Source organism: Bacteroides sp. AM41-16, assembly GCF_003603495.1.
GTDB classification, from domain to species: domain Bacteria; phylum Bacteroidota; class Bacteroidia; order Bacteroidales; family Bacteroidaceae; genus Bacteroides; species Bacteroides uniformis.
In genome coordinates this window covers 1-57,671 of sequence record NZ_QTNE01000027.1, presented here as the reverse complement: position 1 = coordinate 57,671, position 57,671 = coordinate 1, and the positions used below count along the sequence as shown (strand labels likewise).

The 57,671-nt window shown below is 44.8% G+C and carries 42 protein-coding genes, 3 tRNA genes and 1 pseudogene (1 of these 46 running past the window's edge); 23 read left to right on the top strand and 23 right to left on the bottom strand.

Features of this window, described 5'->3' with window-relative positions:
• From DW896_RS19310 to DW896_RS21840, 3 genes and pseudogenes are all read right to left on the bottom strand, one after another.
• Positions 1–295, bottom strand: partial view of an HAD family phosphatase gene (locus DW896_RS19310; RefSeq protein WP_005830542.1) — the beginning only. 326 nt of this gene lie to the left of the window's left edge; 295 of the gene's 621 nt are visible here — the first part of the coding sequence; it begins with the start codon at positions 293–295; the stop codon falls past the left edge of the window.
• A 2-nt stretch (positions 296–297) separates the two neighbouring features.
• The gene (locus tag DW896_RS19305) at positions 298–2,982 is read right to left on the bottom strand and encodes a calcium-translocating P-type ATPase, PMCA-type (protein WP_057281407.1); all 2,685 of its coding nucleotides are present in this window, start codon (positions 2,980–2,982) and stop codon (positions 298–300) included.
• Positions 2,983–3,072: 90 nt separating this feature from the next.
• Positions 3,073–3,491, bottom strand: a pseudogene (locus DW896_RS21840) (sensor histidine kinase); the annotation flags it as partial.
• Between the two features lie 142 nt (positions 3,492–3,633).
• Here DW896_RS21840 and rd point away from each other — a divergent pair.
• Positions 3,634–3,795 carry a rubredoxin gene (gene rd, locus DW896_RS19295; RefSeq protein WP_005830549.1) on the top strand — a complete coding sequence of 54 codons (162 nt, stop codon included), beginning with the start codon at positions 3,634–3,636 and terminating at the stop codon, positions 3,793–3,795.
• Here rd and DW896_RS19290 read toward each other — a convergent pair.
• Positions 3,792–5,489, bottom strand: a complete 1,698-nt coding sequence (locus DW896_RS19290; RefSeq protein ID WP_005834507.1) for a Na/Pi cotransporter family protein — start codon at positions 5,487–5,489, stop codon at positions 3,792–3,794. The genes rd and DW896_RS19290 overlap by 4 nt on opposite strands.
• An 83-nt stretch (positions 5,490–5,572) precedes the next feature.
• On the opposite strand from DW896_RS19290, the gene DW896_RS19285 reads away from it, so the two are divergent.
• Entirely contained in the window at positions 5,573–7,246 is a 1,674-nt protein-coding gene (locus DW896_RS19285; protein ID WP_005834505.1) for a nucleoside kinase, read from the top strand.
• 42 nt (positions 7,247–7,288) lie between these two features.
• Positions 7,289–8,794, top strand: a complete 1,506-nt coding sequence (locus DW896_RS19280) for a HAMP domain-containing sensor histidine kinase (RefSeq protein WP_005830555.1) — start codon at positions 7,289–7,291, stop codon at positions 8,792–8,794.
• A 101-nt stretch (positions 8,795–8,895) separates the two neighbouring features.
• Here DW896_RS19280 and DW896_RS19275 read toward each other — a convergent pair whose 3' ends face one another.
• Positions 8,896–10,269, bottom strand: a complete 1,374-nt coding sequence (locus DW896_RS19275) for an aminopeptidase P family protein (protein WP_117652677.1) — start codon at positions 10,267–10,269, stop codon at positions 8,896–8,898.
• Positions 10,270–10,596: 327 nt separating this feature from the next.
• On the opposite strand from DW896_RS19275, the gene rpoN reads away from it, so the two are divergent.
• The 6 genes from rpoN to DW896_RS19245 all read left to right on the top strand — a co-directional run bounded on the left by rpoN (position 10,597) and on the right by DW896_RS19245 (position 16,825).
• Entirely contained in the window at positions 10,597–12,087 is a 1,491-nt protein-coding gene (gene rpoN / locus DW896_RS19270; RefSeq protein ID WP_005830563.1) for an RNA polymerase factor sigma-54, read from the top strand.
• Between the two features lie 93 nt (positions 12,088–12,180).
• Complete coding sequence (locus DW896_RS19265; RefSeq protein WP_005830565.1) at positions 12,181–12,843, top strand: membrane protein; 663 nt, start codon at positions 12,181–12,183, stop codon at positions 12,841–12,843.
• Between the two features lie 68 nt (positions 12,844–12,911).
• Positions 12,912–13,292: a glycine cleavage system protein GcvH gene (gene gcvH / locus DW896_RS19260; protein ID WP_005834498.1), complete on the top strand. Its 381-nt coding sequence runs from the start codon at positions 12,912–12,914 to the stop codon at positions 13,290–13,292.
• A 116-nt stretch (positions 13,293–13,408) separates the two neighbouring features.
• Positions 13,409–13,918, top strand: coding sequence for a 5-(carboxyamino)imidazole ribonucleotide mutase (purE, locus tag DW896_RS19255; RefSeq protein WP_009037672.1), 510 nt, complete (start codon positions 13,409–13,411; stop codon positions 13,916–13,918).
• A 114-nt stretch (positions 13,919–14,032) separates the two neighbouring features.
• The gene (locus DW896_RS19250; RefSeq protein WP_119993715.1) at positions 14,033–15,898 is read left to right on the top strand and encodes a 4-hydroxy-3-methylbut-2-en-1-yl diphosphate synthase; all 1,866 of its coding nucleotides are present in this window, start codon (positions 14,033–14,035) and stop codon (positions 15,896–15,898) included.
• Positions 15,899–15,910: 12 nt separating this feature from the next.
• The gene (locus DW896_RS19245; RefSeq protein WP_005834492.1) at positions 15,911–16,825 is read left to right on the top strand and encodes a glutaminase; all 915 of its coding nucleotides are present in this window, start codon (positions 15,911–15,913) and stop codon (positions 16,823–16,825) included.
• 6 nt (positions 16,826–16,831) lie between these two features.
• Here DW896_RS19245 and DW896_RS19240 read toward each other — a convergent pair whose 3' ends face one another.
• From DW896_RS19240 to DW896_RS19170, 15 genes are all read right to left on the bottom strand, one after another.
• Positions 16,832–17,833 carry a metallophosphoesterase gene (locus DW896_RS19240; RefSeq protein WP_117652675.1) on the bottom strand — a complete coding sequence of 334 codons (1,002 nt, stop codon included), beginning with the start codon at positions 17,831–17,833 and terminating at the stop codon, positions 16,832–16,834.
• Positions 17,830–18,600, bottom strand: coding sequence for a prolyl oligopeptidase family serine peptidase (locus DW896_RS19235; protein ID WP_005834487.1), 771 nt, complete (start codon positions 18,598–18,600; stop codon positions 17,830–17,832). Before DW896_RS19235 ends, DW896_RS19240 begins: the two co-directional genes overlap by 4 nt.
• 8 nt (positions 18,601–18,608) lie before the next feature.
• Positions 18,609–20,333, bottom strand: a complete 1,725-nt coding sequence (locus DW896_RS19230) for a family 43 glycosylhydrolase (protein ID WP_117652683.1) — start codon at positions 20,331–20,333, stop codon at positions 18,609–18,611.
• A gap of 58 nt (positions 20,334–20,391) precedes the next feature.
• Entirely contained in the window at positions 20,392–21,966 is a 1,575-nt protein-coding gene (locus DW896_RS19225) for a sulfatase (protein WP_005834483.1), read from the bottom strand.
• Positions 21,967–22,188: 222 nt separating this feature from the next.
• Positions 22,189–23,040: an endonuclease/exonuclease/phosphatase family protein gene (locus DW896_RS19220; protein WP_005834481.1), complete on the bottom strand. Its 852-nt coding sequence runs from the start codon at positions 23,038–23,040 to the stop codon at positions 22,189–22,191.
• 55 nt (positions 23,041–23,095) lie between these two features.
• On the bottom strand, positions 23,096–24,412 hold the full coding sequence (locus DW896_RS19215; protein ID WP_009037668.1) for a glucoamylase family protein: 1,317 nt from the start codon (positions 24,410–24,412) through the stop codon (positions 23,096–23,098).
• A 10-nt stretch (positions 24,413–24,422) separates the two neighbouring features.
• Positions 24,423–26,063, bottom strand: coding sequence for a glucoamylase family protein (locus tag DW896_RS19210; RefSeq protein WP_016272419.1), 1,641 nt, complete (start codon positions 26,061–26,063; stop codon positions 24,423–24,425).
• A 25-nt stretch (positions 26,064–26,088) separates the two neighbouring features.
• A complete protein-coding gene (locus DW896_RS19205; protein ID WP_005834473.1) occupies positions 26,089–26,925 on the bottom strand; it encodes a LamG domain-containing protein in 837 nt (278 codons plus the stop codon).
• Positions 26,926–26,947: 22 nt separating this feature from the next.
• A complete protein-coding gene (locus DW896_RS19200; protein ID WP_009037666.1) occupies positions 26,948–28,468 on the bottom strand; it encodes a RagB/SusD family nutrient uptake outer membrane protein in 1,521 nt (506 codons plus the stop codon).
• Positions 28,469–28,487: 19 nt separating this feature from the next.
• Positions 28,488–31,490, bottom strand: coding sequence for a TonB-dependent receptor (locus tag DW896_RS19195; RefSeq protein WP_009037665.1), 3,003 nt, complete (start codon positions 31,488–31,490; stop codon positions 28,488–28,490).
• 439 nt (positions 31,491–31,929) lie between these two features.
• Positions 31,930–34,221, bottom strand: a complete 2,292-nt coding sequence (gene bglX / locus DW896_RS19190) for a beta-glucosidase BglX (protein WP_034529388.1) — start codon at positions 34,219–34,221, stop codon at positions 31,930–31,932.
• A gap of 167 nt (positions 34,222–34,388) precedes the next feature.
• On the bottom strand, positions 34,389–37,223 hold the full coding sequence (locus DW896_RS19185; RefSeq protein WP_005834465.1) for a hypothetical protein: 2,835 nt from the start codon (positions 37,221–37,223) through the stop codon (positions 34,389–34,391).
• A gap of 120 nt (positions 37,224–37,343) precedes the next feature.
• On the bottom strand, positions 37,344–38,741 hold the full coding sequence (locus DW896_RS19180) for a DUF5723 family protein (RefSeq protein ID WP_182423789.1): 1,398 nt from the start codon (positions 38,739–38,741) through the stop codon (positions 37,344–37,346).
• A 154-nt stretch (positions 38,742–38,895) separates the two neighbouring features.
• Complete coding sequence (locus tag DW896_RS19175) at positions 38,896–40,662, bottom strand: S41 family peptidase (protein ID WP_034529255.1); 1,767 nt, start codon at positions 40,660–40,662, stop codon at positions 38,896–38,898.
• A gap of 21 nt (positions 40,663–40,683) precedes the next feature.
• A complete protein-coding gene (locus tag DW896_RS19170) occupies positions 40,684–41,667 on the bottom strand; it encodes an adenosine kinase (RefSeq protein ID WP_034529253.1) in 984 nt (327 codons plus the stop codon).
• An 81-nt stretch (positions 41,668–41,748) separates the two neighbouring features.
• Here DW896_RS19170 and DW896_RS19165 point away from each other — a divergent pair.
• The 4 genes from DW896_RS19165 to DW896_RS19150 all read left to right on the top strand — a co-directional run bounded on the left by DW896_RS19165 (position 41,749) and on the right by DW896_RS19150 (position 42,803).
• Positions 41,749–41,822 (top strand) — tRNA-Asn (locus tag DW896_RS19165).
• Between the two features lie 21 nt (positions 41,823–41,843).
• Positions 41,844–41,917: transfer RNA gene (locus DW896_RS19160), tRNA-Asn, on the top strand.
• A 21-nt stretch (positions 41,918–41,938) separates the two neighbouring features.
• Positions 41,939–42,012, top strand: a tRNA-Asn gene (locus tag DW896_RS19155).
• Positions 42,013–42,197: 185 nt separating this feature from the next.
• Complete coding sequence (locus DW896_RS19150) at positions 42,198–42,803, top strand: outer membrane beta-barrel protein (RefSeq protein WP_009037658.1); 606 nt, start codon at positions 42,198–42,200, stop codon at positions 42,801–42,803.
• Between the two features lies 1 nt (position 42,804).
• Here the strand turns inward: DW896_RS19150 and DW896_RS19145 are convergent, their stop codons facing one another.
• The 3 genes from DW896_RS19145 to DW896_RS19135 are packed head-to-tail and all read right to left on the bottom strand — an operon-like array spanning position 42,805 to position 44,845.
• Complete coding sequence (locus tag DW896_RS19145; RefSeq protein WP_009037657.1) at positions 42,805–43,509, bottom strand: ComF family protein; 705 nt, start codon at positions 43,507–43,509, stop codon at positions 42,805–42,807.
• A gap of 53 nt (positions 43,510–43,562) precedes the next feature.
• On the bottom strand, positions 43,563–44,360 hold the full coding sequence (locus tag DW896_RS19140; protein WP_009037656.1) for an inositol monophosphatase family protein: 798 nt from the start codon (positions 44,358–44,360) through the stop codon (positions 43,563–43,565).
• Between the two features lie 11 nt (positions 44,361–44,371).
• Positions 44,372–44,845 (bottom strand): hypothetical protein, encoded by a 474-nt coding sequence (locus DW896_RS19135; RefSeq protein ID WP_009037655.1) that lies wholly within the window; start codon positions 44,843–44,845, stop codon positions 44,372–44,374.
• A gap of 797 nt (positions 44,846–45,642) precedes the next feature.
• On the opposite strand from DW896_RS19135, the gene DW896_RS19130 reads away from it, so the two are divergent.
• The 10 genes from DW896_RS19130 (at position 45,643) to DW896_RS19085 (ending at position 57,632) form a co-directional block, all read left to right on the top strand.
• Positions 45,643–47,550 (top strand): serine/threonine-protein kinase, encoded by a 1,908-nt coding sequence (locus tag DW896_RS19130; RefSeq protein WP_009037654.1) that lies wholly within the window; start codon positions 45,643–45,645, stop codon positions 47,548–47,550.
• Positions 47,551–47,556: 6 nt separating this feature from the next.
• A complete protein-coding gene (locus tag DW896_RS19125; RefSeq protein WP_009037653.1) occupies positions 47,557–47,931 on the top strand; it encodes a LytTR family DNA-binding domain-containing protein in 375 nt (124 codons plus the stop codon).
• Between the two features lie 16 nt (positions 47,932–47,947).
• The gene (locus DW896_RS19120) at positions 47,948–48,658 is read left to right on the top strand and encodes an FHA domain-containing protein (protein WP_009037652.1); all 711 of its coding nucleotides are present in this window, start codon (positions 47,948–47,950) and stop codon (positions 48,656–48,658) included.
• A gap of 136 nt (positions 48,659–48,794) precedes the next feature.
• On the top strand, positions 48,795–49,439 hold the full coding sequence (locus DW896_RS19115; RefSeq protein ID WP_009037651.1) for a hypothetical protein: 645 nt from the start codon (positions 48,795–48,797) through the stop codon (positions 49,437–49,439).
• Positions 49,440–49,470: 31 nt separating this feature from the next.
• On the top strand, positions 49,471–50,571 hold the full coding sequence (locus DW896_RS19110; protein WP_009037650.1) for a leucine-rich repeat domain-containing protein: 1,101 nt from the start codon (positions 49,471–49,473) through the stop codon (positions 50,569–50,571).
• Between the two features lie 13 nt (positions 50,572–50,584).
• Positions 50,585–50,953, top strand: a complete 369-nt coding sequence (locus DW896_RS19105) for a hypothetical protein (RefSeq protein WP_133302362.1) — start codon at positions 50,585–50,587, stop codon at positions 50,951–50,953.
• A 5-nt stretch (positions 50,954–50,958) separates the two neighbouring features.
• Positions 50,959–52,548 carry a serine/threonine-protein kinase gene (locus DW896_RS19100; protein WP_117652682.1) on the top strand — a complete coding sequence of 530 codons (1,590 nt, stop codon included), beginning with the start codon at positions 50,959–50,961 and terminating at the stop codon, positions 52,546–52,548.
• A gap of 52 nt (positions 52,549–52,600) precedes the next feature.
• Positions 52,601–54,508 carry a serine/threonine-protein kinase gene (locus DW896_RS19095; RefSeq protein WP_009037647.1) on the top strand — a complete coding sequence of 636 codons (1,908 nt, stop codon included), beginning with the start codon at positions 52,601–52,603 and terminating at the stop codon, positions 54,506–54,508.
• A 4-nt stretch (positions 54,509–54,512) separates the two neighbouring features.
• Positions 54,513–56,696 (top strand): serine/threonine-protein kinase, encoded by a 2,184-nt coding sequence (locus DW896_RS19090; protein WP_009037646.1) that lies wholly within the window; start codon positions 54,513–54,515, stop codon positions 56,694–56,696.
• A gap of 108 nt (positions 56,697–56,804) precedes the next feature.
• Positions 56,805–57,632 (top strand): serine/threonine-protein kinase, encoded by an 828-nt coding sequence (locus tag DW896_RS19085; protein WP_119993713.1) that lies wholly within the window; start codon positions 56,805–56,807, stop codon positions 57,630–57,632.
• Positions 57,633–57,671 lie beyond the last annotated feature (39 nt).

Genomic DNA, 57,671 nt, shown 5'->3' with positions numbered 1-57,671 from the left:
GTAAATCCAATTTAAAAGTAGGAATACTCACTAGGAAACTGTTCCAGGCGTCATCTATCTGGGCATCAGTCACCGGTTTCCCTATCTTTCCACGAATCACTTCCCGGAACTCCGCACTGGTAATCAACCCTTTTTCATATTTCTGGAAGAAATCCTGCTGGTGATAGAGGTCCAACATGACTTCCACGTCCGGCAATCCCAGCTTTCTGAAATTCTCCAAACAGCGCTGGCGGTCCAAATCAATCAGAACTCCGCCAAAATCAATAATAAGGTTCTTGATTCCTCTTCTTTTCATCACTATTTCTGTGTTAAACGTCGGATAAGGCGAACCAGTTCACCTATCCACAAAACAAACGAAGTAGAAACGACAATCGTCATCCAAGTCATAAAATCGAGCGGCACTGTGCGGAATACAGCTCCACCAAACTGTACAATCAGTATCTGTCCGCCCAAAATGGCAAGTATAATCAGCTCCATGCCATAAGATTTGGAAATGCCCTTGAACGCCGAGTCCGAAGTGCCGAACACACGCGCATTGAACAAGTTCCAGAACTGAAGCATAACAAAGAATGTGAAGAACACAGTCAGCCGATAGGTAGTCATCCCTCCCTCCTCACTGTTAAACCAGAAGAGCATTCCCATAAGTAACACCAGGAAGGCAGTCCCCATTCCCAGAATGTAATACCTCATGGACTTGGTTATAATGAAATCCGTACTCTTACGCGGCTTTTCCTTCATCACGCTCTCACTGGGTGGAATGGACGCCAGGGCCAGGGCCGCAAACGTATCCATAATCAGGTTCACCCACAACATCTGCGTGACGGTCAAAGGAAGCGTCGTACCCACCAGTGAGCCCAGAAGAACGATAAACAAAGCCACAAAATTGATAGTCAGTTGAAAAACAATGAAACGCTGTATATTCTTATATAGAGAACGTCCCCACATCACGGCCGTACCTATACTGTTGAAGGAGTCATCCAGCAACGTGATGTCGCTGGCCTCCTTGGCAACGGAAGTCCCGGTACCCATCGAAAGTCCCACTTGCGCATGGTTCAACGCAGGAGCATCATTCGTGCCGTCACCCGTCACAGCCACTACCGCACCTTTCTGCTGCAACAGTTGCACCAGACGCTGTTTGTCTGTGGGGCGTGCACGCGACATTATCTTCAAGTCCATCACACGGTCCAATGCCTCCTCATCCGTCAATTCGGCAAATGCAGCTCCCGTAATGCGGTTCTTTTCCGTATTCTCCGGTTTCCACAGACCAATCTGGCGTGCTATCTCGGTAGCCGTACCCGGTGTATCTCCCGTCACAATCTTCACTCCGATACCTGCCGACTGGCATTTGGCAACGGCCGCAGGCACATCCGGACGGATAGGGTCACTGATGGCAACCACACCGAGGAACGACAAGTCATTTTCAGCAACCAATGACACACAATCAGACGCTTCCGCATCATCCACAATCTTGAATGCAAAGCCAAGTGTACGCATAGCCATATTCTGGTAGTTGAGCAACTGAGCCTCCACTGTAGAACGGTATTCCACCGCATCCACACGCTTGCCGTCCAACATGACATCCTTGCATTTACCCAAAACAATCTCGGGAGCTCCCTTCACATACAGCACCTTCTTCCCAATCAGGGGGGATTGCACCAGGGTAGCCATGAATTTCCTTTCCGTAGAGAAAGTCAGCTGGTCGATAACCGTAGCTTTCTCACGCAGCGCCAGATAGTCGCATCCTTGGCTGTTCAGCCAAAGCAGCAGTGCCACCTCCGTGGGGTTACCCACCCCTTTCGGCTTCTCGCCAGTCACCTCTTCTTCCAGAAAAGCAGTGGAGTTAGCACTGATACCTTCCATTACCAGCTTGCTGAGGTCATCATTCCCCAGCTGCCCGTTATTCTTCAAACCATAGAAATTGGGTTCATGCACCTGCATCAGATTTTGGGTCAATGTACCGGTCTTGTCGGTACAAATCACTGTAATGGCTCCCATCGTCTCGCATGCATGCATCTTGCGCACCAGGTTGTTGGTGGAGAGCATGCGGCGCATATTCAACGCCAGACTGAGTGTCACGCTCATCGGCAAGCCTTCGGGCACAGCCACCACAATCAGGGTAACCGCCATCATAAAGTATTGCAAAGTAGCCTGCAAAGCCGGCAGCCAATCACGGAAGGTATGAAATGAAGAAAAGTCATAGACCAGTACCACATCCTTTACAAAAAAAATGAGAAAAGCCAGACCCGCTACGGAAAAGCCAATCTTTCCAATCAGATTGGCCAATTTGGTCAGCTGGATATTCAGCGGAGTAGGTTCCGTATTCTGTTCGGTACTTTGACGTGCCACTTTACCGATTTCCGTAGCATCGCCCACAGCCTCCACACGCATGGTGCCATGTCCGTCCACCACCGTTGTACCGCGTAAAATGCGGTTGGAAGCATACGTAGCCTCTTCGTCAAAGTCGGCTTCTACGGTAGTTTTCGTCACTACCGGCTCACCGGTCAGATTCGATTCGTTCACTTGCAGGGAAATGGCTTCCAGCAATTCACCGTCCGCCGGAACCTCTTCACCGGTTTCCAGCACCACGATATCACCCACCACTACATCTTTACGGGGAATCTCCTGCACATGTCCGTTACGAATTACTTTCACCAAAGTTTCTTCGTTCACTGCGTTCAGCAGGTCAAACTTCTTACCGGCATCATACTCAAAGAAGAAACCGATACCGGTAGCCAGCAAAATGGCTACTATAATGCCGATAGTCTCGGCATATTCATTCTCTACAATGGAAATAATCAAAGAAAACAGAGCGGCAACCAGCAATACCCTTACTACGGGGTCCTCAAACTTCTCCAGATACAATTTCCATAAGGAAGGCCGTTTAGGAGGCGTCAATAAATTTACTCCATGTTCCTCGCGGCTCTTCCGCACTTGTTCGTCGGTCAGCCCGACATGATAATAATCATCCTTTATTGCAGCCATGCAAGTCTTTAGGTTTAATTTTGGAACGCAAAAATACAATAATAATCCGGGAAAACAATACCTATATAATGATTAGTGATTAATTGACTGTCATCGATTCTCTTTTTCCCTTACCAGTTTCGGTCCGGTTGCAAGCTCCCACGGCAATGTGAACCAGAAAGTCGAACCTGCCCCCTCTTCCGATTCCACGCCTATTTCGCCTCCCTCAATTTGCGGACAATAGTCTGGCAAATGGAGAGCCCCAGTCCGGTACCTTCCTTTCCCTGCTTCAGCTTGACGAAACGTTCAAAAACATGTGGCAACTTCTCCTAAGGAATACCGGTTCCCGTGTCTTTTACGTAGAAATAACTTTGCACAATTTCCAGTAACAGTATCTCCTCCTCGCCCGTCGATGCAGAGGCCAGCAATTCCGAGAATCCGACAATTACGTTCAACGGAGTACGGACTTCATGGCTCATATTCGCCAGAAACACCGATTTGGAACAGTCGGCATTTTCTATGGCATCCCGCATAATCGCCCAGAACAGCTTGTCGGCCATTTTCATAAAATGTTGTTTTAATAAGAAACAGAAATAGACTATTTTGTTCAACAATAAAACAAAAAGGGCTTTTAAACGTTATTATAGAAGAATAAACCTAAAAAAGAAATTTATGGAAAAGTACATTTGCACTGTATGCGATTATGTCTATGACCCTGAATTGGGCGACCCTGAAAATGGAATAGAACCGGGAACATCTTTCGAAGACCTTCCCGAAGATTGGGTTTGCCCCTTGTGTGGAGTAGGCAAAGAAGAATTTGAGAAAGCGTCCTAAGACGCTTTCTTTTCTTTTATATCGCTGCTGGCTTCCACTACATTCACCACATAGTCGCCCAGCTTTTCACATTCCGCAATGATGTCCATATAGTAAACACCCATCTGGTAATCATATTCCTTGTTGTTCACATCCAAGATATTCTGGTTCTTCAGCTGATTGCGGTAATTATTGATTTCGTTCTCCAAATTAAAGGACTTGTTCACATCCGCGCCTGCATGCTCCGGATGTTCCACCACGACAATCATCTGCTCCAGGGCATCATCCGTCAGCTTCATCATGAAATGGATATGCTCGTACTGCTTCTCGGTGAAATCCTGATTGGTCTGGCGCTTGCGGTTGATGGTACGTGCCAGGTTATAGCAGCTGTCGCCGATGCTCTCTATCTCCGTCACTTCACGCAGCATGGCACGTATTTGCAACTTACTTTCCGAACTCAGGCGCCCTTCGGACACTTGATTCAGATAATTGGCAATCTCCAGCTCCATGCTGTCACTGATATTCTCGTACTTCTCCACACGGCTGAACACTTTGTTGAAATCATCATCCTTCTCCGTATGCAGCAAGTCCTGCACCATTCCGAACATACGGCGGGTACGTTCGGCAAAGAGATGTATTTCCTTGCTTGCCTGCAGGATGGACAGCTCTGCCGTAGAAAGCATACCGCCCGAGATAAAACGCAAGCGATATTCCTCGTCCTGCTCCTTCATTGGAATAATGGCACAGACCGTACGTTCGATAAACTTCACGAACCATATCAATATCAGCACGTTGCAGATATTGAAGCAAGTATGGAATGCCGAAAGCTTGAAGGATACGGCCACAGCCGGATCTTTAGTACCCATCACGTTCTCTACGAACCATGACACAGCCTCGGTAAAGGGGGTGAAAAGACACAACACCCATATCACACCAAACACATTGAATACCAAATGAGCCAAAGCAGCCCTCCTCGCCTGCGTATTACCGGTCAGCGCCGCAAGGTTTGCCGTGATGGTTGTACCGATATTCTCTCCCAAAACCAGTGCTGCCCCCAATTCGAAACTAATCCAGCCGTTGGCGCACATAATAAGCGTAATGGCCATAGTTGCCGCAGATGCCTGCACAATCATGGTCAACACCGTACCGATACCCACAAAAAGGAGTATGGAGATAAAGCCCATGTCGGTATAGTCCTGCACAAATGACAGCATATCAGGATTTTGGCTCAAGTCAGGAGCATTGTTTTTCAAATAGGAAAGCCCCATGAACAAGAATGAGAAACCGAAAATAAATTCACCGACAGACTTGCGGTTACTTTTTTGAGAGAAGAGGAGAGGAATGCCGAAAGCAAGAAGAGGAAGAGCAAAGGCGGCAATGTCCACCTTGAAACCTAAAGCTGAAATAATCCATGCCGTAACAGTCGTACCGATATTAGCACCCATTATGACACCTATGGACTGTGAAAGCGTTAACAACCCCGCATTGACAAAACTTACAACCATCACCGTGGTTGCAGAGGAAGATTGTACAAGTGCTGTAATCAGCACGCCCGTCAACACACCGGTCACTCTGTTGGTTGTCATTGCGGTCAATATTTTCCGCAGTCTGTCACCGGCAAATTTTTGAAGCCCCTCACTCATAATCTTCATTCCGTAAAGAAACAGTGCCAATGAGCCGAGTAGCTTTAAAAAATCATAAAAAGAATATTCCATCTTTAATTATTTAAGGTGTTTCATTCCTTCACGTGTTATAATGTCCTATATTTAACGTGTCAACCCACTAAAAACGAGACATCATGAAACACATGTTACAAATTTGTTGCAAAAATAATAATATTTCTAAAGAATTCCCTATAGGGAGCTCACTTTTGGATATTTATTACGGTTTTAATCTAAATTTCCCCTATCAGGTAGTCAGTGCAAAGGTCAACAACCGTTCCGAAGGACTGAATTTCCGTGTATACAACAATAAGGATGTAGAGTTTCTCGACATACGTGACTCCTCAGGTATGCGCACCTATGTCCGTTCCCTCTGCTTCATTCTTTACAAAGCTGTCAGCGAGCTGTTTCCGGAAGGAAAACTGTTCGTAGAGCATCCGGTATCCAAAGGTTACTTCTGTAACTTGCGCATCGGCCGTTCCATAGAGCTGGAAGATGTGACCGCCATCAAGAAACGGATGCAGGAAATCATCGCCGAAAACATCCCCTACCATCGTGTAGAATGCCACACCACCGAGGCTGTGCGTATCTTTAGCGAACGGGGCATGAACGACAAGGTTAAGCTGCTGGAAACCTCCGGCTCGCTATATACCTATTATTACACATTGGGCGACACCGTAGACTACTACTACGGCAACCTGCTGCCCAGTACCGGGTTCATCTGGCTGTTCGACATCGTGAAGTATTACGACGGCCTGCTGCTGCGTATCCCCAACAAGGAGAACCCGAATGTACTGGAAGAAGTGGTGAAGCAGGAGAAGATGCTCGACGTATTCAAGGAACACCTGCGCTGGAACTACATCATGGGGCTGAGTAACGTGGGCGACTTCAACCTGGCTTGCGAGACAGGCCATGCCACCGACCTCATCAACGTAGCCGAAGCCCTGCAGGAGAAAAAGATAGCCCAAATAGCTGACGACATCTACCACCGCGGCGAAAACGGAAACCGGGTGAAGCTCGTACTCATCTCCGGTCCATCGTCCTCCGGAAAGACGACTTTCAGCAAGCGGCTCAGCGTGCAGTTGATGACCAACGGCCTGCGTCCCTATCCCATCTCGCTGGACAACTACTTCGTAGACCGTGAAGACACCCCACGCGACGAAAACGGAAACTACGACTACGAATCACTCTACGCCCTCGACCTCGAACTCTTCAACACCCAGCTGCAGGCATTGCTCCGTGGCGAAGAAGTGGAGCTGCCCCGCTTCAACTTCAACCTCGGGAAGAAAGAGTACAAGGGCGACAAACTTCGCATCGACGAGCATACCATCCTCATCCTGGAAGGAATCCATGCCCTGAACCCTGAACTGACACCACAGATTCCCGCCGCCAGCAAATACAAGATTTATGTATCCGCCCTGACCACCATCTCGCTGGACGACCACAACTGGATTCCCACCACGGACAACCGCCTGCTGCGCCGCATCATCCGCGACTTCAACTACCGCGGCTACTCGGCACAAGAGACCATTTCACGCTGGCCCAGTGTACGTGCCGGCGAGGACAAATGGATATTCCCCTACCAGGAAAATGCCGATGTCATGTTCAACTCCGCCCTCTTGTTCGAATTTGCCGTGCTCCGCTGCCACGCAGAGCCCATCCTTACCAGTGTTCCACGGAACTGTCCGGAATACGCAGAAGCCTACCGGTTGCTGAAATTCATCAAATATTTCACCCCCGTGCAGGACAAAGAAATTCCACCGACATCCTTATTGAGAGAATTTTTAGGAGGCAGTAGCTTCAAATACTAAGTTTTTATTCTAACTTTGTGAGCAAATAAAACAAACGTACACATGAAAAAAATTATTTCGATACTTCTCTTAGCGACTTTCTGCATCTTTACTCAACTCCATGCGCAAAACCGTGCAGACGAATTGATGAAACAAGCACAAGAAAATCTTACGAAAAAAGAATATATCAAAGCCCGCTATCTATTCCTGCAAGCCTACAATGCCTTTGCCACGCAAGACAAGTATGCCCAGGCAGTGGAATGCGGCGTCAATGCCAGCGCCCTCTACCATCGGGAGAATTACTATAAAGAAGCTTTTGAACTGCTGCGCGGTGCCGAGCAAGTGGTGGCAACCGGCGAACAGAAAACGGGCAAGGCCATGCCCAACCTACGTTTCCGCATCAACAAGGAACGCCTGCAGATGTACATCAACCTGAAAAATCCCGCACGCGCCAAGGAACAGCTGACCAAACTGGAAGAGACCGCCAAAGCCTCTCACAACGACTCTCTGAGCAACGACCTGCTTTATACGCAGGCCAACTATTACTACACCTTCGGCATGAACACACAAGGTGATGCGGCTACCAACCGCCTGATAGGGCAATATAAGGAACAGAAGAACTACGCCAAAGTAGACGAATGCTACAAGACTCTTATCAGCATTGCCCGCAAAGCAAACAATGCCGGACTGGTGGCACGCACCTACGACAAGTACATCCTATGGACCGACTCCGTAAAGGCGCTTACCGCCCAAGAGGAACTGAACGCCCTGAAGAAGAAATATGATGAAAGCCTGGCCACTATCCAGGAGAAAGATGATTCCCTAAGCGCCAAGCAGTACATCATCATCGGGCTTTGCATACTCGCCGCCATCCTTGCCGCCGCACTGGTATTCGGCGCCATCGTATTGCTGCGTTTCATCATCCTCACCCGTAAACAGAAGAAGGCCATCAGCATTGCTAATGAGCACAATGAGCTGAAAACCAAATTTATCCAGAACATTTCCGCCCAAATGGAACCGACACTGGACACGCTCGACGCCTCACTGCCGGGCGTAAAAGCCCTGCATGCATTCTCCAACCATATCCAGGAACTGTCCGAATTGGAAACCACCTTGTCCGAACCCTACGAAGTGCAGGAGAAGAATATCTCCACTTTCTGTGAAGGCATCATGGACAAAATCAAAGGAATGACACAAGAAGATGTCACCCTGACCGTGAATGCCCCCAAATTGAATGTGAAAATCAACCCTGAGCAACTGGAACGCGTCTTGCTGCATTTGTTGGAAAACGCCGCCGAGTACACCCCTGCTGGAGGAAAAATATGGCTGGACTTCAAGAAACGTGGTGCGCACACCCACCAGTTCATCATCAGCGACACCGGTTGCGGTATCCCCGAGGAGCAACGCGAAAACATCTTCAAGCCTTTCACCGAAGTGAAAGACCTGACGCAAGGCGACGGCCTGGGACTCCCCATCTGCTCACTGATTGCCACCAAGATGAACGGCAGCTTGACACTAGACAGCAGCTACAACAAGGGAGCACGGTTCGTACTGGAACTGCACGCATAAACCATACATAATACAATCTGTATGACCCCTAAATTTGAGAGCCGCTTGCCACCGGCATTATCGGGACAAACGGCTCTCTGTGTATATTAAGGATGTGGTTGTCAACGCAACGCTTCCACCTCTTCCGGTGTCAGTGGAATTTTCTTGCCCAAGCGACGTGCTCCCGTTTCGGTAATCAGATAATCCTCCTCATTACGGATGCCGCCGAAATTGCGGTATTCTTCCACCTTATCGTAGTTGATGAAGTCCATGAACTTCTTCTCTCCTTTCCATAAGTCAATCAGCTCGGGGATGAAGTAGATGCCCGGCTCAACCGTATGCACAAAGCCCGGTTCCAGAGGGATGGCAAGACGCTGGCTCTTGCGGCCGAACTGCGTACTCTTGGGCTGACCGTCATAGCCTACCCAGAGCTCACCCAGGTTCTCCATATCGTGCACATCCAACCCCATCATATGGCCCAGTCCATGGGGATAAAACAAGGCATGCGCCCCTTCGCGCACGGCATCTTCGGCATTGCCCTTCATCAATCCCAGCTCTTTCAGCCCCTCCACCATCACTTGGGCGGAAAGCTCGTACACCTTCATATAGGGAATGCCCGGGCGAAGCGCTTTAACAGACTCCAGATGCATGGCGTTCTGGATTTCGTAAACGGCACGCTGGCGTGGAGTAAAAGTCTTGTCCGCCGGCACGGTAGACGACATGTCACCACAGTAACCCGAAGGCAGCTCGGCGCCGGCATCAATCAAGAAGAGGTCTCCCGGTTGCACCCGGTTGCCGTGATAGTGGTTATGCAGGGTCTGGCCGTTGACAGTAGCAATCGTGGCAAAAGACAGCTCGCAGTTGTTCATCTCGGCGATACGGTTCATTTCGGCCACAACCTCGTATTCGTACATGCCCGGACGAAGCACCTTCATTGCGGTGATGTGCATGTCAGCAGTCACGTCGCATGCCTTTTCTATTTCCGCTATTTCTTCTGTCGACTTGTAGTTGCGCTGTGCCACCACCGCACGGATAAACGGTACAGACCCTTCCTGACGTGCCGGAGGAACACCCAGCCAGTCCATCAGTTTCAACTTATGCTCGGCACGATAAGGGGGCAAATAATGGATGGTCTGTCCCTTCTGTACAGCCTTGTGCAGATAACCGACGATGTCGGCAAAAGGACGGGTTTCGGAAATTCCCACAGCAGAAGCCTTTTCGTGAAGGGTGGGCTGGGTACCCATCCAGACAATATGGTCGATGGTCAGCTCATCGCCAAAAATGATTTCTTTATCTTCATCTATGTCGATGAGAGCTGACAGCCCGGCAAACGACAAGCCAAAATAGTAGAGAAAAGTGGAATCCTGGCGGTAACGGAAAGTATTGTCCTCATAGTTCAAACCTTGTTCATCGTTACCCAAAAACAGTAACACTCCGGAGCCTATCGTTTTTTTCAGCTGGGCCCTGCGCTGCACATACGTTTCTTTAGCAAACATAACATTCCTTGTTTTAGTAGTTATAGGACAAAGATAGCCATAATCTTTGAAAGAAGATAATACAAAAAGGAGATTAATCTATATAGTTCATAATCAGAAGACTATTTTGCCAACGTTTTTCAAGCCTTTGGCAAAGTTTTGCCACCGCGTTGGCAAAGTCTTGCCATAGGCATGGCAAAAGTTTGCCAAGCTATTGGCAAAAGTTTGTTTTCTCTTTTCTTGTTAAATATCATCAGAGAGGTTTCGTGTTATCGAACTATTCACTATTTTTGCGGTAAATATCTGAAAGAAGATGCACAATGAGTGCATTGAATAATTTATAAAAATATGGCACAAGGCTCCCGACAAGTACAGACCCAAGCGCAACAGCAGATACAAACGCTGTCGCCGCAACAAATTCTGGTGGTAAAGCTGCTGGAACTTCCCGCCGTGGAACTAGAGGACCGCGTACGTGCCGAACTTCTGGAAAATCCGGCACTGGAAGAGGGCAAGGAGGATACTCCCGGCGATGAATACCCCGACACACCCGATGCGGAAACCGGCTCAGAAGATGGTGGAGACACTAGCTATGATTCTTTAAGCGATTATCTGAACGAAGACGATATCCCCGACTACAAGCTGCAGGAGAACAACCGCAGCAAAGGGGAGCAGGCAGAAGAAATTCCTTTCTCCGACGCCACCTCCTTCTATGAAACCTTGCGCCAGCAGCTCGGCGAGCAGGACTTGACTCCGCACCAGCGCGAACTGGCCGAATATCTCATCGGCTCGCTGGACGACGATGGCCTGCTGCGCAAATCGCTGGACAGTATCAGCGACGAACTCGCCATCTACGCCGGTATCGACGCTTCTCCCGAAGAGCTGGAAGAAGTATTGAAGATTATACAAGACTTCGACCCCGCCGGTCTGGGCGCCCGCACCCTACAAGAGTGCCTGCTCATCCAGATTCGACGTAAGGAAGCGCAACGGCCCATGCCCTCGCCTCCACAATACTATATAGAAGAAGATATTCTTACCCAGTGCTACGAAGAGTTCACCCGCAAGCATTGGGACAAGATTATGCAGAAATTAGGTATCAGCGAAGATACCCTGCAACAAGCCGTTAAGGAAATCTGCAAGCTGAATCCCCGTCCCGGTGCCTCGCTCGGCGAAGCCATCGGCAAGAACATGCAGCAGATTGTGCCCGACTTCCTGGTAGACACTTATGACGACGGTACCATCAACGTGACACTGAACAACCGCAACGTGCCGGAACTGCGCATGAGCCGCGACTTCACCGAGATGGTGGAAGAACACACCAAGAACCGGGCCAACCAGTCTAAGGAATCCCGCGAAGCCATGATGTTCCTCAAACAAAAAATGGATGCCGCACAAGGTTTCATCGATGCCGTGAAGCAACGCCAGAATACGCTGATGACTACCATGCAGGCCATCATAGACCTGCAACGTCCTTTCTTCCTCGAAGGAGACGAGTCATTGCTCCGCCCCATGATTCTGAAAGATGTTGCCGAACGCACCGGGTTGGACATCTCGACCATCTCCCGTGTGAGCAACAGCAAGTATGTACAGACCAACTACGGCATCTACCCGCTGAAATTCTTCTTCAACGACGGCTACACAACCGAAGACGGCGAAGAGATGTCTGTACGCGAAATACGCAAGATACTCAAAGAGTGCATTGACAACGAGGACAAGAAAAAGCCTCTGACCGATGACGAACTGACCGAGCTGCTGAAGGAGAAAGGCTATCCCATAGCCCGCCGCACGGTGGCAAAGTATCGCCAACAGATGAATATCCCCGTGGCAAGACTGAGAAGATGAGAGAAAAGGATGAGCGATTAGGGATTAAGGTTTAAAGATTAGTGCATTCAAATAGTAAATTGTAAATAGTCAAATCGTAAATAAAATTAGGTTGTGGAAGAGCATATTATAGCAGATAAAACTTTAATCAGAACAGCGAAAGTGATTTCGGCGGTATTCACACCGTTCTCCATCCCTTTCCTGGCATTTCTGGTTCTGTTTATATTCTCGTACCTGCGCATCATGCCGTTGCAGTACAAGTTGATAGTATTGGGCGTGGTGTATTGCTTCACCATCCTGATGCCTACACTGACTATCTTCATCTTCCGCAAAATCAACGGTTTCAGTCCGGAAGAACTGGTGGAACGAAAAAGGAGATACATTCCCTTTATTCTGACCATCACTTCCTATGTATTCTGCCTGCTCATGATGCACCGGCTCAATATCCCGTGGTATATGACCGGTATCATACTCTCCGCCCTGGTAGTGATGATAATCTGCGTCATTGTCAACTTAAAATGGAAACTGAGCGAACACATGGCAGGCGCCGGAGCCGTAATTGGTGGACTGGTAGCTTTCAGCGCCTTGTTCAGCTACAATCCCGTATGGTGGCTATGCCTCTTTATACTGGTGGCTGGCGTGCTGGGCACCGCCCGCATCATCCTGCGACACCACACACTGGGCGAAGTTATGGGAGGCTTTGCCGTAGGGCTTATCTGCTCGTTGCTGGTACTCCACCCGCTGAGCAACATACTGTTCCGAATCTTCCTCTTTTAAGAGCCTTGTTTAATTTTTAATTTTCAACTTTTAATTTACATAGTATCAACCCTTAAAAACTAATGATCATGAATTTCCCGACTAATGTAAAGTACACCAAAGAACACGAATGGATTCGCCTGGAAGGTGATGTAGCCTATGTAGGTATTACCGATTATGCACAAGAGCAACTGGGTGACATTGTGTTTGTCGACATCCCGACCGAAGGTGAAACATTGGCTGCCGACGAAGTGTTCGGTACCATCGAAGTAGTAAAAACCATATCAGACCTCTTCCTGCCCGTAACCGGTGAGATTCTGGAGCAAAACGAAGCCCTTGCCGACCAGCCGGAACTGGTAAACCAGGACCCATACGGCGAAGGCTGGCTCATCAAAATCAAACCCGCCGCTGATGCCGACTTCGACAGCCTGCTGGATGCCGAAGCCTACAAAGCGCTGATAAACGAATGAAATGAAAGGATTAGGGGTTAGCGATTAGCACCGGACGGAATGATAGCGCAGTCCCTAACCCCTAATCGTTAATCCCTAACCCTTATAAAATTAACCTTTTAATAATTTAAAGATTCATGTCTCCAATCGTTAGCATCATCATGGGCAGCACTTCCGACCTCCCCGTTATGGAGAAGGCCGCACAATTGCTCAATGACCTGCATGTACCGTTCGAAATGAACGCTCTCTCTGCTCACCGCACACCGGAAGCAGTGGAGGAATTTGCCAAGAATGCCCGCCAACGCGGCATTAAAGTGATTATTGCCGCTGCCGGTATGGCTGCCGCCCTGCCCGGCGTCATTGCTGCCAATACCACACTGCCGGTAATCGGGGTTCCCGTAAAAGGGTCCGTACTCGATGGCGTAGACGCCCTTTACTCCATCATCCAGATGCCTCCGGGCATACCGGTAGCCACCGTTGCCATTAATGGTGCCATGAACGCTGCCATCCTTGCCGTACAAATGCTGGCATTGGGCGATTCCTCATTGGCCGAAACATTTGCCACCTACAAAGAAGGGCTGAAAAAGAAAATAGTCAAGGCAAATGAGGACTTGAAGGATGTGAAGTACGAATACAAAACCAATTGATTTACGATTGGATGATTTACGATGTACGATTGAAGATACCAAGAAGTAATTTCAATCGTACATCGTAAATCATCCAATCGTAAATCTTTTAATCCTTTAACTGTAAATATCATCGTGGATCTATTTAACTATTCCCGACGGGAAACGTCAGAAGTAAACATCGGAGCCACCCCTATGGGCGGCTCCAATCCTATCCGCATACAAAGTATGACGAACACCGCTACGCAGGACACAGAAGCCAGTGTAGCGCAAGCCAAACGTATTGTCGATGCCGGAGGAGAGTATGTACGCCTCACGGCCCAAGGCATCAAAGAGGCTGAAAACCTGATGAATATCAACATAGGCCTACGTCAGGACGGATATATGGTGCCGCTTGTGGCCGACATTCACTTCAATCCGAAGGTAGCGGACGTGGCGGCACAGTATGTAGAAAAAGTACGCATCAATCCGGGAAACTATGTGGATGCAGCACGTACTTTCAAGCATCTGGAGTATACCGATGAGGAATATGCCCAGGAGTTGCAGAAGATACACGACCGCTTTGTCCCCTTCCTTAATATCTGCAAGGAGAACCATACTGCCATCCGCATCGGCGTGAACCACGGTTCATTGTCCGACCGCATCATGTCGCGCTATGGCGATACACCGGAAGGCATGGTGGAATCTTGTATGGAGTTTCTGCGCATCTGCGTGCAAGAGAATTTCACGGATGTGGTCATTTCCATCAAGGCATCCAATACAGTGGTCATGGTAAAGACAGTACGCTTGCTGGCAGCCGTCATGGAGCAGGAAGGTATGCGATTCCCGCTGCATCTCGGTGTAACGGAAGCCGGAGACGGAGAAGACGGACGCATCAAATCGGCCTTGGGCATCGGCGCCCTGCTGGCAGACGGCTTGGGTGACACCATCCGGGTTTCCCTGAGCGAAGCTCCGGAGGCGGAAATCCCCGTAGCCCGCAAATTGGTGGACTATATCGTGCAGCGCCACGACCATCCTTATATCCCCGGAGCAGATGTGCCGGAATTCAATTATCTCTCTCCCACCCGCCGCGAGACTGCCGCCGTACACAATATCGGCGGAGACAATCTGCCCGTGGTCATTGCCGCACGCTTAGACGGGGACATGGACTTCAATCCGCAATTCATGCCGGACTATATCTATACGGGACGTTCCATCCCGGAACAACTTCCGGAAGGCATGCAATGCATCATCGATGCCGATGTCTGGATGGAGCACAGTAACGGCAGAACGGAACCGGACAATGCCTGGCCTGCCTTTAAAGGAGACCAGCTTCCTTTCCTAAGCAGCTGCGGCGCTTCCTTGAAATTCCTCTTCATCACGTATATGGGGCTGAATGACGAAGCCATCGCCTGCCTGAAGTATCATCCGGAAGTCGTATTGATTTCGCAAAGCAATCATCCCAACCGGTTGGGAGAGCAACGCGCCCTGGCACACCAGATGATGAAGGAAGGCCTGAAGAACCCGGTAGTCTTCTTTGAACACTACGCAGAGAGCGAACTGGAAAATCTGCAAATCAAAGCGGCTGCAGATATGGGAGCACTCATCTTCGACGGTCTGTGTGACGGTATCCTTCTCTTCAACCAGGGAGAAACCATAAGCGGCAAAGTAGTGGATGCCACTGCTTTCGGTATCCTGCAAGCCGGACGTGTACGTACCAGCAAGACCGAATACATCTCTTGTCCCGGCTGCGGACGCACCCTCTACGACCTGGAAAGTACCATTGCCCGTATCAAGGCAGCCACCGGCCATCTGAAAGGACTCAAGATAGGAATCATGGGATGCATTGTCAACGGTCCCGGAGAAATGGCCGATGCTGATTATGGCTATGTAGGCGCCGGACGAGGCAAAATCAGCCTCTACAAGAAGAAGGAGTGCATCGAAAAGAACATTCCCGAAGAAGAGGCGGTGGAAAAGCTGATAGAACTCATTAGGGACAATGGCGACTATATAGAGAAATAAAAGAACTATAATATGGATTATCAGAAAATACTGAAAGGTATTCATCAGGAAATAGAGCCTTATGCCACTATTGGCAAGCAAGCTGATTACATTCCGGCACTCGCCAAAATCAATCCGGACCAGTTCGGAATGTGCATTCACACCATACAAGGCGAAACCTTCATGCATGGAGAAGCTACTACCGGCTTCTCCATACAAAGTATTTCGAAAGTATTTTCCCTTGCCATGTGCCTAAGCCTTGAAGGAGACAATCTATGGAAAAGAGTGGGTAAAGAACCCTCGGGCACTGCTTTCAACTCGCTAGTGCAACTAGAGGTAGAAAAAGGTATTCCCCGAAATCCATTTATCAATGCCGGCGCCATTGTGATGACCGACATTCTATTGAGCCATTTAAAGCATCCAAAAGAGGAATATATCCGTTTTGTCCGTTCACTCAGCAGAAACAACCAGATTGATTATAATGAAGAAGTAGCCCTATCCGAACGCGAAAACGGCTACCTGAATGCGGCAATTACCAATCTGTTGAAATATCATCATAACATAAACAATGACATAGAACGCGTACTCCGCTTCTATTTCCTGCAATGCTCCATAGAGATGAGCTGTTATGATTTGTCTAAGGCATTTTTACCTTTCGCCAACCATAAACAAGCCTTTGCGTTCGAAAACATCACTCTGACCTCCTCTCAGGTAAAAAGGATCAATGCCATCATGCAAACATGTGGTTTTTATGACGAAGCCGGAGAGTTCTCTTATCTAGTAGGCCTTCCTGGAAAAAGTGGTGTAGGAGGCGGCATAGCTGCAGTTTATCCACTGCGTTATTCAGTCGCAGTATGGAGCCCAAGACTGAACCAGAAAGGGAATTCCGTTATGGGCATCAAGGCTTTGGAACTGCTGACCACACAGACACAGGAATCTATTTTCTGAAAAATTTCAGCGTAGATATTTATCAAAGTCCACCTCTCTGAACTTAAAGTTATGATGTTCGGAGGGGTGATAGGCTTTATTCCAAGTCGAATAGGTCTTCACATCTATCTCCCTTGTCTTCCGGTTAAAAGTTACAATGCGTAAGTAGCCCTCACCTCCCAATCTACTGCCTTCCACACCACGCTGATAGTTTGCCAGCATCTGATACACTTTATTCCCCTCTTTCCCTATAGAGACCAGCGTGCCAACTCCGCTTTTCAAGACATGCCCACAAAAGACAGCTATCACATTGCGATGTCTGAGAAGCAATTTCTTCCAGATTCCAGCGCCATCGTTCACTGTGCGCCCGAGCTCTTTGCCGATGCCATATCCTTGAGGACGCCACCAGTCTTTCCCGTCATGCAACGTACTGTCACAATACAAATAGGCGTGTGTATTCAATATGACAAGCTTATCCGGATGAATACCCACTATGGAATCGGCCCATTGCAGAGCCTCATCAGAAGGTCCGAATTCCAGATTCAAGACCATCCAATCGGTATCGCCCGACCTGAAATTTATGTAATAGTTATCCAATGTCTTTCCATCCGCACTGCCTCCCCAATAGTTCTTCTGCATATAATCGGAAAGAGGAAAATACTTGTTGGCCATTGCAGTGTTATGCACGTCCGAAAACTTGCCGGGCTTACTGCCAATATCATGATTTCCCCACACGACAGAATAAGGTATTCCCGCTTGGCTGATACGATAAAAAGCTTTCTGCATATACGCCCATTCCACCGGAGAATTATCTTGTGTCAAATCTCCCACTTGGAACACGGCATCTATTTTCTTACGGTTGGCAACCAACCAGTCCACTTGCGAATCGAAGACCTCCGGACATTGCTCCAGATAAGTCTGCGTATCCGGCAATACCACAAAAGTACTTACCCGACCGGAAGTGGTGCAAGAAGTTAAAAAAGCGCCCCCTAAAAAGAGCGCTCCGATAACAGACAATATTCTCATCATTTTTTCTTCTGATTAAACAGCCACTCCATAAAATCAGGATAGTTGAAAGCCGGATTCCAACTACCATGATTACAACCAGGAAATTCAATATATTCCACATCGGCACCAATAGCTTTCAAGGCCCGATATGCTGCACGCGATCCTTCAGGAGTTACTACATTATCCGCATCTCCATGAAAAATACGGAACTTGACCGATTTGCCAGCCTTCAACCGTGCCGGATTCACTGTTCCACAAATAGGTATTGCTGCCGCAAAAATCTCCGGATAGCGGACAGCCATGTCAAATGTACCCATTCCTCCCATAGAAAGTCCCATAACATAGATACGGTCTTTGTCTATCTGCGGCATGGCCAGATAGAAATCCAACAACTCTTTCAACGTACGGAAAATAGGAGAAACAGGCACTTCCAACGGCATATCTGCCGGAGCAAAAGATGAAGGGCGCTCCGTATATGCCCAATATCCGGTTTCAGGACACTGCGGAGCCAAAATAAACGCCGGATACTTTTCGCGGTTTACAGGATTAAGCCACATCTGCCCACCATGAACCAATTGTTTCTCATTATCATTGCCACGCTCTCCGGCACCATGCAGGAAAAGCACCAAAGGATACTTTTCATCAGGTTTCATCACCTCTGGACGCAACAAACGATACAACAATGTATCTCCACGGGAAGAGATATAAGTTTCCTTTTGAAAGGTTTCTTGTGCAAACGAAAACAAGAAAAAGAATAATCCACAAAGGATGCCGATTATACGTTTCATCTTATTATTTATTTTACATGTTTAACTTCCGAACGTAAAGATACACCATTTTCATTGAAAGCCTCCACACAAAAATAATAATCCTGATCAGCAGTAAGGGTTTTCATCAATAAATCAGTCTTATCATAGACCATCCAAGAGCTGTAAAGTTTGTCCGGTGCAATGCCCCAAAGTATGTTGTAACCTTGTGCACCTTTCACAGCCTCCCAACGGATGGAGATGTCACGACGGTCTGCTTGGCGGTCAAGTACCAACTTTTTGGGTTGTTGCGGTGCCTTCCCCGTACCCAATCCAAAGACGCGAAGTTCAGATATAGCCAGATTCGGTGTCGGTATATCTATATTTTTATAACGGATATAACGGGCAGACTTGGGTAATGCCAGTTCAACATAATCATTCGGAGTATCCCTATAACTTTCCTTACGGTCCACCAATATATCCCAATTCTCACCATCAAGAGAACCTTCGATGAGATAACGGTGATGGAGTCCTTCGTAGCGACCGTACATATTACTTTGATAATCGTGATAGTTTATCTGAACAGCATACACATCAGCAGGTTTCTCTAAATCAATCATCACCCACTGCCGTTCGTCATTAGCCTCGGCAAGCCAAAAAGTTTTAGTCAGTTCATCCGTTAGGGCATCTGCCTTAAATTCGTCTTTTGTAGTAAAAGCCGTCACCGGCTTGCCATACGAGAGCAACATCCAGCCACGGAACTGTCCAGCCTTGCCCGGTACGGCAGGTGCATAACGGGGATAGTCTCCGAAACGGGTATCTACATACATAATGCCATCTTTATCAAACCCTGCCGGAAACATACAAAGGCGACGTTCCCAATTCACATTGATAGAGAGTGACATCGAAGCAAAATGCCAATACTGCCCCCCAGGACCAAGCACGGTACTTCCATGTCCGGCACCGTTCATATAACCACCCGGCTTGTAGGACACCGGATTATGCTTTTGGTAAGTATAAGGCCCCATCGGATAATCGGCCACATAAACACCATCGGCATAGACATTGAATTCCGTTCCCGGAGCACCGTATTGCATATAGTATTTCCCATTATGCTTCGTCAGCCAAGGCCCCTCAATATATCCGCCCAATACAGTATCCGTATGGTTTTCACCGAAACGTTCCCAGCCATGTTTAGGCATATCCAAATTGAAGAGTTCTTTCGTTTCTCCCTTCTTGATGAAACGCCGGTTCTTGTCCAGTTCCATTCCCCTGATAGGATACACATTGGAAGAACCCCAGAACATATACGCTTTACCGTCATCGTCAATAAACAAATCGGGATCTTGCAGATTATGCAAAATTGCCGGAACAGCTTCCCAGTTTCCTGAAGCCGGATTATCCGTATAAAGGATACTCATGGAACCGGAAGGATCACCGGTCACATAAAGTACCGAATCTTTGTAATTATGTGCCGCCGGAGCATTACACCCTTGCGGATACCAGTTCCTGCCCGGACGTACAAACTCCCAGTTCAGCAAATCCCTGGAACGCCAATAACCGTGTGAACGGGTAACAAACATATAATATTCACCCCGAAACTCCACCACGGCAGGATCGGCACCAGAACGGTAGGAGATATTCTTATCCGAATTATAAATCATGTACGTGTAATCGATATTTAAAGGATTACAATAAGTATCCATACGCATGTCCTGTGCAGAAAGGAAATTCGCCAAACACAACAGCAGCACCAGACCACTTAATCTTTTCATCATATTATCCACATTTATATTTCTAAATATTCATTTATACATCACGAAATATGCACCATTATTTACACAGAGATTCAGGAACATCATATTCTTCCTGCAGGCGGGCAAGTTCCGCTTTCAATTCTGCAGCAACCTTCTCCATCCCTTTTTCACCATACAAATTATGCATTTCTGCCGGGTCCTCCTTCAAATCATAAAGTTCCCACTTGTCATCCACATAAAAATGCATCAATTTATAGCGCTCCATCTTGACACCGTAATGTGCACGGACACTATGAAAACCGGGGAATTCATAATAGTGATAGTAAAGTGACTTCCTCCAGTTTCGTGGAGTATTTTCTCCCTCTACCAACCGACGAAATGACACTCCCTGCATGTCTTCAGGAATCTCAATTCCACACATATCGAGAAAAGTGGGAGCGAAATCAATATTTTGAGTTAATCCTGTTACCTGCGTTCCAGGCTTAATATGTCCCGGCCAGCTCATTACCATCGGCATACCGAAAGACTCCTCGTACATAAAACGTTTATCAAACCAACCGTGCTCGCCCAGATAGAACCCCTGGTCTGTAGTATAAACGACAATCGTATTTTTATCCAATCCGGTACGCTTCAAATAATCCAATATTTCTCCTACACTCTCGTCCACGCTTGCCACACAAGCCATATAATCCTGCAAATAACGCTGATATTTCCATTCTGCCACCTCTTTGAAAGTACGCTGTTTCGAATAAAATTCATTGTTCCGTTCACGATAGGCATCCATAAAACGGCGGCGCTCATCCGGCTCCATCGTACCAAGAAAAGCATGAGGCCACGGGTCGAATAGCAGACTGTCGCTATTCATACCCGCAACCATCTTCAAGTCGTGACCTTCGTACATATCACGGTATATATTCATCTTCTGCATTTGTGCCGCATAACGTCCTTCGTATGCATCATAATAATTGTCGGGTAAAGGGAACTGCGTGTGTTCGTACAAATGATAATGCCGTTCGGCAGGCACCCAATTACGGTGAATGGCTTTGTGATGCATCATCAGGAAAAAAGGTTTATTCTTATCCTCGCGCCCACTCATCCAGTCTTCACAATATTGAGTGATGAGGTCAGTTACATATCCTTTATGCCGAGTGGTATCTCCCTCGGTAATAAAATACGGATTATAATAATCTCCCTGATCATTCAAAATCATCCAATGGTCAAACCCGGTAGGCTTTGAAACAAGATGCCACTTGCCGATAATGGCTGTTTCATAACCGTTTGCTTGCAATATCTTCGGCAGTGTCTGCTGCGAACCGTCAAATCCTTTATTTCCATTCCTCATAAAACCATTCTTATGACTATGCTTACCAGTCAGTATGGCTGCACGACTGGGACCGGAAATGGAATTGCAACAGTAATTATTCTGAAATACCGCCCCTTCATGCCCAATACGGTCAATATGGGGAGTAGGAGCTATTTTACCTATGGGATGTCCATATATACTCATTGCTTGTCGGGCATGGTCATCACTCATGATAAAAATAATGTTAGGACGCCTGTTTCCTATTCCTTGTTTCTGTTCTTGTCCTTGCATCCAAACCGAAGGAACAAAGGGCAACAAGGCAATTCCCCAGGATAGTTTATTTTTCATGTATTCATTATTTGTTGTAATTTATCAAAGGCGTAACACCGTTTTATAATTTACTGATTATCAGTACAGTTAGAATACAGTGCATTCAGTATACGACTGAACCCTATTCAGTATACGACTGAATGGCATTCACTATACGACTGAATCAGGTTCAGTATACAAGTGTTTCTTGAGCCCTTATGATTTGTAAATAATGCAGAATAGAATTAGACGAGTGCCTCTTTACAGTTTCAAAGTAACCAATACGGGAGCATGGTCGGAAAGATAGCCATTGTCCGGCTTATCGCCAACTGTGCGGTAACGCTCCACCTCTACAGAAGCATTTACGAATATAAAATCTATCAGCCTGCGCTTCTCCACCGGAATACGTCCGAAGTCATGAAAGCTCCATGTCGGTCCGTAAACGACCTTTGCCGTGGAACAAGCGTTCCTCATTCCACCTTCCGTCAATATAGTGACCGGCTCGGAGTCTACCGTTCCATTAAAGTCTCCAGTGATAATTACCGGAAGCTCTCCCGCTATTTGCTTTATCTTCTCGAGTATTAACTTAGCGCTTTCTCGACGTGCCACCTCACCTACATGGTCAAAGTGGGTGTTGAAAGCAGCTACTTTCCTGCCACTCACCTTGTCTTTCAACACAGCCCAAGTCACGATACGCTCGCATGCCGCATCCCAGCCTTTCTTTCCGATGGAATCGGGAGTCTCACTCAGTCCGAAATCTCCGTTCTTTAAAAGCTCAAAACGCTCTGTCTTATAAAAAAGGGAGCAATATTCGCCTTTCTCTTTTCCATCTGCACGACCTACGCCAAGGGCAGTATATTGAGGAAGACGCTCCTTCAAGTCATTGAGTTGATTCTTTACCACCTCCTGCATGCCCACAATGTCCGGAGCATAATAAGCAATCATCTGTGCTGCATTATCCTTACGGTATTTCCAGTTATTCATACTGTCCGCTACATGATCCAGACGAATATTAAACGACATCACCTCCACCTTAGCTTCCGGTTGCTTGCCGCACGAGGCGACAAGCAATACGAAAGCAACCAATACACTATTGAAAAGCACGTTTTTCATGGTTATAATCCTTTTTAATCTATATAAAATTTACCAAAATCAAATCCTGCCAAACCTAATCAGCCTTATTCAAATAAGGAGACGTAAAGCCTAATCTCTTCAATCCCTTCTGTACATCGGGATGACTCATGAAAAGCTTCCAAATTAAACCGGTGCGATAGTTCTCTATCATCACAATAATCGGTCCCTGGTCAATGGCAAGATACGAAGGCGCAAACCAATCCTCAGTCAGATTAAATGCATCTTTGAACCCATATTCACCCCAAAGACGGTCACCCAGTTCTTCATAGAAATAGCGCATGGCCTCCAAAGAATATTCCGGTGTATAAGGGATGGATGAAAGGGCCGCAGTAGGCGTAATCACGCCGCGATCATTTCCGGGGCTATGGGCCGAATAGCCTTTATCACCGTCACTGGCTGTCAATCCCCAGCATTTCTCACCGTAACCCTTATATCCCTTCGGATTGTCGATACAATAGGCACGGTTAATCAAGGTATGGGCCTTCATTTGTTCCTCGTAGTCAGCATAGCGGTCCTTCAAGCCATGCGGATCAAGCCCCATGTAAGAGTAATGAGTAAAGAACAAAGGACCGCCCTTACCGTTATCGTTTCCGAGAGGAAGCCTGATGCCATAATACTCCCGACCATTCAGAAAAGTATTCGCATTGACCCAGCCTTTATGATAAACACTCTCGGCAATCGGATAAGTAGGAGAAGACGCACCTAAAATATAAATAATGTGGCACTCGTTATGACCTTTAATCTGATGGTTCATCGCCCACCCGTTATAGGGTGACCAATGCCAATACATCACATCTTGCCCCTGAGTGAAAAAATTCCACTCTGCTTGGCGCCACAGATTATTAATCATTCCCCGGATACGGTTTTCCGTCGGATTATCCTTTATAAAATACTGATGGGCAGCCAACAAACCTTCGAACATGAAAGCGGATTCTACAATATCGGCTCCATCATCCTTACGGCTGAAAGGAATGGTCTTACCGGTTTTACCGTTCATCCAATGTGCCCACATGCCGTGATAACTGTCGGTATTCTTGTCGCTCAAGAAACGAACAATCTTCAGTATACGTTCAGCACCTTGTTCACGGGTGATAAACCCGCGTTCTATGCCGACAATGATAGCCATCACTCCGAATCCCGACCCACCAATGGTAGCTGTCTCGGCACCACCGTTACTCCGTTCATGCGCCAATCCGGATTCAGGATGGGCAAAATCCCAAAAGTAACGGAAAGTTTGCTTCTGAACGAGGGTCATAAGTTCGTCGTCAGAAAGCCGCTTCTGCTTTTTCTGTCCCGAAATCAAATTAAAAGGGTATAGCAAAAGTATCAAATATATTAATATTCTCATCATAATCATTCTTTTAGTTTAAGCACGGACTCTGAAAGCCAAGCTTCTTCAGTCCTTGTTGGATTTCCGGTATAGACATAAATAAATTCCAAAGGAGACCTGTTCTATAATTCTCTATCATACAGATTATCGGCCCTTGGTCAATGGCTATGTACTGAGTATCGTACCAATCTGCCGTCAAATTAAAGGCATCTATAAAACCATAATCTTTCCAAAGTTTGTCTCCCATCTTATAATAGAAGAAATGCAGCGCTTCCATTGACTCCTCCGGAGTATAAGGAAATGCAGACAAAGCAGCTGTTGGAGCAATGACCCCTTTATCATTAGTAGGTGAATGAGCTGAATATCCCGTATCGCCGTCACTTGCCGTCAACCCCCAACAAGAAGCGCTATAACCCGTATATCCTTTAGGATTTTCCTTACAATAATTGTAATTAATCAACGTATGATTGCGATTTTGCATCCAGTAATCGGCATATTGGTCTTCCAGTCCTTGTGGGTTAATGCCTAGAAAAGAATATTGAGATAAGAACAGCGGTCCCCCTTTATCCGAACCTAAAGGAAGAGTGATGCCATAATAAGATTTTCCATTCCTGATTCCTCCATTTTTAGCCCAGCCCGCTTCATATACAACTTTATCGATAGCATGTGTTGGAGACGAAGCAGCAAGTATATAAGTAATCAGACACTCATTCCATCCTCTTATTGCCAGGTTCTTCTCAAAACCGTAATCGGGACTCCAATGCCAATATAGTACATCTTCACCATTTTTCCGGAACCAAGTCCAGTCAATAGCTTCCCAAAGACGGGTTATGTCGGCACGCAACCTGCTTTCTACTTCCGTATTTTCCTTGAAATAGGCTCGAGCGGCAAGCAAACCTTGAAATAACAAGGATGTCTCAACCAAATCGGCACCGTTGTCTTTCTCACTGAAAGGTTTGGTTGCTCCCGTTGCGCCATTTATCCAATGTGCATAAGCACCATGATAAGCCGTACATTCCTTATCAAGAAAAGTAACTATCTTCTGCACTCGTTCAACAGCTTGCTGACGGGTAATAAAGCCCCGTTCAGCAGCTACCAGCATGGCCATCACGCCAAAGCCGGTACCACCGGTAGTAACGACATCGCCCGAAGTAGTACGTTCGCGCGCCATTCCGGAATATTCATGCCCAAAGTCCCAGAAGTACTTAAAGGTCTGCTTCTGTACCAATGTCAACAAGTCCTCATCAGGGATACGCTCAAACTTGTCTGTATCATCCATTCCAGTCTTAATCATACAAACCTTGCCATTGGAAAGCAGTGTCCCGGAAGTGGATTTCACCCCCGGATTGACAATCAATTTATACGATGACAAGACTTTAAAGCCTCCCTTAGGAGTCACCGATACTTTTTTCTCTTGCAGGAACTCATAATCGCAGCTTACAGGAAGCTCCTCATGTTTCAAAGCAATATTGTTACGGGCTGAAGCCTCATCTACAGCATCCGAGAACTCCAAAACAATGGCTACATTGGGAGCAACATTCTCAAATGTCTGTTGGTTTTGTTGGTCACCCACAATGATATTCTTCAACTCGAAAGGCTGATTCACTTCAGGTTGATTATCACCACTGCACGCAACCAACAAAAGACATACTATGAAATATAATACTTTCATCCTATCATCAGATTAAAGTGTAGCTTCATTCTTTTCCAGAGTAAATACTCTGGATTTCGGTTGCCGTCAACACCTTGTCATATAGGCGGAACTGATCAAGCTGACCGGGAAAGTTCTTTGCCCAGGTTTGTGCTCCTGCACCCGAAGTAAGACTCGGAGTAGTGCTGAACTGAAATGCACCGACAGCCAAAGAAGCGCCTACATTATTAAACTTCAATTTCCCACAATCAGGCAATTCTTTGGTAAAGACACCCTCACCATTACGATAAACAGTAATGGTAGAAGTATTACCATCATACACAAAAGCCAGATGCACCCATTCGCTACCAAAAATATCATCTATTTTTGCCTCAACCCATCTTTCATCATTCTCTTTTGCTGTCTGATTGAAGATATGAACCTTGAAAAATGCCTGAGTCTCGCTATTATTATTCTCCAAGAAGATGTCGAAGTTGCCCCAGAATTTAATAGAGTTAGGGATAGAGAACAAACCTTGCGCAGAAGTATTCTTAGTGGTTCTCATCCAGAAAGCTACAGTCAAATCACCGATAGTGGGCATGTTATTTTCCAATATAGAAGGAGTCTTGGCCAAAATGTAAGCATTCTCAGCACCTTGATAGGCCATGCCAGCGATTCCGTCTTCCGCAAACTTGGCATTACCGTTATCTGCTACCAAAAATCCCCATTCACCTTTATCCCGAATGTCCTCTTCATCAAAAGGAAGATACATCTTCAAAGGGGTAGTAGGTACTTCACCTGTACTCTCAGGGTAGTCGAAAGCAGGATGATCCATATCCTGAAAACAAGACTGCATACACAATGCAAACAGGCAAGAAGCCACAGATACTATATATTTTTTCATAAGTAGTTAGTACATTTATAGATTAATAATTGGGATTTTGAACCAATACACCATTCGACTTGTCAATTTCGTCTTGCGGAATGGGCAACAAAGCATGTCTGTCTTGATAACCGGTCTTGCCTGCCGCATGAAGTACCTCTTTAGCAATACCCCAACGAACCAAGTCGTAGAAACGGTCGAACTCCATACCTAACTCAACACGTCTTTCATGACGAATGGCCTCACGCAGTTCATTCTGGTTGTTGGTCGTCACTTCCGGTAGAATTCCGATATTATTGCCACGAGCACGAGCGCGCACCATCTCCAAATAGTTACGGGCAGAAGATAAATCACCCAATTCACAAGCAGCTTCGGAAGCCATTAATACCACATCAGCATAACGTATCAGACGAATATTTACCCAATATCCTCCCTTTGTGAATTTCAAACGCATCGCCGGGTCCGTATATGCCTTCTTGTTAAAGTATTTAGCTATAACATCAGCATTCGAAATAGGTTTCTCACCATAAGGCTTGTTAGCAGGTATGGACTCTGGATCGTCCTTGCCGTTGCGTATAAAATAAAGCAAAGTTTCGTCTTTTCTCGGATCTCCCTCTTCAAAAGCATCTGCCAATTCTTGAGTAGCGGTGTGTTGCCCCCAACCGAGATTCCACTCGCCTGCGCCACGTACACCCTGAACGGAAGCAAACTGGCTTCCTATGTCATTAGAACCTGGTTGTGATTCTGTTGCCGTACATTGCAATTCAAAAACAGATTCACTACAGTTTTCACCTTTTTCTCGGAATATGTCTTCATAAGGTGTTTTCAGATTATATAAACCGGAGTTAATCACTTCTTCAGCGGCAGCCTTCATATTCCCCCAGTCATTACGCATCATGTATGTGCGTGCATGAAGAGAACGAGCAGCTCCCCAAGTGAGACGACCTACATAAAGTTGCTCCCACGTTCTGGGCAGACTGTTTTCGGCTTCCGTAAGGTCAGAATCTATTAATTCATATATCTTTGCCACAGAAGACTTTGGAACATTTGCCTCAGCTGCATCATAAACTTTAAAGTCAATCAAAGGCACTTCACCAAAAGCGCGTACAAGGTTGAAATAACAGAAAGCACGTACAAACAAAGCTTCCCCCTTATTGACGAGGTCACCTTCTGTCAATGACGGATTTTGGCTCATCTCATCAAGCAAATCATTTACCTTATGTATCAATGAATAGTTATCATTCCAATAACTCTTAATCATCCCATTACTTGCCAAATATTCAAAGTCATCGAACATCTTGCCGGTAGCAGCTCCATCGGACAATGTACTTCCTTTCTCTGCGTCCTCAGAACGCATACCGTGGATTGCCAATGCAGTATTGCCGCTTGTCAAATGAAAACCGCGCAACTTGGCATACATATTAAAAACCTGTGTTTCATAAGTACCACCAGTCAAATCATCCTCTGTCTGTTGTCCAAGCGGTTTTCTATCAAACATATCCTCACACGAAGTTAGTGCAAAGCTTACTGCTAAAAATGCTATATAATAAAATATCTTCTTCATAGTCTGTCTCTATATAATTTTAGAAAGTCAAATTAAAACCAATCGTATAAACTGTAGGCATAGGATAGCCTCCACCATCAATACCAAACGAAATAGCACTTCCGCCCACTTCCGGAGTATATCCTCCATTACGGCTCCAGGTCTTGGGATTCTGCACATTGGTATAAAGACGCAGTGACTGTACCTTGATACGATTCAACAGTCGTTTGTCAAAGTTATACCCCAATTCGATATTACGGATTCTGAAGAAACTGCCATCTTCGATGAAATACGTGGAAGCCTCCTGATTTATTTTGTGTGAAGGGTCGAGCAAGGGCTCCCAATTGGAAGTGCCCTCTCCATGCCAACGATTCAATTGCTCTGTGCGATAATTCAGTTGTGCATAGCTACTGCTTCCCCAATTACGGTAAATTTCATTTCCATAAACACCCATCATGTCAACAGTCAGGTCCAGATTCTTCCATCCCAAATTAACATTAAAACCGTAAGTAAAATCAGGAGTTGGATTACCTATCATTGTACGGTCATTATCAGTAATTTTGCCATTACCGTCAACATCAGCAAATTTCAAGTCACCCGGTGTTACCGAGCCAACCGAGTTAATCGGAGAGAAACGGATGTCGTCTTCGTTCTGATATACACCCTCAACCTTGTAACCATAGAAATAGCCAATCGGATAACCTTCGGAAACACGTGAGGGACCACTGATAATATTATAGTCTTTGTTTACCAGTGAAAGCACCTTGTTATCAATAGTGCTCAAATTAGCACCTAATCCATATCTCCAATCTTCCCCAATCTTGTCGTTCCAAGAAGCACTAAGTTCAAAACCGCGATTGCGAATCTCACCCACATTCTGTAATCCGGGAACAGTACCTGCAATACCCGGAATGGAAGTCAACATATCTTTTGTTGTTTTGTTATAATAAACCGGAGAAAGCTGCAAACGATCATTGAACATATGCATGTCAAAACCTACTTCCCATGAATAATTACGTTCCCATCCCAAAGTAGGTGAAATCAGTTTGTTGGGGCCTTTACCCGCAATGATATTGTCACCGAACACAGCTGAACCCGAACTAACAATGGTGGCATATGCCGGATAACTGGAACCAGTATTCTGGCTACCCAACACACCCCAAGAGCCTTTCAACTTCAAGAAGTTAATTACATTCTGGTTCTGCATAAACTTCTCTTCGGTCATTACCCAACCGGCACCGAAAGAGTAAAAGTTGTCCCAAGTATTACCTGTCTTATAGAAAACAGATGAACCGTCCCTACGGAAAGAAGCATTAAGTAAATAACGATTCTTGTAGTTATACAATGCTCTGAACAAATAAGACATGGTAAATCTGTCACTCTGAGAACCGCCATTAGTTGCCGTAGATACATCGTCGATGGTAGAGAGCCACCATCTGTCCGGGTCGTCGCCCACCAAAATGCCGTAGCCCGCAAGCTGGCTGCGTCCACCACTCAAACTGGAAGACTCATTGTAATTGGTTGTAAGACCGGCAGTCAATGTCAATCCATGATTGCCAAACTGTCCGAGATAAGTCAACACATAGTCAGACTGTGCAGCAAGAGAGGTAGACTTGCTTTGGTTCACACTTTCTCTTTCAGTCAACCGTTCTTTCCCCCCCTCCACATCGGGATTATAAACATAAATCAGCGGAGAATATGAACGTCCCTGACTGGAAGCATAGTCCATAGAGAAAGTTGCTTTGAACGTAAGGTTCTTCAGAATATCTATCTCTCCGAACACATTACCTGCCACGCGATAGTTTTCAGACTTGTTGTGAGCACCGCGCAGCTCTGTTTCAATAAGAGGATTCCACACTTGTGCACGCTGGAAGTCGGGCAGCGTATGTATCAGTCCCGATTCAAGGTCATGAGTAGGAGCAATAGGAGCAGCCTTCAAAGCACCATCCACACCCTTTGCATCAGGATACTTGGCACGAACTCCATTAAGCTGGAAACCAAAACGCAGGAAATCGGTTACGCTATATTCACTGTTCAAGTTTACGGTAAACTTATTGAGCTTTTCCGTTTTAATGGAACCTTCTTCCATGACGTAACCCAAACCCAAATAAAACTTACTCTTATCCGTTGCACCCGTAATGCTCACATTGTTATTGGTCAGAAAACCTGTCTGGAATATCTCATTCTGCCAATCAGTATTACCAGTCCATTGAGTATAATCATAAGGGTCGCTTCCTTGAGATATCAACTGCTCGTTGTACAGCATCTTAAACTCTTCGGCATTCGTCACACCTACACGGTCATAAATAACCTTCCAACCCACTGAAGAGTTGATGTTGACCATCGTCTTCCCTATTTTTGCCCTTTTAGTAGTAATGATGATTACACCATTGGCACCACGCACACCGAAAATAGCCAAAGAAGAAGGGTCTTTCAAGATTTCCATAGATTCAATATCCGCAGTGTTCAGATAATTGATATTGTCCGTGAACAGTCCATCTACCACATAAAGGGGTTTGAAACCGTTAATGGAGTTCGTACCGCGAACACGGATTTCAGGGTCTTGTCCTGCACGACCCGTATTCACCACCTGTACACCGGCAACCTTACCCTGTATGGATGCCAGTGGATTGGTAGAAGGCTTAGAGGCAATCTCGTCCGCTTTCACAGTAACGATAGAACCGGTCAAGTCGCGTTTCTTGGCACTACCATAACCAACTACAACCACCTCATCAATGAGCTGGCTGTCCTCTTCCATCTTCACATTGATAGTTGAACGCCCATTTACGGCAATCTCCTGCTCACGCATACCTATATAACTAAAAATCAAGGTAGCATTAGATGCCACATCAACAATCTGATATTTACCATTTATATCAGTAATACTACCTTTACTCTCCTGCCCTTTTACACGAACAGAAGCACCGATAACAGTTTCGCCTGTCTTGTCCGTAACGACACCCGAAATCGTAATTTTGTTCTGTGCCATCGAAGTAATGGCAAACAATAACATCACACATGTAATTAGTAGATTTTTCTTCATTTTGTATTGATTTAAAATTCTTTTGCAAACATACCGGAGAAGTTGATATATGTCAAAAAACAAGCTACCACAAGAGTACCACAGTTCACCGGAGGGGTACATCATTACTACTACTGTATAACATAAACGACAGATTATAAGGAATATAAAAGTACAATAAATATTTAGGTACTATTCATATATATAGAGCAAGAAGATAGAAAAGCAAAGGGGGCTTTTATCCTATTCTGAAGTTTTTTATCCCATATTCAAGAACGTCATACCTTTCACTGCCTCAAAGCCGACCATAAGATTTCCATAACCGATTGCCATTATACGATAGATTATATACCAAGCAAATACTGCAAAACGTTTGCAGTGAAGATGTAGACAATATGCAGCAACAATGCCATCTCAACGCAGTGGCTCGAATGCTGCATATTGCCGTCTTGAGAATCAGTTAGAGTAACTTGAACGCTGCTTTCTTTACGTCCTGGCTATTTCTGCCAATCATCACCTCAAAGTCACCGGACTCGCATACAAAATCAAGATTGTAGTTGTAGAACTTCAGCAATTCGGGAGTAATCTTGAAAGATACTTTTTTAGATTCACCGGCTTTCAGGAAAATCTTCTCAAAGCCTTTCAACTCTTTCACCGGACGGGTTACACTTCCCACAAGGTCACGAATATAAAGTTGAACCACTTCTGCACCGTCTCTCTTGCCGGTATTGGTCACAGTCACGGTAGCAGTCAGTTCGCCCTTATCCGTCATGCTAGTCTTGTCCAAAGACACGTCGCTATAAGAGAATGTGGTATAGCTCAAGCCGAAACCAAAAGGATAAAGCGGTTCATTGTCTATGTCTATATAGTTGCTGCGGAATTTCTGGAACCATGCACCGTCGGCAAGAGGGCGGCCCGTGTTCTTGTGGTTGTAGAACAAAGGAATCTGTCCCACGCTCTTCGGGAAAGTCGTAGTCAGCTTCCCACTCGGATTCACATCACCAAACAGTACATCACCGATGGCAAAACCTGCCTCACTGCCCGCAAACCATACATTCAGAATGGCCGGCACGTTTGCCTGCTCCCAGTTCAGTACCAGTGGACGACCGGTAAACAGTACCAGTACCACTGGTTTTCCTGTTTTCAATAATTCTTGTAACAGCATGCGTTGGGTGTCGGTCATTTCAAGATTCGTGCGGCAACTGCTCTCTCCACTCATTTCCGAAGACTCACCGAGCGCAGCCACAATAACATCCGATTTGGCAGCCACGGCAAGAGCCTCGTCCAGCAACTCCTTGTCCGAACGATTGTCACGGTGTAAAGAACGTCCGAACATAGTGGCACGTTTCTCATATTCGGCATCACTCATCAAATTACAGCCTTTCGCAGTCAATATTTCGGCTTTATCGCCTGCTACCGCCTTCAAACCTTCAGCCAAAGAAGTTGCATTCTTCAATACAGCAGCCACACTCCAAGTACCCGGCATATTACTGCGGCTGTCTGCCAACGGACCTACCACAGCAATAGTGCCTTTTTTGGCCAGCGGAAGCACATTACCCTCGTTCTTCAACAACACCAAGCTCTCCGAAGCAATCTTACGCGCAACAGCACGATGCTCTTTGGTAAAGATTTGCTTCTTGGCACGCTTCACATCACAGTATTTATAAGGATTATCGAACAAGCCCAACTTGTACTTAGCTTCCAAAATACGGCGACAAGCCGCATTAATTGCTTCTTCTGTCACTTTTCCTTCTGTCAATGACTTCTTGAGCGTACCTACAAATGCATCGCTCACCATATCCATATCCACACCTGCATTCAGTGCCAAGGCGGCAACAGTCTGCGTATCGCCCATACCGTGGTCGGTCATCTCAGCAATTCCAGTATAGTCTGTCACCACAAAGCCGTCAAATCCCCACTGCTTACGCAGTATATCCGTCATCAACCACTTGTTTCCAGTGGCAGGAATGCCATCGACCTCATTGAAAGAGGCCATCGCACTGCCCACACCGGCATCAACCGCCGCCTGATAGGGCAACATGTATTCATTGAACATGCGCTGATGACTCATATCTACTGTATTATAGTCACGTCCTGCCTCACCGGCACCATACAAGGCAAAATGCTTTACACAAGCCATGATTTCATCATTACGGCTCATATCCTTTCCCTGATAACCACGTACCATGGCCTGCGCAATGGCTGCTCCCAGAAACGGGTCTTCACCGTTGCCCTCGGACACACGCCCCCAACGGGCATCACGGCAAATATCCACCATCGGACTGAATGTCCAGCAAATACCGTCGGCGCTGGACTCAATGGCTGCAATACGTGCCGATTCTTCAACCGCCTTCATATCCCATGTACACGACAATCCCAAAGGAATGGGAAACACCGTTTCATATCCATGAATAACATCCATACCAAATAAGAGAGGAATACCCAAACGACTTTCTTCAACCGCCTGCTTCTGTACATCGCGGATACGTTCCACGCCTTTCAGATTGAAAAGCCCGCCCACTTCACCGGCACGAATACGTTTGGCCACATTACTACTTTTAGCCTGACCGGTCGTAATCTCACCGGTAACCGGCAGATTCAACTGACCTATTTTCTCTTCCAGGGTCATCTTCTTCATTAAATCGTCGATGAAACGATTCATATCGACCGGAGATTTCTGCGCATACGCACTAACGGCAGTAAACACCAACAAGACTAAAAATGATTGTAACTTGAAAAGTAAATGCTTCATGTCTTTCATGCTTTTAATTTATAGAAATATTATTTTGCTGCAAATAAAAGAAAAGCATGCGACAACCTCCACATCTCGCACTACAACAAAAGTACACCCATCACTAAGAAACAAAAGAGGAAGTACAATATTAATACTTCCCCCATTAATATTCCACTGTAAAACAGTTATTTAAAATTTATAAGGAAATCAGTCAGACTTTCTTCCGGAAGCAGATTGAATTTCTTGCGCAACCGGTATCTTGCAGCATCAACCCCACGCGTGGAAATGTTGAGCAACTTCGCTATCTCCTTTGTCGGCATATTCAAGCGAAGCAATGCACAAAAGCGCAAATCTCCTGAAGTCAAATCTGTATATTGAAGTTTCAGATTCCGGAAGAAATTTTCATGTATACGGTCAAAATTAGCTTGAAACATTATCCAGCTCTCTTCATCAGACACTATATTATTGTTAACCAAAGCGAGAAGCTTATCCAAATTCTTACGACTATGCTGTCCGGACAACTTTTGCTTCTGTATCTCCTCTTTCAATGAATTCAAAAACTCCTGATGAGCGATATTCATCATTACCACGCTGGACAATTCTTTGCTTTTAAAACGCAAATCGGCCTCAAGCTGTTCCTTTTCCAACTCGATAATCTTCTTCTCTTGCCGTTCAAGCTCTGCCTGATGGGCTACACGTTGCTGCTCAATCACACGATCCTTCTTTTTCTTCACAAAACGATAAACAATATATTGCAGCAAGGCCAGCAGGCACAACCCTATCAGAATGTAGCTTCCCACAGCCCAATAAGACAAATACCACGGAGACAAAATCTCAAAGGGAAACTCTACCGATGCCAAAACTCTACCAGTATCATATATCTCCGCCCGAAAAACATAACTTCCATAAGGAAGACGGGCATACTTTTTCTGCAAATTGCGTCCATCGGGTATCCACTGATCAGAATACCCTTCCAACCGGTATCTTACTTTATAAGTATAATCGTTATAAACCGGATAGCACAATGTAAAACTCACTGTATTAAACTCATGTTCGACCTTGACTCCCGACTGCACGACCAATGTTTTCCGTTTATCACTGAATTCCTCAGTAACCTGCATCTCTGAAATCCATAAAGAACGCCTAGTCTGAGATTTATATAACGAGGAACTATCTGTTTCAATACGGGCAATAGCATTATTCAAGCAAAGATAGGAATGATTATTTCTCTTGTCATAAACCACGCTTCCTCGTTCTTCCACAGCCAGACCGTCAAACAAAGAATATGGAATCCGAAGTTCGATATTGAAAGTATTTATCGCACACTTCACCAAATACACAGTCCTGTCGCCCACAAACCAATAGTAATCTCCGTTCGCATGACTCACAGTCTTGATTCCCTTCAATTCCATCAATTGTTCATTCATTGTTTCATAGGGAACAATCGAATCAGTCATATCTTCGTAAGTATAGAAATATTCCCCATTAGAAAAAACTACCCGACCATTGATTTTGAACAAAGTAAAACTCCCACCTTTCACTTCTCCCAAACTCTCATACTTCCGCACATCCTTTACCTGCTTCATATCCGAATCAATCCGAAAGCGATACAAACCATTCCTTAAATGTTTCGCCCAAATATTCCCTTGATGGTCCACTTCTATATGACGAATCATGTGACTGAACCCACGTAAGGACCGAGTAAAGCAATACTCTCCCGAAGCAGTCTCCGTATATAAATTCAGAAGCGCATAAGCTCCCTCCAACAAAAAAGATTGTTCCTTCAATTCAATTTTTTCCATACACATCCCTCCTTTTACATCAGATGCCAGCTTTGATTTCAGTCCTGATATAAGGAAAGTTCCCTTGTTGTGCCCGCAGAAAATCTGTTTTCCCCATTCATCGACGAACCACGCTTGTTCTTCCAAACCCGGAACTAATTCAGTCTTTCCATCCCTAAGCCAATAAAGTCCTTGATTAGAAGCAATATAAGCTTCATTTTCCCTTACCAAAACATCATATACCATGCCTATTTTACGAAATGGAGGTTCATAATAATAGATTAAAGAATTGTTGTGTATATAGGCAATACCTTCATCCAAAGCTGTCCATATATTGTTGTCATCATCACAATACAATCTCAAAACAGTATTGTTCTGTAGTTTATTATCCGTATTGACCTTCCAAATCAGCTTTCCCTTTTTATCCAACGCATATATGCCATCGGATATTGTGCCAACAACGTAGCAACTATCTTTGGTCATCACCGCACGATTAATGGTATGCTTCTTGAATATATCATCACATTCAGTTTCCCATTTTTCTACCCTCCCATCTCGATACAGGAAACCTCCCTGATTACGGGTAAACATTAAAACCGCATCATCATAAGGGAGCCCGGCCAGGACATCACTATCTCCAAATGCCTTTCTGGGAATAAGTTCTTTCATTTCCCTACCGGCAAAGACATAAAGTCCACCGTTTATTCTTTGAGAATAAAAAGTATTTCCAACCTGGAACAAATTCAGTGGAAGGTTCTTCATTCGAATACCTTCTACCGAATTTCCATTATAAAAAAAGAGAGAACCGAATGATTGAAATACAATTTCTCCTTGAACGCAAGCAATATCCCAGATTTCGTCATTATGAAACGCAAAATCTTTCACCTTATTTTTCAATGAATGATATTCAAGAGTGTCATAAGGAGTACGGACAAAATAACCGAATTCTTCGTAAGAGCCTACATAAATTCTTCCATCTTCACTGATATATATAGCACGCACAATTCCTTTTGTCGGTAATTCATACAGCCGCCAAGCACTTCCATCAAATTCCAACAGCCCACTGTTATTACCGAAATACATCACTCCTCTTTCGTCTTGAGCAATGGCCCAATTCTGAATACCGGCATTATAATCCGACACCGAATAGTTCCTCACTATAGGAGAAAAAGGTATGGGTGAAGCTTGCAGCAAACTACTGAAAACCAAAAACAAGAGAAACGTTATTGCAATTCTCATGAGTACTGTTTATAGGTATTTACCAGCAAAGATAAAGCTTTTTGCGTTTTCGTAAAAACAAAATCGCAGATTATCCTCTTTTATAGAAAGATAACCCGCGACAACTGATAACTCACTTTATTAATTTTCAGCCGTTTTCTGTTTTCCCAAAGGAATAGACCCCCCCAAGTAAGCATTGACATTCTTCGTATTCTTGCCAAAGAACATATAGTCTGTTCCCGCAAAGAAAGGACCCAGTTTCAGTGCCAGACCGAAGGTTTTACCGGCTCCTTGAAGTACGGAATAGCTGGCAGCTACATTGAAAGCATTCGTCGGACGGATGCAGGCAGAGAAAGTCAGCTCATTCAAAGTTTTCGGTTTGGCAAAACGACCGGTATACAAGGCACCCACTACCAGCCAATCATTCAGTAAGGCATATTCAGCGCCAAGAACCATTGTAGAAGTCAATCCACGGGTACGGCTCTTCTCAGAAGCCTCCTCTGTCTTGAGCTGCAACATGTCATAGTTAAGAATCTCGCCGCTGTTCACAATATTCATGAATTCCTGCTGCGAGGCCGGATCAAGAAGATCATAAGTCTGCTCCGCATTGGCTCGCGCTATACTGGTATTCGATTTAGACCATTTGATAAAGCCCAAATCAAGAACTGAAGCAGAAAGTGTCAATTTATCCAGTAACTTGTAAGATACTCCCAAATCAATAGCCCCACCATATCCGGCAAAACCAAAACTGCCAAAATCGATTTCATCGATATAATCACCATTCTCATTCTCGGGAAGTTCTAACAGCTTTGACGAGTTCTCCAAAGTTGCATCCACTTGAATGGAAGCTTTACTCGTCACTCCTGAAGAGCCGACAGAAGGAGTTTCCACATGAATCTGGTTGATGTTCAGCTTTAAGTTACCGATACCCAGCAGCATCTTCACTTTACCGCCCACAGCCAGCCGGTCTGTGATATTCCTTGCAAAGCCAAGGCCGACTTCCGCATAGGAATTTATCTCAAGCTTCTGTCCATTAATGGTTTCGTTAATACCCAAATAGTCAGAAATATTGTCACCAAACTCCCGGCTGCTCATGTTATTCATAAACTGGAACATGGTTTTCGGTATGGCGGCACCGATATCATTACGCATCCCCACATTGACTGACCAGAAGTTCTTTCCTTTATACCATCCGGCAGACAGAATGTCGGTACTCAAATTCACATTCAAGTTATTGGTAGCATCCAGTCGGTTCATAAAGTCATTGCTCATGAAATAGTCGCTATCATCACTGTTCTCAATAATGTCCATAATATCCCTATACCCCAGGGAACTGGAGTTGACGGTAGCATTCAACGAACCTATCACGGGAATATTCAGATAACCGCGTCCCGGCATCAAGGCCGGATTGAGCTGCATACGCTGGTTACTTCCTTCCATAAAGTAGGAAGTGCGCAGGAACTGGGCTTGTCCGGAAAGAGAGAAGCAAAGCAACAATACCACAGACAGCCATACTTTCAGAGAATTCAATTGTTTCATAACCTTGTCAATATTTTCATTATCACCTGCAAAAATATAAAACAAGTTAATACCCTACAAACAACTTAACCGAATAGTCGTGTATAAAAGGCTTATACAGAGACTATCCGGTATAAATTAAGGAGCAAATAAAAGAATCCTCTTAAGAGTGTCCTTATACTATTTCATCATAAACATGTTCATTTGCTCTCGTAGCGGTACTCAGAAAAACCGGGGCTGTCTCCTTTCTTTGTTGCAGAGACATTGACGTCACTGCCGGAGCAGTCAACATTTCCTTGTATTTTTCCGGAGCAGTGAGTATCTTTACAGCCTCTTTCAAATCATCATCATCTTTCAACTGCTGGATAATGCTTCCACGCTGGAAATAATAACGCTTGATGATTTCTACCGCAATCATGCTCTTGATGTCCTTGGAGAAATGGTCAAGGTCACGGTCCAGATTATGCGACAATTTTTTCTCCAACGCTTCAAACTCTTTCGAAGCATCAGTCAGATAGCCCTCAAATTCGGCCATCTCCTTCAGGTTCTTCAGCATCTTCTCTGTCTGCTGGTCGTATTTGAAGTCCGCCTTTTTCACCATCGCCTTGAAGTCCGCATAATCGGCATCTGTAATTTCAAACTGCTCTGCTGAAGAGATGGTAGGATGTTTCAAGCAATAGTCCGTAGCATAATTGAAAATAAGATTGTCATTGACAAGATAGAACAGAATGTTGGGCAGCTTCTCCTGCTTCACCGCAATGTCCGGAGTCACGCCTCCACCATCACGCACTTCACGTCCGGCAGCCGTATGGAACACGGTAGTAAGGCTGTCCGGAATACGTCCCACACTGCCGTCTTCATTCCGGTGCTTGTAGTCGATAGCCTGCACACAACGGCCGCTGGGAATATAATATTTGGAAGTCGTCAGCTTCATGGTACCACCGTATGGCAACGGACGGGTGGTCTGCACCAATCCCTTACCGAAAGTACGGTTACCGATAATGACCGCACGGTCAAGGTCCTGCAAAGAACCCGCAAGGATTTCTGACGAAGAAGCCGTTCCGCCATTGACCAGCACAGCCAAAGGAATTTCCAAATCCAACGGTTCACGCAATGTTTTGTAGGTATTGCTGGCTTGCTTAATCTTGCCTTTTGTCGTCACAAGTGTCTTTCCGCGAGGCAGAAAGAAGTTGGCTATCTCTATAGACTCATCCAGCAAGCCGCCCCCATTGTTCCGCAAGTCAATCACCAACGAAGTCATCCCTCGCTTCTTCAAGTCCAGAAAAGCCTGCTTGAACTCCTTGGAAGGATTTCCCGAGAAGGTGCTGAGGTTGATATAACCTATATTATTATCCAGCACCGTATAATAAGGTATGAACGGTAATTGGATGGAACGGCGCACAATGTCGAAATCCAACGGCTTCTCCGTACCGGGACGTTGCACTTTCAGCTTGAAGCTGGTACCCACTTGTCCGCGAAGCATCTCGCTGACTTCCTGGTTGTTCTTTCCGGCAAGGTCTTTCCCGTCAATCTCCATCAGAATATCTCCGGCTTTCAGACCTACATTGGCAGCAGGCATATTCTCGTATGGCTCAGATATCATGGAACGTTTCAGTTTCGGGTTCCAAGTAATCACAGAACCTATACCGCCATAGGAATTCTTCAGCATCTGCTCCAGTTCGCTTTGGTCATCTTCCGGATAATACTCCGTGTAGGGGTCCAGCGAGTAGAGCATGGCATCAATACCTTCACGGATAGTCTTGTTAGGATCAATCGTATCCACGTAAAACATATCCAACTCTTTCACAATGGAATTGAATATATCCAGATTCTTTGCTATTTGAAAACTACGGCTATCACCACTCTTAAACCCCCAAAAACAAACGGCTCCCACTACAATCAGCAAGGCAACCATCCAGCGTATCTTTAAAATTCTTCTCATAATATGTCTATGTGATAAATGCTAATTAATTAATAAAATTTCTTCCTTGATTTTTTCCCATTGTGCAGCCTGAAGCTCTGTACCCACCACTTGTATCACATCTTTGGAGAGAAGGGAGCCTATCTTGCCACATTTCTCCAGCGAGTAGCCACACGTCAGTCCATACAAGAAACCTGCCGCAAAATAGTCGCCAGCTCCTGTAGTGTCCACCACTTTCTCTACCGGAGCCGCTTGTACCTGCACCATCTCTGTACCTTTGCGAATCAGAGAACCACGGGCACCCACCTTTACAATGGCTATGCTACACATTTTGGCAATGATGTCCAATGCTTCCTCCGGTTCCTTACCCGTAAAGGCCTTTGCCTCTTCCTCATTGGCAAAAACAATATCCACATATTTGTTGACCAACAGAGAGAAAAATTCAAGGTCTCCTTCTACTATATTGTAGCTCGCCATGTCCAAACATACTTGTAAGCCGGCCTCTTTAGCCAGCTCAATGGCACGGAGAATCATATCATGGTCTTGCACCAGATACCCCTCTATAAATAGGTAAGCATATCCTTTGAACATATCCAGCGAAAGATCTTCCGCCTTCAATGTAGAAGCCGCCCCCAAATAAGTGCCGAAAGTACGCTCCCCATCAGGAGAAATGAAAGTAGAGGCTACACCGGACGGAAGGGTAGTGGAAAGCAATAAATTCGCCTCTGTCCCACGTTCCAGCAGGCTATCCCGGAAAAAGTTACCGTAAAAGTCATTGCTTACTTTTCCGATGAATCCCGTACCCGCACCAAGGCATGCCATTGCCCGAATTGCGTTTCCGGCAGAACCTCCGTTAGCCAGATGCGTCTCCATCCGGCTGAAATACTCACTAATTTTCAAGAACTTATCTTCATCAATCAGAGTCATACTTCCTTTCGGGAGCTGCATCTCCGTCAAAATATTATCATCCTCAATGATTGCCAGTGCATCAACCAAAGCATTGCCCAACCCAATTATTTTATCCATCTTCGATATTTTTTTTGCAAAGATATTGCATATTTCAAAATATCCTATTACTTTTGCAGCGCATTTGAGAAAAAACAACATTCTTCCTTAGCTCAGTCGGTTAGAGCATCTGACTGTTAATCAGAGGGTCCTTGGTTCAAGTCCAAGAGGAAGAGCGAAAAAACTTGAATGCATATTCTTCCTTAGCTCAGTCGGTTAGAGCATCTGACTGTTAATCAGAGGGTCCTTGGTTCAAGTCCAAGAGGAAGAGCGAAAAAACTTGAATGCATATTCTTCCTTAGCTCAGTCGGTTAGAGCATCTGACTGTTAATCAGAGGGTCCTTGGTTCAAGTCCAAGAGGAAGAGCGAAAAGGTTTGTCAATTAGGCGAACCTTTTTTGTTTTCTCCATCAGCCGCACTTAACGAACAAACGGAAATCTTTCATCTTTCATGAAATTAACATATATTTGTGGAATATTTATAGGGAATTTATCCCGACCTTCTGTCTTTATTTGCAGAGCCATGAAATTTAATTCAAAAATACGACTATAATGAGAACAGCCCTACTCTTTTTAATCATCGGATTGACTGTATGTACATTTTGCAAAGCACAAGACATACCCGTTCTGCCCCAAGAAAAGTTCCGGCACCATGAATTTTCCGTCAGCTATGGTTTCCTGCCCATTACCGATGCCAACAGCATGGCCGAGGAGTGCTTCGCTCCGGTACTGAGTTTCGGAGTTTATACACGCGAAAAGACAAACTACTACGGTGCCCTGAGCATCAGCTACATTTATAGATTCAACCGCAAAATCAGCCTGGGAGTAACCGGAGGAATAACCGGCAACAAAGGGACAGCCAGCAGCCTTTACGAAGCTTTGGATGAAAACACCAAAGACAACCGAAGGTATCTGTATATTCTTCCCACCTTCCGGTGGCACTGGTTTACCCGCCCCAAATTCTCTCTGTATACCTCAGCAGGGCTCGGTGCCTATTTCCTCCGGAACAGTTTTGGAGGAGAAGTCTTTCACAAGACAAAATTCGCTTATCAATTCAGTTTTCTAGGCATCGAATACGGAAGCCGGTTTGCCTTCTTCACAGAATTCGGAGTAGGATATACCGGAACAATCGTAGCAGGCGGCCGTTATCGTTTCTGACTTATGAGGCCGCTACCGCCAGTGTCAATACACTGATGCGCACACCCTCCACTTCCTTGAGCGCATCGGCACAAGCCGTAGTGGTGGCACCGGTAGTCAATACGTCATCTATAATCAGTACATGCTTCCTTGCAAAAGCGTCAGCACGACGCAGACAGAAGATACCGTCCACATTCTCCCACCGTTCATAAGAGGATTTACGGGTCTGCGTTTCCGTATGCCTCATACGGGCAACGGAAGCAGTATCTACGGGAATACCGGTGACAGCGGAAACACCGCGGGCTATACATTCGCTCTGATTGTACCCACGCATTTTCTGCTTACGCGGATGCAGAGGAACGGGGACTATGACATCCACATCACTGAAGAAACCGGTAGCCGACAACTCCGCCGCCATAAACTGCCCCATCACTTCGCCAAGGTCTTTCCTCCCTCCATATTTCAACTGATGGAGAATGCGGCGGAAATCACTCCCTTTATGGTAAAAGAAACAAGATGTGGCATGTTCCAGAGGTATCTTCCCCCAAAACATACGTTCCACCGGATTGTCCTTACGAAGATGATAGTTTGTCCGGGGCATATCCATATTGCACTTCATGCAGATGCCCTCTTCACCCTCTTGCAAGATAGCACCACACACGGCACACTGACGCGGAAAAAAGAGATGGACAAAAGAAAAGAACCAGGTTTTAACTATGTTTTTCATCGTATAGTATTAAAAAAACGGCAACAGAGCAATACACTCCATCGCCTTGTTTGCTATAATGGCAAGACCTCACCTGCCAGCTTCAAGAACAACGGATGCAGCAGTCCGTTAGTGGCAATGATATGATGTCCGTCCAAAAAGGCGTCACTACCGCAAAAGTCAGTGATTCTTCCACCAGCCTCCAGCACCATCAGCGCCGCCGCAGAAAAGTCCCATTTGCCGATAAACGCCTCAAGCCAGGCATCAAAACGTCCGGCAGCCACATAGCAGATGGCAAGCGCAGCGGAACCGGTCATGCGGATGCCTGCCACACGCCCGTAAAGTTCATGAATCAAATGCTCACCGGTACGTGCATACCGGTCGGAATTATAAGGGAGTTCCGTCACTACAAAGGCATCCTCCACCTGCTGGACAGACGAGACCTCCATCCGTTCTCCATTCACATAAGCGCCACCTCCCTGCCAGGCATAAAAACATTCATCCCGGCAAGGGTCATAAACAACTCCCAGCAACAAAGAATCCTTGTCGCGCAAAGCGATGCTGACACAATAGGGAGCATTATCATGAATATAATTCGTTGTCCCATCCAACGGGTCCACTACCCAACAGTAGGGTTCATCGTGATAGACAGCAGAACCTTCCTCGGCTATAAATCCAGCCTCGGGAAGAAGTTCCCGAAGCGCAGCCACCACCCGCTTCTCCGACTCCTTGTCTACATAAGAGACATAATCATGGGCTTGTTTCTTCTGTACCGCTTCCCGGCTGAAGTTTTTCCGCTCTTCTTTCAAGAAATATCCGGCTTCACGGGCTATGCAGCAGACAGACTCTGTCAATATCTTCAAATCCTCCATTTCTCTACATATTAGTTCCCCGCAGCCTCTTCTGCCTGCCGGTAAATAAGCCGACCGCGCTGGCTGACCGTCCATCTTCCATCTTCCAAACGCACATTCTTTGTATCATCATCTTCCACATTCCAAACATATCCCCCCGCAGGAAGGCCACGGCGCTCCAGAATCTCATTCGGCATTTCTTCTTCCGAAAAGAACAGTTCCACTTGGGTAGAATCGGGACTGAGCACCAGAAACAACATCTTCTCCGCATCATCCACAGCGTTCATACGGACTCCTTTTTCCCACAGACGGATACAGTCTTTCTGAACCTCACTCCAGGTATATCCGGCAGATGCAATGCAACCATGCTTATCCTTATCACCACCAACGACATGTACCGTATCGGCTTGTTCAGCAACTTCCACAGTCTTTCCCCTCTTGCTACCACAAGCCACAAACAGCGCTCCGGCACATAGCAAGCACATAGATATTCCTCTTACATTCATCTTTCAGTCTGTTTATTGATATTCCGACTGACAAAGTTAAGAACAAATCGGCAATTTAAAAAGTTTCTTTTTCATTATCATCAGTGCTCCGGCAGTATATTCCAAGACTTTGCAAAAGATAAATCCACAAACAAGAATCTATTCTATAACTCAAGATACTATAACTTTATCGCACATTCTACTTGCATGCTTGCATAGACACATATAACAACCTACTGCACAGAGCATTAAGTTATGTAAGCAACCACCATGCAAGTATGTAAGCAGATTTTGCTTACATAACCGTGTCCTCTTACAAAAAAGCAGGCTTCTCTTATACAAGAAGCAGGTCCTCCTTGCACAGAGAAGAGTACTTTCCTACGCCAACACCACATCAAAAACAGTTGCGCACAGTTGTGATACGCCTTCTTCACATTAATGAGAAAGTTATTCCACAACTGTGAAGAAAGCGTTCCACAACTGTGCGCAACTATAAACTACAAATATCCGGATGACAAACAGCAGGTATTTCAGCCAAGAAGTGCCCGTCCCTTTTACTCCAGCTTACAGTCCTCTTGTGTTCAACTGTAGGAAATATCCGTCCCAGAAGAGTAGAGCAGAAAAGTTTGTCACACTTAACATCATATTACAGCCACATAACCATAAAATATGCATAATAGTACAGTTTCCACATTTCTTGCTTTTGAATTCATTAACAAGTTCTATAACTTTGAACGGCTAAGACTCTGCCCAATCATATGTTTTCACAGTGAAACAAGAGGCAAGTATCAGCAACAATTAGACAGACATATAGATTCATGCAAAGCAGCATTCACACTTTATCTTGTGGAACTATACTCCATGGCCATTCCTACAACTACCAAATTAAAGGTGTATTAGGTCATGGAGCATTCGGTATAACCTATTTGGCTTCAATTTGCCTGAAAGGCGAATTAGGCATCTTGAATAGCAATGTATCCGTAGCCATCAAAGAATTTTTTCTACAAGATGTAAGTGCCAGAAGTTCATCAGGAGATATTTATGAGCCATCTCCCAATAGCATTGCATACAAATATGGAAAGAAATTTAAAAAAGAGGCCTTAAACCTAGCTCGCCTCAACCATCAAAACATCGTTAAGGTTTTAGAGTCTTTTGAAGAGAACAACACCTACTACTATGTAATGGAGTATATCGAAGGGAGCAGTCTAGATGCATATATATTGGAGAAAGGAGGATTGCCGGAAAAAGAAGCGCTACAATATGTAGAGGAGATAGGAAAAGCATTGCAATATATGCATTCCCAAAAGATGCTGCACCTTGACTTAAAGCCTAAAAATATCATGCGACGTACAGATAACACTTTGTTTCTGATAGATTTTGGGCTATCCAAACAAATCGACAAAAACGGAGAACCGGAATCAAGCACTACTATTGGCCTTGGTACTCCCGGTTATGCCCCCTTAGAGCAAGGTTCGCAAGAATATGGGAAAATACTCGCGCCCACATTGGATATCTACGCTTTAGGGGCCACTCTCTTTAAAATGCTGACAGGAAAGACCCCGCCCAAGGCCTCTGAAATACTAAATGAAGGATTTGCAGAAGAAGAGCTGCGGCAAAAGCACATAAGCGCGCAAACAATATCTGCCATAAAAAAAGCAATGGCCCCCATGAGGATAAAGCGCCCTCAAACAGTAAATGAGTTCGTGGCTTTAACCCATAGCACTACGAACTCCCATACTGATGAAAGCGCCAAACACACTTCCTACAATAAGCAGCATGCCACATATCAAGGCATTGCCTTTTATTACGTCCAAAATGACAAACTGGTTTATTTTCTGAATGACAATATTTATGAACTGCCCCTGGAAGGAAAAACACTGGTAGAAGAGATAATAGAAAAGCCCATAAATCCGGTAATTGTACATTTCAACACCTCACTGGATGCATTCATCAAGAAAAATCGCCAGTCTATACAAGACAGCCGTTTCAAGGTCATAACATATAGGAAAAGTCTATGCCATTATTTTGATGTCTTAAGATTTATCAACAAGTACTTTGACAACGATAAAACATCAAAGATACGGGTTACTGAAGAAATCCATATCGCCTCAGCGATACCTTGCATCATCCATTCAAATGACATGCCTATCTGCATCTGCTCCAAAGAGGAATACTGCATTGCCGAATACGGAGAAGGCCTTTATGAGGCCGAATACTCCGGAGTGGGAACTACTGAAGAGCACATCTTACAAGAATATGATGTAACATCTCCCGCCATACCTATGACCGATTTAGAACTATACTGGGAATTCTTGCCTAAAGCCCTATCTATATGGTATTCATCTGTTATTGGCCAGATAAGTTCATTTGCCTTCCTTGATTGTCTGCCTTTTAAAGTATTGGCGGGGTATACACTAGAGAATCATGTCAGAGAATGCTCTTTTTTATGCAATTTCTACAGCTTCCCTTTAAAGCGCAGTGTCACATTTCCCGGAGACGGCGACTCCTACTTTATGGAAATAGACAGTAGACGTTTTATCATTCCGCTAAAGGATTATTTGGGATATTCTCCTGAAACAATAGAAATCACCATCGATATAAGTTACTTTTTATGTGACATCATTATTGAAGATGTAAAGTACAAAAAGCGAGTAAAAATTCCTCTAATCGGGTTAATATCAAACAGCTATACAGAAGAGGATACATTAAAAAAAAATAATAAATAAGTTACAATGGATACGACAACCAACTTCTTGTTTTTCAATTCACGCGATGAGCTTCTTAGATTGGACATTTCCAAGATTGTATATTTTGAATCCGATGGAAATTACACCAATATAATACTTACGAACAAGCTACGCGGTATTATTTGCCTGAATTTAGCCCAGACCGAAAAAGTCCTTGAAGAGCGACTGAAAGAAAAGGCACGCTGCTTTGCCCGTATCGGCAAACGGTTCATCATTAATCTGAACTATGTTTACCAGATAAATGTCATCAAACAGCGACTCGTTTTAAGTGACTATTCATCATTTGCATTTCAACTGGAGATTTCCAAAGAAGCACTGAAAAAACTGAAAGAAATATTCCTCAATATAAAATCTGCATAATAAAAACAATAATGCCATGGAACTTATCATAGGAAGAGAAGCCGGTGCATCCCGCCTGCGTATCAGCATAAACAACCAAGACCGTTTTTGGGGGAACGCCAACAGCGTACCCAAATCCGTCAGCCGCCAGCACTGTAAAGTGGTGACCGATGACAAAGGAGGCTATATCATTACCAATCTGAAACCCGAAAACGTCACTTACGTCAATGGTGTGCAAATCGAGTCCAAGCACATTTCCGGAAAAGACCGCATAGAGCTGGGGGCAGACCGTTACTTCATGGATATAGCGGCCATTATAAAAGGGCTGGGAGCATCAATACCCAAATCGTTCTCTATCCGTCACCTACAAGAAGTATGGGACGAATTTCACGACACCAAACTCCAGATACAGATAAAAGAAAAGAAGTCTGCAGCAATCCGTTCTGTAACAGGCGTATTTTCCATGTCTGCCATTTTCTGCGGATTTATTCCGGGCATTGCCGACCTGCCGGCTTTGCGTGTCATTCTATATTCTGCAGGACTTTTATTGGCCATCTATTTCTTTGTGATAACCTACCGGTCATCTTCTACACTTCCCAGATTTCTGGACGACCTTGATAAGAAATTTCATAAGGACTATGTATGCCCCAACCCGGAATGCCATCATTTCATGGGATATCAACAGTATGACGACCTGAAAAAGATGACGAGCTGTCCCTATTGCAAATCCAAATTTACCGAGAAGTAAGAATCCCTTGAAAAATGAGGGATTGATACCTTAAACCGCAGGGTTTATGTAGTATACTTTTTGAAATTTGCCATTGTATGCCTCTCTTTATATTTTTGTTGCAGAATAAGTTATAAACCATTAAAAATGAGCAACTATGAAGACTAAAAAAACAAACCAGGAAAGCACTAATTCCACACAGAAAAATGTGGAACAGAAAAGTTACAATTGGCAAAATGGCGCCAGCTCATCCATCGGAGCTGCAATAGGCGTAGCGGCCGGTTCAATGGCCCAGACAGCTTTTGCAACAGAGCCAGTCACCGAAGGACTGGTACAGCCTCCCCACACTGATACCCCTACAGTAACTTCGGAAGTACCTTTAACCAATGAGCCAATTGCCCCTCAGAAGCCTGATACCCCTGCCACACCTATCATGCCCGGAAACAGCAACGATGAACCGCATAACGAAGATACCATCAGTGTGGTCTCCTATGAAACGGTTACGTGTGAAGACGGCTCGCAAATGGATATAGCCGGTGTTATTGTCAACGGACAAGAAACTCTTGTCGTTGACATCGACCGGGATGGAATAGCAGATGCCATGGTGGCAGATATGGACAATAATGGAATAATTACAGACAATGAGGTCATCAATATAGAAGAGGCAGGCATTCGCATGGAAGGATTGTCTATGGCAACCACACAAGCAACCGGCGTAAACGAGGATGCTACATTGCTGGCAGACAATGACCCAATACCCGACTATATAAACGATGCCGACGTAACCGGCTACATGGCCTAATTTTATTCATCACACTATATTTGCTAAAGCTATGAAACGAATAAATATAATCACATTCATCCTATTATTGGGAAGCACCTCCCTGCTCTACGCACACGATTTCACCGTCACCGGAAAAAATGGAGAGAAATTCTTCTTCAACATTGTAGATGCAAAGAAACAACATGTGGAAGTTACCTACCAAGGGAACATCTCTGCCCCCCAACCCTCTCTGTATACCGGTGAGATATCCGTTCCGGCAAGGGTAAAGCACAACAACACGATATACCGTGTTGTCGGCATTGGCAAGAAGGCATTCAGCAATGCAGCTTCCCTAAAAGGCATTGTACTGCCTTCCGGGCTTTCGTCCATAGGCGATTTTGCCTTTGAAGGTTGCAGCGGATTAGAGAAAATCGTATTTCCCGGCAACAGCGTCCGCTTTGGTGAAGGAGTATTCTTCCGGTGTACAGCAATCGGGCAGGTAACGTTGGGCAGCGACTGGACACAAGTGAACCTCAAAATGTTCCGCTGGAGTGACCGTTTGACCTCCATCGTCATCCCGGCAAAGCTCACCAGCCTGCAGAATTTGAAATCATTGAAACAGCTGCAAAGCATAGAAGTGGATGCCAATAATCCAAACTTTACTTCCATAGACGGAATACTCTATAACAAAGACAAAACAACTCTGTTAGGTTGCCCCCGCGGACGCTCAGGAAAGATACGTATTCCCGAAGGTACCACTGCTATACGCTGGAAGGCTTTAATCGATTGTCCCAATATAACCCAAATCGATTTGCCTACTTCATTACAGATACTCTCGTACCGGGAGTTCTCCCAAATGGAACATCTGGAGCAAATCATCATGCGCAGAACAGAACCGATATCCACCGCAGAGCTCAACGGACAAAAAGTATTCCTGATAAAAATTGCCGGCAAGCTGAAAATCAAACTGCTCATCCCCAAAACAGCACTAAGTTCCTATAAAGAGGCACTTTGCTCCACAGAAGGAGAATATGCTGAAGTTTCGGCCAACACTCCCGAAGGATTCCCACCCGAATATGCCCTGATACCTTCAATAGTGGAACCCACTAATATGCTGGGGAAAAGCATGTTATCCGGAGTAAAAGATTTTTCAAAATATGATAAACCCTAAATATACAGAAACAATGAAGCCGCAAAATATTATAATCGCCTCGTGCCTATTACTGATGTGTTGTATCATGAGTAATCTGCACGCATCCACATTCCACCCCCAAAATGTACGCAGTAATAACGACACAATTCAGGCCGTCAGGCTAAAAGCTTTGAGTGCTCAAGAAAAGTCTCTTCAGAAGAAGATACAGGAACAAGACAAAAAGCGGAATGCCACCTACAATGATGTCTCCACTGAGACAATGGAGAGATTAAATGACCGGCAAGACTCTATCTGCCTGGATTTACGTTCCCAACTCGTAACGATACAATTAGAAATGGCAGAAATAAAGAAAGAGAACTTGAAACAAGTACTGAATAACTGGGAAAAGAAAGGGAATTGATTGATATGCAGTTGATAGAGGGCACCCTTCTACAAGAGGGTAAATACAGAATAGAGGGAATACTTGGGCAAGGCGGCTTTGGCATCACCTATTTAGGATGGCAAACAAGACTAAACCGTAGGGTAGCCATCAAAGAGTTTTTTATGAAAGAGTATTGCAACCGCAACGCCGATACGTCACACATTACCATCGGGACGGAAGGAAGCCGTGAACTCGTAGCTCGTTTTCAGCAAAAATTCATAAAAGAAGCACAATCCATTGCCGGACTTAACCATCCTAATATTATCCGTATACATGATGTGTTCGAAGAAAACGACACAGCTTACTATGTGATGGAATATATAGAAGGAGGTTCTCTGCAAGAATATGTGACGCGATACGGTGCACTACAAGAAACGGAAGCGCTGCATTACATCCATCAAATAGCAGGAGCATTGAACTATATCCACCAACGGCAGATGAGCCATCTGGATGTGAAACCTGGAAACATTTTGCGGAGAGAAGAGGGAGAAGTAGTGTTGATAGACTTCGGACTATCCAAGCGATACGATGAAAGCGGGCAACAGACCAGTACTACTCCGGTAGGCATCAGTACCGGATATGCACCAATGGAACAATATGTAGCTGGAGGAGTGCAAATATTCACACCAACTACAGATATTTATTCATTAGGTGCTACACTCTATAAATTGCTGACAGGAACGACACCGCCGGCTGCCAACATTGTGTTCGATGACGGACTACCAGCCTTACCCGCAAACATATCGGCAACTACCGAACGAGCGATTCGTGCTGCCATGCAACCCAAAAGACAACGTCCACAAAGCATAAAAGATTTTTTAGAATTGTTGAATAAACCGGAAAGAGAGGATATTACCATCATTGCCAAGAAAGAAAAGTTGCCTCCCCAAAAACAGCCCTCCAGCAGTAACAAGTTACCCATATTTATAGGGGTTGTCGTCGCACTTTTGTTAGCAACAGTTGTCTGGTTTACTCAAAAACCAAGTGATACCACTCCTCTTAAAGAAGAAGCCTTTGCTACGGAAGTAATTCCAACTGAAAACAATCCGGTAGATCTTGGCTTGAGTGTGAAATGGGCAGCCTATAATGTCGGAGCATCTTCTCCCGAAGAATACGGAGGACTATATGGATGGGCGGACCCGACCGGAGAAAAAAAAGCAACAAATAGTAGCGATTCTCTCAGTGGCACTCCCCCTTTCAACATCAGCGGCACTCAATATGACATTGCTCGTGCTAAATGGGGAGAGAAATGGAGGCTACCTACACAGCAAGAATTAAAAGAATTATCTGATAAATGTATATGGAAATGGACTGAATACAAAAAAGTTGCAGGCTATATGGTAACAGGACCGAATGGAAATCGAATCTTCCTCCCTGCATCAGGATACTGCTACGCTTACGGTGGAACGGTATATGGTCGAGGAAGAAATGGCCGCTATTGGTCAGGAACACGAAAGACAGCTAATAGCACTTCTAGTAGCGCCTCCAGCCTCGTCTTCAGTATTAACGGCTGGAGTCCGTTGTACAGCGACTATTGTAAGGAGGGAAATTCCGTTCGCCCCGTATCAGAATAAACTGTTATAGTTTGCATTATTTTAATTTTAAATTCCGCCAAAATAAAAAACTATGCAATTACAATCAGGTTCTTTCCTTCAAGGAGGAAAATACAAGATAGAGTCCATATTGGGACAAGGTGGCTTTGGAATTACTTACCAAGCCCTTCAGACCGGATTGAACCGTCAAGTAGCCATCAAAGAATTCTTCATGAAAGACTACTGCGAACGCAATGAGAAGACTTCACATATCATTATGGGTACCCAAAGTAGCCGGGAGTTAGTAGAACGATTCCGCCAAAAGTTTATCAAAGAAGCCCAAATCATTGCAGGATTGGCGCATACACACATTATATCCATCTATGATGTATTTGAAGAAAATGACACAGCTTATTACGTAATGGAGTATATAGATGGCGGTTCTTTAAAAGAACGGATTGAAACCAATGGAGCAATGTCCGATTCTGAAGCATTAAGTTATGTCCTCCAGATAGCTGATGCGTTGGAATATCTTCATCACCGTAAAACCATGCACCTGGACGTAAAGCCATCCAACATTCTGCTTCGGAACAATGGAGAAGCTGTACTAATAGACTTCGGTATATCCAAACGTTATGATGACACCGGTAACCAAACAAGTAGTACGCCAATCGGTATCAGCAAAGGATATGCACCTTTGGAACAATATAAGCAAGGTGGAGTAAAAACATTCTCACCAGGTACAGACATTTACTCTCTCGGAGCAACATTGTTTTATTTGTTGACAAGCCAACAACCGCCAGAGGCCAGTGATGTGAATGACGAGGGACTGCCAGCATTGCCAACAAAGATAAGTCCATTGATAAGAAAGGCCATACAAGGTGCAATGCAACCTCGATGCAAAGATAGACCGCAAAACATTAATGAATTTCTCACATTATTGAATGAAGGGATAAAACCTGGTTTGGAAAATGAAACTACAATATTAGATACCCCTAAAAATGAATTTGTAGCAAAAGAGCATCCTTCTTCCATTCCAAAGCCTCAACGAATTTTCTTATTCAAAAAAGAATGGCTTTGGGGAGTTATAGCTCTAATCCTTATATTATGTACTATTTGGCTCAGCAGAACCAACAAGACGAGTAATATCGCACAAGACAACTCTTTAGCTATTGGGCTTGACAGTACTGTATCCGACAGTGCTATACTTACATCGCCTATATCTATGAATAATTCGGCTCTGCATGATTCATCTATTCGGTATGAGAACTCTAATACAGAAATTGGGCAAACAAGAACCAATGTTCAACACAATGAAATCTCAACAGATCAAATTGTAGATTTAGGTTTAAGTGTAAGATGGGCCGGGTGGAATCTCGGTGCCTCAACTCCTGAAGAATATGGGAATTTATACTACTGGGGAGATTCCACGGGAACAGCCAGCAGTGGACCTACCTCTATTAACATTTATGATTTTGATGATATTTGTGGCTCGGAATATGATATTGCCCGAACTCAATTAGGGAAATATTGGCGTATGCCAACAGCAAAAGAATTCATGGAACTTAGAGATAAGTGCAAGATAACATGGACCACTTACCAAAAAATAGGGGGATACAAAATTACCGGACCCAACGGCAACAATATATTTCTGCCTGCTGTCGGTATCAAAAACGGACAAAATATAGAAAATCGCGGTTCCATAGCATATTATTGGACTGGTTCCGTAGCTTTAATAGGAGGGGGATTTGTCAAATTCAAAAGAGGACGCGCTTTCCTATTGAAAGATTCAGTTAGGGTTATGCCCAATAATGTTGCACTCCCCATTCGCCCTGTTATCCCCAAAGAAGAAAAACAAAAGCAAGAAGAGCAACAAAGAAAGAAAAAAAGAAAGAGCCTTGAAGAACGAGTTCCCAAATTTGCATCTTCTCCAGCAGATAGATTTAATTCAGAGATTTGTTACAATTGTAACATAAATAATAACAAACAATCAACTACTTAATAATATGAGTAATATAAATAATTATGCACTTAAACAAAATACCATTTTATATGGTAAATCACATACCTATACCATAGAAAAGATATTGGGTCAAGGCTCTTTCGGCATCACCTACTTGGCTATGACCCAAGTCAAAGTTTCCGGAGCATTGGGTGAACTCGAAACAACCATACAAGTTGCCATCAAGGAGTTCTTCATGAAAGACATCAATGGACGAGAAGAAAATACTGTTACTTGTGGAAGCAGAGGAGGGGTCTATTATGACTACAAAAAGAAGTTTTCGCGCGAAGCCGAAAACCTGAGTAAGCTGAACCATCCCCATATCGTTAAAGTGCTGGAATACTTCGAGGCCAACAACACAGTCTACTACGCCATGGAATATGTAGATGGAGGAAATCTGGATACATACATCACACAACAAAAAGGCTTGACGGAAGCAGAAAGCATTATGTATGCCAAACAGATAGGAGACGCTCTATCTTACATGCACGCTCATAAGATGCTTCATCTGGACTTGAAACCTGGAAATATTATGCTCCGTAAGAATCAGGAAGCCGTACTTATCGATTTTGGCTTGTCCAAGCAATATGATGAAAACGGGAAACCGGAAACAAGCACTACAGTGGGAAGCGGCACACCCGGATATGCACCGATAGAACAGAGTAATTATCATGAAGGTAAAGACTTCCCGGCAACGATGGACGTGTATGCGCTTGGTGCAACTATGTATAAGATGTTGACGGGAATCCGTCCACCAGAGGCTTCAGAAATATTGAATGACGGTTTTCCTGCATATGAGCTACAAAAACGTCAAGTAAGCGATTCGTTAATAGCCAGTATCGCAAAAGTCATGTCGGCTATGAAAAAAGACAGACCGCAAAGTGTAGCCGCATTTTTAAGTATATTGGAAAATAAGAATACGGAAACAACTCCCAAAGAAGATATAGGAATAACGCTGGAGGAAGCTACGGTTATCCAAACATCCGCCAATGAAGAACAGACTATGCCTTCAGGTGACGACATATCTTCCCAGCCCCACCCCAAAAATCAAAAATATATTATTCTTGTCCTAATAGCTGTTCTGTCTATTGGAGGAATTATAGCCTATATTACTTCCAGAACAGGTTCCAACTCCGATACAGATACAGAAACAGAATGGCTGTCCGCAACAGACACTGTAACAAATTCTGAACCGGATAACGCATCATCAGTAACAGTACATGCAGGCACATCTGCTGAAAATATAAACCCGAATTCTCATGTAAAAGAAAATGCAGCGACCGGGAATGTAGAACGCCCTGCGCAACAAAACACCGAAACAGCAAACCTGAGTGCCATGAGTGCCAATATGCCTCCAAAGAAAAAGAACGGTTTTAAGGAAACAGCCAAAGCAGCAGAGCAAGGGAATACAGAGGCCCAATATGAGTTAGGAAGAATGTACTTTCTTGGTCGGGATGTCGCAAAGAATGCTACTGAAGCTGAAAAATGGTATCAAAAAGCAGCAAATCAAGGAAATGCAAAAGCCCAAAATGAACTGGGGAACTTGTATTATACGGGACTTAATGTTACGCGAAATTATTCGGAAGCAATAAAATGGTATCAAAAAGCAGCAGAACAAGGCATTGCAAGTGCCCAATATAAATTGGGATATATGTACGATTATGGGCAAGGTATTTCTCAAAATAGGGTAGAAGCTGCAAAATGGTATAAGAAAGCGGCAGAACAAGAAAATGTGGATGCACAGTATAGACTAGGCAATATGTTTTTCTACAAGGTAGGCATTCCAGAAGATATAGACGAAGCTATAAAGTGGTATAAGAAAGCTGCAGAACAAGGAGATATCAAAGCCCAAAAAAAATTAGGAGAGATATATTCCAATGGAGCCAGAAAAAAAGACCCAGAAGCTATAAAATGGTATAAAATGGCTGCAGAGAGAGGGGATGCTGAAGCCTTAAAACAACTAGGAGATATATACGAGAAAGAAAATGCCTTGGAAGCAGTAAAGTGGTATAAAATGGCAATAGAACAAGGCAATGCTAGTGCATCTTTTAATTTAGGGCTAATATACGAATATGGAAAACCCGGTATTCCTAAGAACAAGGCAGAAGCAATAAAATGGTATCGAAAAGCTGCAGAACAAGGAAGTGAAACTGCCCAAAAAAATCTACGCAAACTTGAGAATGAGTAATAGAGTTCGCGTAGAGATAGCAGGTACTTCCTTCTATACGATTATTTCATACAAGAATCGCTATCTGTATATAGATTACCATTTCAATTTCCACCAAAATAAAAAGCTATGCAATTACAATCCGGCACTCTCCTCCAAGGAGGAAAATATAAAATAGAAACAGTCTTGGGACAAGGCGGCTTTGGCATCACCTATCTTGCCACACAAGTGGCCTTAGAACGCAAGGTAGCTATTAAAGAATTCTTCATGAAGGAACATTGCAACCGTGACGTTGCAACTTCCCATGTATCAGTCGGTTCACAAGGCAGTCAAGAATTAGTAGCACGTTTCCGCCAGAAGTTCGTAAAGGAAGCCCGGATGATAGCCGGGCTGAATCATCCTCACATCATTCGTATCATTGATGTGTTCGAAGAAAATGGGACAGCCTACTATGTAATGGAATACATGGGAAATGGCTCTCTTGCAGAATATCTAAAAAGGAATGGAGCAGTCAGAGAGTCTGAGGCCCTCCATTATATCTACCAGCTGGCTGATGCCTTAAAGTTTATTCATCAGCACCAAATGAACCACCTTGACATAAAGCCAGGGAATGTATTGTTAGACAATAATAACAACGCCACCCTTATAGACTTTGGACTATCCAAACGCTATGACGGTGAAGGGCATCAAACCAGTACAACCCCTATAGGCATCAGTGCCGGGTATGCTCCAATGGAGCAATATAAGCAAGGAGGCGTCAGCACCTTTTCTCCTGCAACAGATATCTATTCTTTGGGAGCAACTTTATACAAGCTCTTGACAAATGAGACTCCACCTGATGCCAGTGATGTGAATGACGACGGGCTTCCTCCACTTCCACCGAGTATATCCCAATCAACGGCCGATACAATTGAGAAAGCCATGCAACCGCGCCGTAGAGACCGTCCACAAAGGTAGTGTAAAATAAACTGTGTCACGCATTATTTATCTCTAGAA

Bases quoted from the DNA above. Each gene is read 5' to 3' on its own strand.
- DW896_RS19105 (WP_133302362.1), top strand. From the start codon at position 50,585: ATGAAGCCGCAAAATATTATAATCGCCTCGTGCCTATTACTGATGTGT.
- DW896_RS19285 (WP_005834505.1), top strand. From the start codon at position 5,573: ATGAAACACATGTTACAAATTTGTTGCAAAAATAATAATATTTCTAAA.
- DW896_RS19225 (WP_005834483.1), bottom strand. From the start codon at position 21,966: ATGAAAAATAAACTATCCTGGGGAATTGCCTTGTTGCCCTTTGTTCCT.
- DW896_RS19135 (WP_009037655.1), bottom strand. From the start codon at position 44,845: ATGAATGTAAGAGGAATATCTATGTGCTTGCTATGTGCCGGAGCGCTG.
- DW896_RS19230 (WP_117652683.1), bottom strand. From the start codon at position 20,333: ATGAAAAGATTAAGTGGTCTGGTGCTGCTGTTGTGTTTGGCGAATTTC.
- purE (WP_009037672.1), top strand. From the start codon at position 13,409: ATGTCTCCAATCGTTAGCATCATCATGGGCAGCACTTCCGACCTCCCC.
- DW896_RS19305 (WP_057281407.1), bottom strand. From the start codon at position 2,982: ATGGCTGCAATAAAGGATGATTATTATCATGTCGGGCTGACCGACGAA.
- DW896_RS19245 (WP_005834492.1), top strand. From the start codon at position 15,911: ATGGATTATCAGAAAATACTGAAAGGTATTCATCAGGAAATAGAGCCT.
- DW896_RS19200 (WP_009037666.1), bottom strand. From the start codon at position 28,468: ATGAAGAAGATATTTTATTATATAGCATTTTTAGCAGTAAGCTTTGCA.
- DW896_RS19145 (WP_009037657.1), bottom strand. From the start codon at position 43,509: ATGAAAAACATAGTTAAAACCTGGTTCTTTTCTTTTGTCCATCTCTTT.
- DW896_RS19205 (WP_005834473.1), bottom strand. From the start codon at position 26,925: ATGAAAAAATATATAGTATCTGTGGCTTCTTGCCTGTTTGCATTGTGT.
- DW896_RS19275 (WP_117652677.1), bottom strand. From the start codon at position 10,269: ATGTTTGCTAAAGAAACGTATGTGCAGCGCAGGGCCCAGCTGAAAAAA.
- DW896_RS19195 (WP_009037665.1), bottom strand. From the start codon at position 31,490: ATGAAGAAAAATCTACTAATTACATGTGTGATGTTATTGTTTGCCATT.
- bglX (WP_034529388.1), bottom strand. From the start codon at position 34,221: ATGAAGCATTTACTTTTCAAGTTACAATCATTTTTAGTCTTGTTGGTG.
- DW896_RS19170 (WP_034529253.1), bottom strand. From the start codon at position 41,667: ATGGATAAAATAATTGGGTTGGGCAATGCTTTGGTTGATGCACTGGCA.
- DW896_RS19215 (WP_009037668.1), bottom strand. From the start codon at position 24,412: ATGATGAGAATATTAATATATTTGATACTTTTGCTATACCCTTTTAAT.
- DW896_RS19095 (WP_009037647.1), top strand. From the start codon at position 52,601: ATGCAATTACAATCAGGTTCTTTCCTTCAAGGAGGAAAATACAAGATA.
- rd (WP_005830549.1), top strand. From the start codon at position 3,634: ATGGAAAAGTACATTTGCACTGTATGCGATTATGTCTATGACCCTGAA.
- DW896_RS19100 (WP_117652682.1), top strand. From the start codon at position 50,959: ATGCAGTTGATAGAGGGCACCCTTCTACAAGAGGGTAAATACAGAATA.
- DW896_RS19280 (WP_005830555.1), top strand. From the start codon at position 7,289: ATGAAAAAAATTATTTCGATACTTCTCTTAGCGACTTTCTGCATCTTT.
- DW896_RS19235 (WP_005834487.1), bottom strand. From the start codon at position 18,600: ATGAAACGTATAATCGGCATCCTTTGTGGATTATTCTTTTTCTTGTTT.
- DW896_RS19140 (WP_009037656.1), bottom strand. From the start codon at position 44,360: ATGGAGGATTTGAAGATATTGACAGAGTCTGTCTGCTGCATAGCCCGT.
- rpoN (WP_005830563.1), top strand. From the start codon at position 10,597: ATGGCACAAGGCTCCCGACAAGTACAGACCCAAGCGCAACAGCAGATA.
- DW896_RS19180 (WP_182423789.1), bottom strand. From the start codon at position 38,741: ATGAAACAATTGAATTCTCTGAAAGTATGGCTGTCTGTGGTATTGTTG.
- DW896_RS19240 (WP_117652675.1), bottom strand. From the start codon at position 17,833: ATGATGAGAATATTGTCTGTTATCGGAGCGCTCTTTTTAGGGGGCGCT.
- DW896_RS19185 (WP_005834465.1), bottom strand. From the start codon at position 37,223: ATGAGAATTGCAATAACGTTTCTCTTGTTTTTGGTTTTCAGTAGTTTG.
- DW896_RS19125 (WP_009037653.1), top strand. From the start codon at position 47,557: ATGGATACGACAACCAACTTCTTGTTTTTCAATTCACGCGATGAGCTT.
- DW896_RS19290 (WP_005834507.1), bottom strand. From the start codon at position 5,489: ATGGAATATTCTTTTTATGATTTTTTAAAGCTACTCGGCTCATTGGCA.
- DW896_RS19175 (WP_034529255.1), bottom strand. From the start codon at position 40,662: ATGAGAAGAATTTTAAAGATACGCTGGATGGTTGCCTTGCTGATTGTA.
- DW896_RS19120 (WP_009037652.1), top strand. From the start codon at position 47,948: ATGGAACTTATCATAGGAAGAGAAGCCGGTGCATCCCGCCTGCGTATC.
- DW896_RS19130 (WP_009037654.1), top strand. From the start codon at position 45,643: ATGCAAAGCAGCATTCACACTTTATCTTGTGGAACTATACTCCATGGC.
- DW896_RS19220 (WP_005834481.1), bottom strand. From the start codon at position 23,040: ATGAAAAACGTGCTTTTCAATAGTGTATTGGTTGCTTTCGTATTGCTT.
- gcvH (WP_005834498.1), top strand. From the start codon at position 12,912: ATGAATTTCCCGACTAATGTAAAGTACACCAAAGAACACGAATGGATT.
- DW896_RS19110 (WP_009037650.1), top strand. From the start codon at position 49,471: ATGAAACGAATAAATATAATCACATTCATCCTATTATTGGGAAGCACC.
- DW896_RS19085 (WP_119993713.1), top strand. From the start codon at position 56,805: ATGCAATTACAATCCGGCACTCTCCTCCAAGGAGGAAAATATAAAATA.
- DW896_RS19090 (WP_009037646.1), top strand. From the start codon at position 54,513: ATGAGTAATATAAATAATTATGCACTTAAACAAAATACCATTTTATAT.
- DW896_RS19150 (WP_009037658.1), top strand. From the start codon at position 42,198: ATGAGAACAGCCCTACTCTTTTTAATCATCGGATTGACTGTATGTACA.
- DW896_RS19115 (WP_009037651.1), top strand. From the start codon at position 48,795: ATGAAGACTAAAAAAACAAACCAGGAAAGCACTAATTCCACACAGAAA.
- DW896_RS19210 (WP_016272419.1), bottom strand. From the start codon at position 26,063: ATGAAAGTATTATATTTCATAGTATGTCTTTTGTTGGTTGCGTGCAGT.